The following is a 57671-nucleotide window of genomic DNA, read 5'->3' on the forward strand; positions in this document are numbered from 1 at the left end:
CGTGCGCGAGGCTCTGCAACTGTTGCGCGGGGAGGGCTTTGTCACCTTCGTTCCCAACCGCGGAGCGCGCGTACGGCCCATAGATCAGGATTTTGTTCGCGATATCTACGAGATCGGAGTCTTGATCGAGCCGGCACTGACGCGATGGTTCGTGAATATGGCCACCGTCGAGGACATTGCTGAACTCGAACGCATCCAAGGCCTGATTGAAGAGAACGACTTCGCCGACACGTTCAGGCACAGCGAACTGGACACCGCCTTTCACACCGTCATGTACCAAAAGCACTACAACCGCCATGCCGCCGAGCTTTGGTGGAAGCATCGCGAAGTGCTTCGAGCCGTGAGCCGGCGGTTCAACTTCACGCTCGCCCGGCGTGCCGCGATCCTTAGCGAGCATCGCGAGCTCATTGCGCATGTAAAAGCGGGAAATGCGAACGAGGCAGCCGAACTCATTGCACGCCACGTCGAGGGCTCCGGCCGGCACATCCTCGAACACATGCGTGCGCGTAATGCCGCTCGGGCAGGATAGAATACCGGGCCTGGAATACCGTTATCCCGACCACTTCAGATAAAGGCAGTTGAGATGAAAATCACCAGCGTTCGGCCGTGGCTCATCAGATCCGATGCTTCCTATTGGGGAGAGTTTCTGTTCGTCGAAGTGACGACCGACGATGGGGTGAGCGGCTGGGGAGAGATCACCACCACGACGAGGCTCGCCAATCGCGCCCTCTGCACGATCCTGCGGCAGATCGGTGCCGCTTTGAAAGGCGAGGACCCGGCGCGTATCGAGTATCTGTGGCACAAGATATTCCGCAGTTTCACCTATATGGGCAGTCGCGGCGCCGCAGTCGAATGTGTAAGCGCCATCGACATAGCCCTCTGGGACATCCGAGGCAAAGTTTTGGGCAAGCCAATTTACGAGCTGTTGGGTGGACCGGTACGCGATGAAATCACGCTCTACACCCATCCCAACCAGGCCAAGTTCACCAGCAAAGAGGCTGTGGTCCGGGAAATTCGAGACATCGTCGAGTCCGGTCACACTGCGCTCAAGTTCGATCCTTTCCCCCACCAAGGCCGCACCGGCGATGGACAGCCGCGCGAACAGCGGGACGGCTACCTCGACGGCAGCATGACCCGCAAGGATGAGCGCGAAGCCGCCGAACTCACGGCTCTGATCCGTGAAACGGCGGGCCCTGATGTCGACATTCTCATCGATGCGCATGGCCGGTTCGACGTTCCCACCGCCATTCGCCTTTGTCGGAGCCTCGAGGAAGCTGGTCAGATCGACTGGTTCGAGGAGCCCTGTCCACCGGAGAGCCTCAACGCTCTCAGACAGGTCCGTGAGAAGGTCAGCACACCTATCTCGTGGGGCGAGCGCGGCCACACGAAGTGGGATTTCGTGCCGGTGCTCGAGAACAAGCTCGCCGACTACATCATGCCTGATGTCACCTGGACCGGCGGCATCACCGAACTCAAAAAGATTTCTGCGCTATGCGAAGCCTACTACATCCCGGTCTCGCCGCATGATGCTGCAGGACCGATCAACGTGGTTGCGGGAGCGCAGGTGATGATGACCGTTCCTAACTTCTACAAACTCGAAACGTCGGAGTGGAATCTGGGCAAATACGATCACCTCATCGACAAACCACTCGATGTTTCGAACGGCAGCCTCAAGCTTACGCCCAAGCCTGGTCTCGGCATCGAAATGAACCGCGACTACCTTCAAAACCACGAGATAGAGCTGGATTAGCCAGCCTCTATGCCGCCGCAGCCGTGCGCGCACGAACCCCGCCGACAGAACGAGGATAGATCATGCCAGAGGCAGATGAAGCCGACGAGGCGCTGAATCGGGTGAACACGCATTCCAAGCCGTCCGACCTTCGCATTACCGACATGCGGGTAGCGGAAATTGTCGGCGCGCCGTTCACCTCAGTGCTGCTCAAGATTTACACGAACCAGGGCATCGTCGGGCTTGGCGAGGTGCGCGACGGTGCCAGCGCCACCTATGCGCTGATGCTGAAGAGCCGATTGCTCGGCGAGAACCCTTGCAACATCGACCGCCTATTTCGCCGTATCAAGCAGTTCGGCGGGCACGGCCGCCAAGGCGGCGGCGTATCGGCGGTCGAAATCGCGTTGTGGGATCTTGCCGGCAAAGCCTATGGCGTCCCCATCTACCAGATGCTCGGCGGCCGGTTTCGGGACAAAGTGCGCGTCTACTGCGACACCGATGCCACCGTGCCGAGCGGCACCGAGACCGGCAGGCGCCTCAAGCAGCGTATGGAACTCGGCTTCACCTTCCTCAAGATGGATCTGGGGCTGATGCAGATCGCGGATGTGCCAGGTGCGGTCGTGTCTCCTGCCGGCTCACTTGAAGGGTACCGCGACCACCCCGGCCGCGGCCCGCTGAAGACAATTGAAGAGCGGCGCTTCCGCAACGCTACGTACGATTTGCATAACGTACCGCACCCTTTTACCGGCCTCCACTTTTCCGACAAGGGCCTCGACTTCCTTGAGAAATACATCGCCGAGGTTCGTGAGGTCATCGGCATGGATATTCCGCTCGCCATCGACCACATCGGCCACATCTCAGTGCAGAACGGCATTCGTCTTGCCAGGCGAATTGAAAAATACGTGCCGGCCTGGCTCGAGGATGTGATCCCATGGCAGTATACCGAGCAGTACCGGCAACTGCAGGACTCAACCACTGTGCCGATCTGCACTGGCGAGGACATTTACCTCAAGGAGGGTTTCGAGCCTCTGCTCAAGAGCGGCGGCATCTCCGTTATCCATCCGGACCTGCTCACCAGCGGGGGCATCCTCGAGACCAAGAAGATCGGCGACATGGCGCAGGACCATGGTGTCGCCATGGCTATCCACATGGCAGAAAGTCCAATCGCCGCAATGGCCGCCGCACACGTGGCGACGGCGACCGAAAATTTCATGGCGCTCGAATACCATTCCGCCGATGTCGACTGGTGGGACGATATCGTCACTGGCCTTCCCAAGCCACTCGTGAAGGACGGCTTTATCACTGTTCCGGACAAGCCGGGCCTGGGGATTGACGACGTCGTCGACGAGGTGATCTCGCGGCATCTGCAGCCGGGTGTCACCGGCATCTGGCAGCCCACGGATCGCTGGGACGATGAATATTCCTGGGATCGCACCTGGAGCTGAGGCGAAAAGGAACGAAGATGAAGATCACCGATCTGCGCTGCGCCGTTATCGGCAAACACCCGATCGTCCGCATCGTTACGGACCAGGGCCTCTATGGCTTGGGCGAAGTCGAATTCACCAAGTCCTACCTCAAGCCCTTTGTGCTGCATTTCCGCGAGGCGCTGATCGGCGAGGACCCTACTGACGTCGAGAGAGTGATGCTGAAGATCCGCCAACGCGGCTCTTTCAAGCCGTACGGCGCGGCGGTAAGCGCTATCGAGCATGCATTATGGGATATTGCCGGCAAGGCCGCGGGCGTGCCCGTCTATAAACTGCTCGGCGGTAAGGTGCGCGACAAGGTGCGCGTCTACAACGGCTCGATCCGCCAAAAACGCACGGGCGACCGACCGGAGGATTACGCCGCTGACGTCAAATGGATGATGGAGCAGCCGCAAAACTTTTTCATGGTCAAGCAAGGAATCTCGTTCCACTCCAACATGAAGGACACCATCGAGGACTTCCACTACGGCGTGACGCAGAAGAAGGCCGGCTATCATGGTGCCATGGATCAGGGCATGATCAGCGAGCGCGGTTTCAATCACATGCTCGACTGCGTGATCGCGATGAAGGAAGTGCTGGGCGACAAAGTCAGCCTGGCGCTCGACTGCGGCCCGGGCTGGATGCTGCCCGATGCGATCAAGTTCGCTCGCGCGGTCGAGAAGTACAATTTGATGTGGCTCGAGGACATGCTGACTGGCGACTACGTGCCGTGGGTCAATCCGCAGGCCTATCGGGAGCTGACAACCTCCACCTCGACGCCAATCCACACTGGTGAGCAGATCTACCTGCGGCACAATTTCAAGGAACTGATCGAGACGCAGGCGGTACGCATCATCGGCCCCGATCCAGCCGACATTGGCGGCATTGCCGAGCTCAAATGGGTCGCCGAGCACGCCTACATGCACTCGATCCTGATGGCACCGCACGGCACCGCTAACGGCCTGCTGGGGCTCGGCGCGTTGATCAATGTCTGCGCCACCTTGCCGGCAAATTATATCGCCTTCGAATATCCGAGCGCCTCCGACACCTGGTGGGAGGATCTGGTAATCGGCTTGCCGCCGCAGATCGTCAAGGACAGCATGGTGGACCTACTGGAAGCGCCGGGGTTGGGCCTCGATATCGACGCCGAAGCGGCCAGGAGATATCTCAGGGAAGAGGACGTCGGCTTCTTCGACTGAACCTCTCCGCTCTATATCGCCGGCGATCACACCCTCTGGGAAACCTTGCCTTACTTCAGGGAGACAGCGAGTGCCCTGGATACAATACAGGCAGCAGAATTCCTGGCCCGGAATGAATTGAACTGGGTATCCGATTACTGAATCCTGGATGCCTGCCTCAAACTTCTGGAACGCAAAAAGCCCGCACGAGGCGGGCTTTTGCGTATGTGTATCTGGTAAGGTTTGGTTGCGGGGGCCTGAGTCCACAGAGACTTGTAAAATTGGAGCCCAAATTCCGATAACATAAGCGGAACGACTTCGAGAAGAAGCACTCGAGATATCTGAACCGCTGTTTGGGAACCCCAGATTGAGTGCAAGTAACGATATATTGGTGATGCCCTTGATATGTCTCTGTCGGGCAATCTTAGGGGCATTTGGGGAATGCAGGTTCTTACTCGTTTTACGTATCCGACGTTCATCGGTCTCTGTGGATTACTTGGCACGTTTTCTGACATTCTCCAAAATTCAAACATAGCGATAGGTGCAATTGCTGGCCTTCTGATGTTGGGGCTTGCTTGTCTTCTGCTGCCCAAAGAGCTGGTTGTTGACCGCTTCTGGAGTGGATTGCTTGGCAACGATGTGAGTGAACAGTTCTCAGCGCGTCCATTCGGACTCTCATGCGCTCTGCTCGCAATGCTATTGTATGACTTTTCAACTCTCTCAACAAAGGCCGGCGAAGAGGGCGGTGTGATTGCTGCTCAATTTCCAGAAGTCCGGCGGTTCCAAATTGCCTTAGGCGTCGCCCAGCAGGATATCGCTGCCATCAAGAATATCTCCGCCGAGATAAGGGGAGACACATCGAGATTGCTCGAGAGCTCAGAGCGATGGCTGAAGTTCGAGTTGTTCCTATTACACGAAGCAAATGGCCATAAACCCAACGGGGAGTGGAATTACGTTCCCTCTGGTGCGAGCATATTCCTGTTCAATGAAACACCTCTTCAATACGAAGACCTACTCATTGTACTGTCGGTGCCTGGACAAGGGGAGATATACAGAAAATCCTATCCCCGTGTTCTTGATCGCGAACAACGGCAGGAACGGAACGCGATCAATGTGGCCTATGAAAGTGTTGACGTCTGCATATCCGCGAAGCGCCGGGGACAGGAAGAGTGGTTGACGGACAAGCACTCGCTGGCGATACATCATGGACCCGATCAGGATACAACCGAGTACCAAAAATCTGATTCCTCGGGAGTTCAGATTTTTGCCTCTGCAACCAGGTGCGGGTAGATATGCGAATTGGCACCTAGCTCACCTCCGCTTTCAATCCTCGATATTGAAATTCTGATAACCGGGTAACTGTCCCGACCGGACGCGAGGCTTAACGATCCAGTTGTGAGCGATCTCTGAGGGAGGGCGCTTGCCCTCCGACGTCTAGGTGCCAGAAGCGACTATAATTTCCCGTTGCGACGGTCACAGGTGCTGACCTCGGGCCTGATCAGCTATCAGCGTGCCTTCACCTCCTCCTTGTGAGCGGTCGCAGCCGCCGTGTCCCTTAGCCCCCTGCAGCTAACTCGGATAAGTTGCTGTAAACGAAAAGGCTTGCCATGCGAACGACTAGGTTCGCGCTCCCGCTGCAATAACCAACCGGACAAGTTCCGCCTGTCGGTGCACACCCGTCTTCTCGAAGATACTGCTTAAGTGTGCCCTAATCGTATTAGCCGAGACCCCAAGCCTCGCAGCGCATGCCTCGCGCCCGTCTCCCTTCACAATTTCAAACGCGACGTTGGACTCTGCAAACGTGAGCCCGAACCGATGACGCAGGTTCTCCCTCCGCAAATCCTGTTCTTTAGCGGGATCAGTGACAATGATAGCTGCTACCGGTCGGGCTTTACTGGGTCGGAGGGTATTTGAATATGCAAACTCGGTTCGAAACGGAGCGACAATGACATGCAACACACCGCGCCCGTCCGAATCTACAATTTCAAGGCTGCCCCCAGGCGCATTGCGCGGCGCGGTCAAATCGGCGCAACTTGCGATCAGTCGGCGCAAGACGCGAGTTGCAGATGGATCGCGGGTTCGCAGACCCTTTCGATCGATTTCGAGAGCCTTTTTTCCGGAGAGGATCGCTTCGGCGGTTTCACTGGCTGATACGACAGTAGCTGCTGCATCTACCAGCAGAACACCTGCTCCCAACCTGTCCAGCGCAGCCGCGGCACCCATCGCAAACAAATCAGCAGCCGCCAGTTTATTGGCTACATTGAGCGCAGCGGCGAGGTGCGGCGTGAGCGTTCGAAGGGTCGTCTCGTCTCCACGATCGTATTTCGCGCGGCCTAAGCAGCGGCTAACGCTTAAATAGACATCGCGCTGTTGCATACGGAGAGGCGAAACGATGACCCCGGCAGACGAGAGTTCGTGCCGCATCACCTTATTGTGGCGGGTAGAACGAGAGAACTTGTCGGCAAATGATGCCGGAGCAGCGAAGTTTTGCATCCAGTGGGTCAACGAGCGGGCTCTAGCTGCAGCAGCGCATGCCGCCAAATGTTCAGACGCGACACCGAATCCGGCAACGAATTCTACGGCTCCGGTGAGCACGTCCTGAGCCAGAAAGATTGACTGTTGGCTGCCGGCTGCGATCGCGACAGACTCCAATGCACGCGCCCATCCGTTAGGCGCGAATGCCGCTTCGTGAATGCACTGCACTGCGAAAAGAACCGCGTCTTCCCGTGCCATCAGCCCCACCCTATCAGCCCCGCAGGCTAACGCCGGCAACCGACACGGGAAAGTACAGTGCAATCCTTCGGCGCACAACTTCATTTTGAGGCTCGTCTCATACGTCACCTGCCCAGCATGCTTTCTTTCGGGTTCAGGCCACCGTCACCAGGCGCTTGGACAAGAACGCCTCCTATCGTTGGCCACAGCAGCACAAGGGACAGAGCAGGGGGCGATTCCACAAGCGTAGAAAATGGCCGGTAACAGCTACGATCGCCAGCGATACCCGCCCCAGCGAGATGACCGGTCCTCTTGCAACCCTCTGCTCCACCTAAAACAGAAGTCAATCACATAGGACGAATGACCGATGCGTTCGCGAATGGCCTATGCAATCGTCCCCTTTCCGAATGCAATTATCGCGCCGAAGACGTGGTTCACTTAGCAGCATCGGCTATGCCCCTGGGCTGGCCGAGCACCTGCGCTGTCTTGCGAGGACTCCATGCTCCAACTCAAGTTTCCCGGTGTCTACACCCAAGAGCTGGCCTCGGGCGTCCGCTCCATTGCCGGGGCGCCCACGTCGGTCGCCCTGTTCGTCGGGCCTACCAAGGCAGGCATCGATGGAAGACCCATCCGGCTCCAGAATTTCGGCGATTTCGAACGGAATTTCGGCGGACTGTCGCAGACCTCCTCGCTCTCCTATTCGGTGCTGCATTTCTTCACCAATGGTGGCGGAGAGGCTTATGTCCTGCGTGTTCCCGCCAGTGGCGCCACGGCAGCGTCCTCGGGTTTTCGCCGGGACGCTGGCGGCGCGACACTATCCCTGACGCTTGCGGCCCTGTCTTCCGGAAAAGCGTCGGAGGAGATCTTTGTCGAGTTCGACTCTTTCGGCCTCGGCGCCAATCCTGACAAGAAGCTCTTCAATCTCACCATCAGCGATCGCTTGACCGGCCGGGTCGAGCGTTTTTCGAACCTCTCCACGTCGTCGGCATCTGCCCGCTTCGCGCCCACGGTGGTCAATGATGCCGCCACGGGCTCGAAGCTAGTGGCGATGGACCTGACCGGTACTGCCATCGACAAGCAGGCGCCCCAGCCGACTGGATCCATCTACGCCATCGGGACCGCGCCCGCGGCAGGGACCTTCGCCTCGGCGCAGAATGTGAAGGTGAACATCGAGTTTCGTGACGCCAACGGCGCGATCGATGCCAGCGCTGCCATCTCCATTGACGTCGTTGCCTTCGAGGAGAAAGCGGCCAAGCCGAAGACGCCTCTGGAGCTTTGCATCCGGCTGACAGCAGCGCTCAATGCAGCGATCCGCGCCAACGCCACCGCCGCCGGCAAGCTGGAAACATTGTCCATCGAAGGCGGGATATTCGAGGGCGGCACGCTCATGCGGTTGCGCATTGCTCCGGTGGGTACGACAGTGACGCCAAGCCGCCGTGTCGACGGCACGGTCACCCTTGCGGCACCGGCATCGGGCACGTCTTTGTTCACGACGTATTCGCTGGCCGAGAAGGTCGCAAACCCGTCGCGCTTCCAGCTCGGCCGGGCCTATGCGTCGAGCCAGATCAGCGGCGCTCTGATTCCCGGTGACGACGGCGACGCTTCCGGCCAACCCGTTTCGTCAAACTTCAAGGACGTGGTGACGGCCCTCATCGAGCCGGACCCATTCTTCAACATCCTGTGCCTGCCAGACGCAGTCCGCCCGTCGGCCAAGGATCCACTGGTGGCGCAACACGAGATTTACCCGTTGATCTATTCGGAGGCGGCGTTCGTCTGCTCCAAGAAGTTCGCCTTCCTCATCATGGATCCGCCACCGAACGTGCAGGACGTCGGTGGTGCCGAAGCCTGGAAGACAACGGGCATCTCATTCCAGTCCAAACACTCGGCCGCCTATTTCCCGAACATCCGGGTCGATGATCCGCTCGAGCCGGGAGCGATCCGCAGTCATCCGCCTTCAGGCGCCATCGCCGGCCTCTTTGCCCGAACCGACAGCGCCACGGGTGTCTGGCAGGCACCGGCCGGAACCGAGTGCGTGCTTTCGGGCGCCTACGGCCCCTCGGTCGTGCTTTCCGACGAGCAACAAGGCATCCTGAACCCGCTCGGCCTGAATGTCATCCGCAAGTTCCCGGTCTACGGAACGGTCAGCTTCGGATCCCGCACCATCGACGGAGCCGACGCGATGAACTCCGAATGGAAATACATCCCGGTCCGCCGGACCGCCTCCTACATCCTGCGCTCGCTGTCCGAGGGGCTGCGATGGGCCGTGCACAAGCCGAATGGCGAACAGCTCTGGTCCCAGCTCCGGGTCAATGTGACGGCCTTCATGCAGGGCCTCTTCCGCCAGGGCGCCTTCAAGGGTGTCTCCTCCCGGGAGGCCTACTTCGTCGCCTGCGATTCCTCCACCACCACCGCCGACGACATCAACGCCGGCGTCGTCAACATCGTCATCGGTTTCGCGCCGCTGAGACCCGCGGAGTTCGTGGTGATCAGTCTGCGCCAGATCATACAGTCCGGCCAATAGGAGGCGCTCATGGCTCAGTTCTCCGTCAATGCCCAACGCCTCGACCCCTACAAGAACTTCAAGTTCAAGGTGAAATGGGACGGCGCCTATGTTGCCGGCGTCTCCAAGGTCTCGTTGCTGAAGCGCACGACCGAAGTCGTAAAGCACCGCTCGGGCGGCGATCCCTCCACGTCGTTCAAGGCGCCCGGCCGGACTGAGTACGACGCCATTACCCTCGAGCGCGGCGTGACTCACGACCAGGCTTTCGAGGCCTGGGCGAACAAGGTCTGGAATTTCGGCTCGCTGCCGGGCGGCGAAGTCTCGCTCGCCGATTTCCGCAAGGACATCATCATCGAGCTTCTGAATGAGGCGGGCCAAGTCGTGCTCGCCTACAACGTCTACCGCTGCTGGGTGTCCGAGTTCCAGACATTGCCGGACCTTGACGCCAACGCCAACGCCGTGGCCATCGGCAAGTTGAAGCTAGAAAACGAAGGTTGGGAGCGCGACTACGCGGTGGCTGAACCCAAAGAGCCCGTGTTCGCCGAGCCCTGAGATGACCGACGCCGACCTCCTCAATGCGTGGCCGTTCGATGCCGGCCTGCCGCTCCCTCGCCTTTTGCGGTTCATGGACGCTCTGGCAGCCGGCGCCGGAAACGCTACGGCAAAATCGTCCGGGACGATGGAAAGCCTCGGGACCTTTAATCGCCGGCTCGCGCGCCTTCATCTGCAACTGGTCGGGCGGCCGCTGGAGGCCAAGGTGGTCTGCGCCTGTGGCGAGGAGCTGGAACTCGCCCTGCCGATCGAAGCCGTTGCCGCCACCGCGGATCCGCCGGCGACTGTGGGGATAGACACCCCCAACAGGCGCAGCTTCCGGCTCCCATGCCTTTCCGAGATCGCGCTTGCCCGCGAACCCCGGGCTTTGGCTGAGGCCTGCGCCCTGGATGAGGGTGACGCGCTCAGCGACGAACATCTCGCTACGCTCGACGCCGTGTGGTCGGCGGCTGACCCGGCAGCGGAAATTACGCTTGATTTTGCCTGTACCGCCTGCGGCGTTCCGATCCACGCGCAGGCGGACCTGGCTCTCTTTGTGGCCCGCGAGCTAGACATGAAGATGCGCGGATTTCTCGCCGAGATCCACAATCTCGCTGGCGCTTACGGCTGGAGTGAAGCGGAGGTGCTGATGGTGCCCGCCGCCCGCCGCCGCCTCTATGCGGCCCTTATCGGAGGGCGGTCATGAGCTACTTCAAAACCCTGCAGCGCGCGGCGACCGGGTTCTCCGAGGCCCAGCCGCGTCCTGTCTCCCTATACGAGCGGTCGGACGCCGAGTGGGAGATCAAGGCAGATCCGCTCACTTCCCCTACCGTCGCTTCAGACGCCCCGCTGAAACCCGCCATCACGGAGAAACGACAGACCACGAGCGAGAAGGCGGGTCCGTCCAAGCCGCACACGAACGCCGTGGCAAGTGAGGAAAAGGCCGGGGATCCAATCCCGCAGGTGCCGGCTCCATTGCCTCAACCCACCCGGCCTGCCGTGGTCGACCTTGACAGCATAACGAAGCCCGAGACGAAACCTCCGGTTTCGCCGGCCCTGCAAGCTGTCGCTCCACCACACTCAATTCCGACCCCGACGCGCTACGCGACGCCCGGCGAACAGGAAAGCCCTACTATCCAGCCTGTCCGCGAAGTCGAAATCTGCACGGAACGCCCGATCCGCATCGAGGCGCAACCTGTCGCGACCGAGCCGCCCGCTGACGAACGGCCCGCCGCACCGCCCCAGACGGTTTTCCTCGTTCCCGCCCCCGAAGCCAACGCGGACGCAGAACCCATATCAACCCCGCCCGCACGCGAAACACCGGCTGCCCCGACGCTGCTCATCGAGATCGGTCAAATTGACATTCGCCTGACGGCGCCGGCACGCGCAGCTCCGATCCAGCCGGCGCGGCGCGAAGCATCGCCTCCGGTCCTCTCGCTCGACGACTATCTAAAGGGGCGCTCATGACCGCCCATTTCGCCGTCCCGGCAACCACCTTCGTCCTCAAGGCTCTTTGCGAGGCCCGGCTCAAGGCCGCCTACGGCAATTTCCCGGCGCCTTCGGTCAAGCTCGAGCCGCCACCCAGACCCGCACCGACGTCCGGCGCAGGCGGCCAACCCGAAGCGGCTGCGCTCTATCTGTTCCTGCATCACGCCGCTCAGAATCCGGCCTGGCGCAACATGCACGAGCCCACCGTCAATTCGCTCGGGCAAAGGACCGATGCGCCGCCGCTGGTCCTCGACCTCTACTACCTCCTGTTTGCGACCGGCGCCGACCTGGAGCGCGAGGTGCTCTTCAGCCTCGGCCTCACGGCCTTTCGGCGCAACGGGATCATTCCCCGGCCGATGATCCAGGCGATCCTCGGCGCCATCGCCGTTCCGGCCAATCCGACGAAGCTTCTGGAGACGCTGACGGCGGAACCGCTGCACGACCCCGCCAGCCAACCCGAACAGATCACCATCTCACAGGAACCCTACGACCTCGACCGTTCGACCAAACTCTGGTCGGCACTACAGGCACCCTTGCGTCCCACCGCGCTGTTTCAGGTCACGTCTCTCTTCCTCGACATACCGCAGCAATTCCAACTGATGCCCGACGTCGAGGCCGTCGGCCTGCGCCTTCGTCCCAATGCGAATCCCGCCAGTCCTCCGGTCGACGATGATCTGCTGGAGGTGACATCATGAGGCTCGCCGCCGACGCCGAGTTTCTGCTACGTGAAGTCGAAATCCGGACGCTTGCGTCACTCGCGTCGGCGCGTGGAGAAACCGGCGCGCCTGAACTGGCAAGGTTTGGCGCCTGGCTTGATGCCGGCAGCCATCCGGGCCTTTCGCGCATTGCCGAGGCTTTCGCGCTTGGCGAAGCGGAAGCGGAGCTCGTTGCCCTCCTCTATGCCCAGTCATTGTCGGAGGAGGTGCGCCGCGCGCTCGCCGCGCTCGACCCTGGTCTCCTGCCCCTCTGGCTCGCCCGGCGCCTGATACCGGATTTGCGCCTCGATACCTTGGCGACGGCCGCACCGCTGCGGCGCTTCGGCCTCGTGGAGGTTCAGGGGCCCGGACGGGCCGAATTGCGGCTTTCGCTAGCGGAACCCATCGTCGACAGGCTTTGCGGCCTACCGCCGGAGATCGCCGAACTGGACGCCCGGCTGCGCCCGATGGCCGGTCCAATCGAGGAAACCGCGCTGACCCATCGCCTCAGAACTTTGTTGGCGGCCCGCCAGGGTGGCCTTCCACCGCTGATGCTCGCGGGCGACATCGCCCCGCGCGAAGTCGCAAACGCATTGACCGGTCTTGGCTTGCTTCCGCTTCTGCTGGGCGCCGCCGATATCCCCGAGGTCCCTGAGGCCCGCGCCCGGCTGGCCCGAACGTGGAGCCGCGAAGCCGCCCTTGATGGGAAAGCTCTTGTTGTTGCCACCGCTGCGGGTCGTGACGACGCGCTGGCATCGCTTGCCGAACAGGTCTGGGGGCCTGTCGTGATCGTCGGCACCATCTCGCCCGGTTGCTTCAGCCGGGCGACGGCGGTTCTGTCGCCCGGGATTGCGCGTCAGGATCCGGCCGCGCCGTGGCGGACGGCATTCGCCCCATGGGCTGCAGCCCTCGGGTCACCGTTCCTTCGCCGCCTCGCTTCGCAGTTTCGGCTTGAACGCATTGAGATCGATGCGCTCGCCGCTCTCGCCAACGTCGAATTGGACGGCCTGGACGCTGATGCCGCACGGGCGCATCTTTGGCATCTCGCAGGCCGGGCCCACCAGGCGGTTCCCCTGCCGGGCTGCCGCCTGCAGGAACCTGTTTTCGGCTGGGAGGATCTGGTTCTGCCACCGGCACTCACCCAGTCGCTCCGTCGGATCGAGGTCCATGTGCGCCACGCCGCAGAGGTCTTCGACGACTGGGGCTTCGGCCGCGGCCAGAAGGGGCGCGGTATTGCCGCACTGTTCGCAGGCCCGCCCGGCACGGGAAAAACCTTGGCGGCCGAGGTTCTCGCCTCGTCGCTCGGGTTGCGGCTCCTCACCATCGATCTGTCGCAGGTCATCTCGAAATATATCGGCGAAACCGCTAAGAATGTCGCCGCCGCCTTCGACCTCGCCGAGTGCACCGGTGCCGTCATGGTCTGGAACGAAGGGGACGCCATCTGGGGCATCCGCGGACAGGTGTCGTCGGCGACCGACCGGCACGTCAACGCCGAGACGGGCGACCTTCTCAGCCGGATCGAGGACTTCCGCGGCTTCACCGTCGTCACGACCAATCTCCGCCACGCGATCGACCCGGCCTTTCTGCGCCGCTTCCGCTTCATCGCGGATTTCCCGTTGCCTTCGGAAGGCGAGCGCCTGGCGCTCTGGCAACAGGCGTTCCCGGTCAGGGCGCCGCTTGGCTCCGTCAACTTCCGTGCGCTCGCCGCATTGCCGCTGTCGGGAGGATCGATCCGCAACGTCGCGCTCGGCGCTGCCTTCCAGGCTGCGGAGGCGGGCGGGGAGATTGCCGAACGGCACATCGAGGCGGAGATTGCCGAGGAACTGCGCAAGGAAGGCCAGCCGGCACCGGTGATTGACTGGAGGGCATCATGAAGGTGCACTTGGGGCGATTGACGGTGCACGGGACGGGCCTCGACGCCCGCCGCCTTGCCGACCGCCTGCCTCAGGACCTTCCCGCCGCTCTCGCGCGCGCGCTCAATGGCGCGCCGTTACGCGAGGGATATGTCGAACAGGTGGCGCAAGCGATCGCACAACGGTTGAGGGACAAAATCGCCCGGAAGGCGGCGAAGCCATGAGGTCGCTCGAACCGCACCCGCCGCTTCAAAGGCCTGCGCCGGCGCTGACCCACGGGCGGCCGTTCGATGCCGATACGCGCGCGCCCTTCGAGACCGCCTTCAACCACTCATTTGCCGATGTCCGTATTCACGACGGCGCCCAGGCGCATGATGCCGCACGCAGCCTCGATGCGCGTGCCTTCGTCCAGGGCTACGATCTCGCCTTTGGCGCCGGCCACTACCAGCCGGCAACGCCGGAGGGCCGGGGCCTGCTTGCGCATGAACTGGCGCACGTTGCCCAGCAGGGCCAGGGCCAGGGCCCGCGCACGGCGCCCTTGAACCTGCTTGGCGCCGACCAGGATGCCCGGCTGGAAGGTGAGGCGAACGTCGCAGCAACAGCCTTTGCGGAAGGACGGGCCATTCCCCGCCTCAGCGAGGCGGGACGCTCCAGCGCAACGCTGCCGGCGGCCCGCCGCCGGCAGCCGCGCCGGCCGCCTCGACCACCGCCGGTCCCTCACTGAAGCTCCCGGCGGGGATGACGGCCGTCGCCGACGATCCCGCAGGTCTTGGCATCAACGAACTGATCGTCGAAGTGGCGAGCTTCACGCTGCCCAAGGAAAAGGGCCTCGGCGACTGGGTGCAGAAGGCGCACGATGCCAAGGCAGCCGGATCGGGTCTGGTGTTCACGCCCCTTTTTGACGGCGGCCGGGTTGCCGCGTGGAAGGAGGGAAGCGAAGACTACAAATCCATCTGGCTCGGCAAATTCGGTTTCAACACCACCCAGGGGCTTTCCCTCGCCTTCATCAATGCGGCCAAGACCGACGAGGAACTCAAGACCGCCTATGCGGATCCGGCGGTGAAGAAGGTGGTGGACGGCCTGGCCGGTGGCCTGAAGACCGCCAAATGCGATGTCGACCACATCGTCGAAAAGCAGATGGGGGGAACGTCCATCCCATCCAACCTGCAACTGCTCGACAGCACCAAGAACCAGGCATCGGGGCGGGAAACCTATCAGGAACTGGTAAAGCTGGTCGATGCGATCCGCGATCCCTCCATGCGGGGTGCGGGTGTGAAGAAACTGCAATTGCGGCTCAAGCAGGCGACCGTTCCGACAGGCACCACGGACGGTTCCTATGTTGTCGAAAAACTCCTGCGCGAGGGCAAGGTCAAAGGTTCCGACGCGGTGAAGGCGGCGGCCCTCGGGAAGCCGGTGGCGCTCAGTGCCGGCGGCATGGCCGAAACGGTGCAAGCCAAGGACAAAGGAGATACGCCGGTCGGGGACATGGCCAAGCGGCTGGTGCCCGGCATCAGGCTCGCGACCTACAAGCGATCGCCGCTCGGCCCCAAGGGCAAGACGGACACCGTCGAAGGCGAACTCGACAGCCGCGCGCTAGCCAAGAGCGCCGCGGGATCATCGGCGGTGAAACTGACGGCCGAACTTGGCCCCGCAGGCGCACCCGCGCCAGCCGCCGCTCCGACGCCGGTAGATGCCCCGGACACCACGGCGGGCGCGGCCGGCGCCAGCCCGGCGGGCGAGGCCCGCAATCTCAAGCTCGACCCCAAGTCGAACAAGAAGATCGCCTTCTATTATCCCTATCTTTCGCCCGGCGAATTGACCTCGCTGACGATAGACGACGCCGGGACGTTGAAGGCCGAGGGCTCCATCAGCCCGAGCGTGCCAGTGCTCGACAAGTTCCTGATCAAGTACGAGACAACGCGCGAGGGTAAGGAAAGCCTCGCGCTTGTCGCACCCATTCCGGCCGCCAAGCTCAAGCCGAACAATGCCTATTTCCGGTTCACCGAAGGCGACCTGTCGCTGGCGCTCGCCCCGGCATTCGTCCCTTCAGGAACGTTGAAGTTCACGGCCGGTCCGGGGACAAAACCGGTCATCGCCGGCGACTTCACCGTCAAGTACGGGGCGGGCGCGTTTCAAGCGAATGGCACGCTTAGGCCGGGAGGCAAGCTGCCCGGCATCGACCAGGCGTCCGGAACGGTCACCTACCACTCGGAAAAGGGCTGGGCGGGTGAGCTCAAGGCCTCCACCTCCTCGATCCCCGGAGCAACGATCGATGTCGCCGCCGGCTTCGAATCCAAGGGTCAGGGCATGAGCTACTGGGCCAGAGGCGGGCTCACGACGAAGGTGCGCGACACCGTGATCACCCTCGACGCCAAGTGGAGTGGCGGCCCGCTCTCCTATCACGGCAAGGCCGTGGTGCCCGACCCGATTAAGGGCCTCGTCAAGCAGGTCACGCTCGAGGGTGACTACGCCGGCGACCAGATATTGCTGACCGGCTCCGCCGACATCGTCTGGCGCAGCATCAACTCCAAGATGACCGTCAAATATTCCAAGAAGGACGGGGAAGAAGGCAAGTTCTCGGGCGCCGCCGACATCGACGTGAACATGGGCAAGGCGACCGGCCAGTTGAACCTGAACTTCAACGAGAAGGGAAGCTTCTGGGGCGGGGGTGCGATCTCCTACCAGGTCACCAAGGACCTGCGGCCCAAGCTTGGCGTCGACGTGACGCCCGAAGCCCGGATCAAGGTGCTCGGCGAAGTCCAGGTCAACGACATCGAGTTGACGCCCAAGTGGCCGAAGGACGGCGGCAACATATCGATCATCAAGGGGCTTGGCTTCAAGTTTCCCATCCCCACCCCGGTACCCGGCGTCACCGCCTTCGGCCGGATCGAGGGATCGCTCGGTCTCGGCTACGGCGTCGGCCCGATCATCTTGAAGGCTGTCGTCTTCAACGGCTCGCTTTATCCCATGGAGGATGACCCCAAGGTCGAAGCCAAGCTGACCGGGCGCTTTGCCGTGCCGGCCTATGCCGAGCTCTATGGCGTATTCGGCGCCCGTCTCGGTGTGGAAGTCGCCGCTGGCGCCGCTGGCCTCGAGGGCGGCATCGACATCAAGCCCAGCCTTCGTATCGATGGCGAAGGCGGCGTGAAGTTCGACTCCGCCTACAAGGATGGCGGCTTCGACTTTTCCGCCTCCGCCTATGCCGAAGGCCGGCTGACGGCAAAGGCTAAGGTCGACCTCGTCGCGACCATCTACGCGCTTTGGCGGGCGGTCGATTACTCCTGGACCTACAACGTCGCCTCGGTCGAAGCGCAGATCGGCCCGACGGTGAAGCTCTCGCTCGGAACGATCGCCTATGGGCACGACGGAAAATTCACCTGGCCCTCGCTCGACCAGATCAAGGTCGATCCGGAGGTCGACCCGCTGCAGGTCGTGAAGGACATGGCCGGGCGCGGCAAGGCGGTGGAGAAATGAGCGCCGCGCGGGAGCCCGGCGTTCCAGGGCAGCGTTCGGGTCATGAAACGAAAGGACGGGTGCGATGACGTCATTTCCAGGCGCGCCGCAGGTGCTGAAGGGCGGCTTCGTCGTCATGGACGGCGAAGGCAAGAAGGTCGAGCGCGTTGTCTCCTTCCAGTACAATCCGGACGCGCTCACCCGTGCGCTTGCGCCTCGCGGCGCAAAGACCGAGATGGGCGACCGCTTGGAAGGGCTGCGCCTCACTGGGATGCCGGTCGAGACGCTGAAGCTCGACGTCGAGTTCGACGCAACCGACCGGCTGGAGAAGCCGCTCGGCAACAAGGACGCGGTGGAAAACGGCATCGCAAGCGAACTGGCGACGCTGGAAACCCTCATAGCTCCGCGGGTGGCCGACACGGCACAAGCCCAAGCGCTCGCCGATAGGGGTACGCTGGAAATCCTGCCTCTGCCCTCGCCCTTGATCCTGCTGGTGCTCGGACGCAACCGGCTCCTACCGGTGCGCATCACCGATTTCAGCATCATCGAGGAGGCGTTCGATCCGCGGCTGAACCCGATCCGCGCCCGTGTCAGCCTGGGGATGCGCGTGCTCTCCACCGAGGACCTCGCCTGGGGCACCAAGGGCGCGGAACTCTTTCGCGCCGCGCAGTCCCGCCGGGAAAAATTGGCCGATGCCCGCAAGACGCTCGTTCAGGCGCTGGGCCTTTCAGGAACGCCGTGATGACCGAAATTTCCGCCAACAGCCGTTATTTTGGCTTGCCCATGAAGGTCCGGCTTCGGCCGGATGGCGAGGCGGAATCCTATCTGCCGCGCCGCCTCATCCCGGCTCCAGAGCGCTACAAGGCCTTCGGCCTCAAGCGCCTGAGCGGCTCGGAGCGCATCGACGACATGGCGGCCGAGGCATTCGGCGATCCCGAACTCTTCTGGCGGATCGCCGATGCGCTGGGCCTCGAAGATCCGGCAAGTTTGCTCGGTGAGGAGGGACGTCCCGTTCCCCTGCCGCTGCCTCTGGAGGTCGCGAGCAATGGCGACGCTTAAGGGGGTCACGCTGACGCTGCTGATGGGGCCGGTCGCCGTGGCGCCGGCGCCCCGCGCGGTCGTCGACGCTCTTGAAAGCGCGACGGCTACCCAGGCCGTCGGCCAACGGTCGGGCTATCAACTGACGTTCGCCTATTCGAAGACCTCGCCCATTGCGCAGCAGCTCCTGCCGACCGGCTTCTTCGACCCGATGATCCGGGTGATCCTGGTCGCGACCTTAAACGGCCTGCCCAAGGTTCTCGCGGACGGTCCCATCAAACGCATCGACGTCACGGCATCCACCCATCCCGGCGAGTACAAGCTCATCGTGACCGGGGAGGACGTGTCCGGCTACATGGACATGGTCGATCTGACCGGGCTGCCCTATCCGGCCATGCCGCCCTTCGCCCGCGTGGCGCTGATGATGGCCAAGTATGCGGCCTTCGGCGTCGTTCCGCTTACCATCCCGTCACCCTTCTCCTTCGCCGCGTCGCCGACGGAAAAATATGCCCAGCAACAGGGGTCGGACTTCGAATATGCCGACAAGCTCGCCAAGGACGCAGGCTACGAGTTCTACGTGACACCCGGGCCTGCACCCGGCATGAACACGGCCTATTGGGGTCCGCAGGCGCGGGTCGGCGCTCCCCAGCCGACGCTGACGATCGACTTCGACCAGGCCGCACAGACGGAGAGCGCGACCTTCACCGTCGACGGCAACTTGGCGGTTCTGCCCTATGCCTTCGTCAAGGTCGCCAACTTCTCCATTCCCGTGCCAGTTCCGGACGTCGGCATTCTCAAGCCGCCCCTGGCGGCCCGGCTGGTCGTGCCGACGAAGGTGAAGCTGCTCGAAACGGAACGGTTGAACGCGGTGGAGGTGGCGGGCGCGCTGCTTGCGGGCCGCGGCGGGGCGGACCCGGTTACTGCCTCGGGCTCGGTCGACCTGGTGCGCTACGGTCGGCCGATCGACGCCCGCTCGCTGATCTTCGTGCGCGGTGCAAGCTTTGCCCATGACGGTCTCTGGTTCGTCCGCTCCGTCAGCCATGCCCTGGGCCGCGGATCCTGGCGACAGACCTTCCAATTGGCCAGAGACGGACTCGTCTCGCAAACATCGAGGGTTACCGCATGAGCAACGGCCCGCGTTACTACGGCAAATATCGCGCCATGGTCCTCAACAACCTCGACCCCCAAAACCAGGGCCGGATCCAGGTTCAGCTCGGCGACCATTATGGGCTGTTCCCGTCGACCTGGGCTTTTCCGTGCTTTCCGTTTGCCGCCAAGGGCATGGCCGGACTGGTGGCGCTGCCGCAGATCGGGGCGGCCGTCTGGGTCGAATTCGAGGCGGGAGACCCGGACTATCCGATCTGGTCGGGCGGCTTCTATCCGGATCCGATGGGATTTCCCGTGCTTGCCATGGCGGGAGCGACGCCGGCGACCCCAAACATCCACATGCAGACGACCACCGGCACCTCGATCACCCTTTCGGACAACCCGGCCCAGCAGGTCTTCATCAAGACCGTCACCGGAGCCATGGTCATGATCGGCGCCGCCGGCATCACGCTCATGAACGGGCAAGGCGCCTCCATCCAGATGTCGGGGCCTTCGGTCATCATCAACAACGGCGCGCTGGTGGTGACCTGATGCCCGGAACCATCCTTCACACAGGAACCACCGCGACCTGCCCGCACGGCGGCGCCCTCAACATCGTCGCCGCATCGCCGCGCGTCTCCGTCTCGGGCATGCCGGTGGCCGTCCTGACCGATCAGGGGCTGGTGGCCGGCTGCGTCTTCACGCTGCCGAACGGCAAGCCACAACCCTGCGTGACGACGCGGTGGATCGCCGCCGCGACACGGGTCCTCGCCAGCGGCCAGCCCGTCCTGGTCAATCCGGCCGCGGCACTCTGCCTTTCGGCCGAACAGATCCCCAGCGGTCCACCCATCATCGCCGCCAGCCAGACACGGGTGATCGCGACATGAGGCTCGCCTATCCCTGCAGTGCCACCCCTCTCGGCCAGGCCAGGGCCTGGCCCTACGGTTCGCCGGAACATGTGCGCGACTGCCTCGAACTCCTCATCATGACCGGTCCCGGCGAACGGGTCATGCGACCGGCATTCGGCTCGCCGGTGCGCGAGATGCTGTTTGCGGCCGGCAATGGCCCGGTCGCCGTGGCGCTGGAGGCGACCCTCGAAGCGGCAATCACCCAGGAGCTCGGCCATCTGCTCGTTCTTCGAAACCTGCTCGTCGATTTCGACGAGACGGTCGCCGCCCTGCAGATAGAATTGACCTACGAAGTGAAGGCGACCGGCAAGGCCGTCAACCTCAGCCTGTCGAAAGGGCTGCCATGAGCGCCATCTACCAATGCTGCGACCCGATGCGACGCCAGGCCGTTGCGGCTTCGGCGGCCGTCCTGTCCGGCATCGACTACATCGAAGTCCACCAGGGCGCGACGGTTGCCGATCCCACGACGATCGACATCGTCCTGGTGAAGCCCTTGCCGCTGCCGACTGCGACGCTCATACCGGCCGAAATCGAGATCACCGGCGGCGTGCGGTTCGCCGCTCCGAAGGCCGCGCTGGTCGAGGCGTTCCCTGGCCCCAACCAGGTCGCGCGCTACCGCGTGACGCTTGCTGGCAACCAGCCGACCGACTACTCGACCTATCGTCTGGCAATCGTCAACGGCCCGGGCGGCCAGCCTCCGCCATTCATCGACCCACGGCTCGCTGCGGTCGATTTCTCGTTCAAGATCGACTGCCCATCGGACTTCGACTGCCAGGACGATTGCGGCGAGCAGCCGGCCGCGAGCGGGACCGAACCGTTGCTCGACTACGCCGCCCGTGACTGGCGCGGCTTCCGGCGGCAGATGCTTGATCGCGTTGCCGCACAGATCGCGGGCTTCAGGGAAGACGATGCGGCAGACTTTACCGTCACGCTGATCGAGGCCCTCGCCTATCGCGCCGACCAGCAGAGCTACCGGCTCGATTCAATTGGCACGGAAGCGTTTCTCGACACGGCGCGCGCCCCTTCCTCGCTCGCGCGCCTCGCCCGCATGGTGGACTATCGGCCGGGTCAGGGCGCGAGCGCCCGAGTGCCCCTGGCCTTCACCTACAAGCCCGGCGGCATGGCTGACGGCCTTCCGTTGGCGGCCTCGACGCCCGTGCTTGCGCGCAACCCGGATCTGCCGCCCGTGCTTGCTCCACCCGCCTACGCGCGCGCTCTTTCGCGTAGCCTCTCAGGCGTTCCGGACATATTCGAAACGCTTTCGCCCCTCACCTGCTGGTCCTGGCGCAACCGGCTTGCCTTTCACACCTGGTCGGATTCCGAGTGCCGGCTTCCGAAAGGCGCGACATCCTGCACCTTCGTCGACGACAGTGGCGGCAACGGTCCGTTGACGGCGGGCGACCTCCTCATCCTCATGGAGACCCGCTCACCCGAGACGGGCAGCAAGGCCGATGCCGACCCCGAAAAGCGGTGGCTCGTTCGCCTGGTGGCGGTGGAGCACGGCCAGGACGCCCTGGACAATACGGATGTCGTCACGGCCACCTGGGGGCCTGAAGACGCCCTGCCCTTCGACCTCGTGCTCTCGGCCCGACAAACCGACCAGTCGCAAGCGACCCCGGCGCTCGTTTGCGCGGAAGCCTGCGGCAACGTGGTGATCGCCGATCATGGCGCGTCCACGCCGCCGCCGCCGCATCTCGGGCTCACCTCTGCGGAGACAGAAGCACTTCGCCCCCGCCTCGACCCGCCCGCGCCAAAACCGGGCTTCACCTGGCGCCCCAAGCTCACGCGTGCCGACGTCGCCCGCACCTCGACGCCAACCCTTGCCGGCCCGCCCTGGGTTTCGGCACAAGCCCTGCTCGATCCCGGCGAGGTGTTGCCGGCGCTGTCGCTGACGGACGCCTTCTCGACCTGGCACGCGCGAACCGACCTCCTCGCCTCCGGTCGCTTCGACCGTGATTTCGTCGTCGAAACCGGCCTGGGGGGGCAGACACAGCTTCGCTTCGGCGATCGCATCAATGGCCTGGCGCCTGCCGATGGCACGGTGTTTCTGCCGGCTGCCCGTTTCGGAGTTGGCCGCCCGGGCCTCGTCGGTCACGATGTCCTCACCCATGTCGCGGTGCCGGCCAGCCAGGCCGGAGCCGCGATCGAAGTGACCAACCCGCTGCCGGGCCGGGGTGGCGCGGATGCCGAGCCCGCCGCCTCCATACGCCTCAAGGCGCCGGAAGCCTGGCGCACGCAGGACCGGGCGGTGACGGCGGAGGACTATGCCCGCTGCGCGCTACGCCATCCGGCGGTGATTAACGCGCTCGCGATCCCGCGATGGACCGGCGCCTGGCAAACGATCCTGCTCTATGTCGATCGGCAAGGCGGCCTGCCGGTGGATGGCGGTTTCATCAAAGAGCTGATGACATTTCTCGAGCGTTTCCGTCTCATGGGCTTCGACATTGCGGTGCGTGGCGCGCGCCCCGCGCCGCTCGACATCAAGCTGCGCATCTGCGCCGAGCCCGAAGCCTTGCGCGCGGTCGTCGGCCAGCGGGTCCGCGAGGCCTTGCGCCCCTTCGGGCCGCGCGACGGCGCGCCCGGCTTCTTCCACCCCGACCGCTTCAGCTTCGGCACCCCTCTCTACCTTTCCAATCTGGTTGCGGCCGCAATGGCGGTCGCAGGGGTCGAGACGGTCACGCCGATCACGTTTCAGCGGTATGGCAAGACCGCGCAGGGCGAACTCGATGCCGGCATCATCCGGCCGGCCGAGGCCGAAATTATCGAGTGTGCCGACGATCCCAGCTTCCCTGAGCGCGGACGCCTGGCACTGGTTATGGGAGGCGGCCGATGAGTGATTGCGCCTGTGGCTGCGACGGTGATTGTGGTTGCGGCAGCCGCCAGATCTCGCTCGATATCGGCGATCGCCTCGTCTTCCGTCACTCCGCCATCCTGGGGAGGCTCAAAGGCGAGCTGTCGAGCACCCGCGTCGAGGGCGAGGCGCCGCTCGCCCGATGGACGACGCGGGAGCCGTCCGACCCGGTCGTCGCCCTGCTCGATGCACAGGCTGCCGCACTGCATGTGCTTGCCTGGAACATCAACCGGCTCTGGGCGGATGGCGCCCTGCACACGAGCGAGGATCCGAGCGCCGTCGGTGCCATCGCCCGGCTGCTTGGCTATGCGCCACGCCCTGCCCTTGCTGCCGCGACGGTCGTGAGTTTTGATCTCGACGACATCGCCACTGCACCCGACGGCGTGGATCTGCCGCGCGGCATTAAGATCGCTTCGGTTCCGCTGAAGGACGAACTGCCGCAGACCTTCGAGACCGATGCACCGCTTCATGCCCGAAAAGCCTGGAACCGTCTCAAGGTAACACGCAAACCGGCCAATCCCGAAATCTCAACCGCAACGCTTTCGCTTACCTTGGAGGGAGCCGTCGCCGGCATCCGTGTCGGCGATCTGATACTCGTCTATGCCGGCGGCAATCCGTGCCAGTGGCTTGCCGCCCGCGTCGTCTCCGTCGACCGGCCGGCCGCTGCCAGCCCCAGCTCACCGGCAACGACCGTTCTCTCCCTCGCTTCGCAGGCTCTGGTCGGCCGCCACCCGGATTTCGCCGCCTCAAGCTTCAGCAATCAGGTCATCCTCCTTGGCGACCGGGCATCGGCGTTCGGTTCCACCGCACCCGATCTGTCCTTGTTCACGAAAGCGCATCTCAAGGATATCGGACAGATGACCGGCACCGAAAGACCTGCCGAATGGAAAGATCTCGTGATGACCACGACGGGCACCAGCACCGAAGGGACCTTGGACCTCGAGGCCGTGCACGATGCCGCCATGGCGGGCAAGGCCGTGCTTTTCACTGCGATCGACGGAACGCCCGCGGCGCAAATGGGCAAGATTACCGCCGTGCAGGAAGGCGCGCGCAAAGGGTTCGGCCTCTCGGCAAAGGTCTCGAGAATTACGGTCACGGGCGTCGATCTCACCGGCAGCCAAACCGGCTTCGCAGCGAAGGTCCGTGAAACCACCATTCTGATCGAAACCGGACGCGCGCGTCTCTTCGTGCCGGAGACGGACGCCCGCATCCCCGCTGAAAAAGCGCCCAATCGGATCGTCGTTGCGGGTCGGCAGGCACTGGAGGCCGGCAGAAAGCTTATTCTCAAGGGCAGAGACCATCACTCGGGAGAGTCCTGCGGCGAGGTGCTGACGCTTGCGCGGGCGGACGTCGGCGCCGCGGAGACGACACTCCTGTTCACCGCATCGCTTGCGAATGCCTACCATGCCGAAGGTCTCGAAATTCACGGCAATTGCGTCGGCGTCAGCCAGGGCGAAACCCCCGTCTCGGGGGCGGAGACGTTGGGCAAGGGCGAGGCCGGCATGCCGCTGCCGCGCTTCCGCCTGAAATCAGGGCCGGTCGCGCACGTGCCCGCCAAGAGCGCAAAAGGGTATGCGCCAGCACTGGAGGTGCGCGTGGGGGCGCGCGCCTACGACCGGGTCGACAGTCTCTACGGCTTGCCCGCGGAAACGCGCGCCTATCGCTTCGCGGCTGAAACGCCGCTCGGCCCCCTCCTCGAGTTCGCCGGCCCCTTGCCTTCCGGCCAGCCCATCACGGCCGCCTATCGGAAGGGCGGAGGGGCCAAGGGCAATGTCGGTGCCGGCCGGCTGACGACCGTGATGACGCCGGTCCCCGGTCTTCGCGGGGCCACCAACCCGCTTGCCGCCGAGGGTGGAGCCGAGCCCGAAGGCCCGGACGACGTGCGAAATGCGCTGCCGGCGTCGACCAGGACGCTCGATCGGACCGTTGCGCTCGAGGATTTCCAGGCCTTCGCGCAGGCCTACCGGGGCGTCGGCAAGGCGTTCGCTTCGGAACTGCGCCAGGGCATGCGGCATGTCCTCTGCATGACGATTGCCGATACCGCCTTTCAAAACCCGGCCCCGGGATCGGACCTGCTCACGGGCCTGCGCAAGGCCATTCTCGACGCTTCGCCACCGGGACGGACCATCCGGATCGAAGGTTTCGAAAGCCTGACCGCAACCGTCGGGATCGCCTTCGCGCACGACCCGGCCCTCGAGCGCGCCAAGGTACAGGCAGATGTGCGCGCCGCGCTGCTGCGCGCATTCTCGCCCGAAATGCGCCCCTTCGGCCGGGCGCTTCATATCGCCGAGGTGATGACGGCCACCCAGAACTTGCCGGGCGTCCTGGCGGCGCGCGTCACCGCGTTTTCGCTTCCGGGTGGCCCGCCCGCCGATGCCGGCCGCCTCCTGTGCCCGCTGCCGCGCTTTGAGGAATCCCAGCCCGGTGGTCCGCTCGTCTTCCAGCGGGCCGGTCTGATCTCGCTGTCCGATGCAAGCCTCGCTCTGACGGAGATGCTGCCATGAGCGAGCGGGTTACCGACGAGCGCGCATTGGAAGCCGCAACCCGGCTTTTCGATCTCCTACCGGCCCATATCCGCGATCGCGATGCGCGCGAGGGCCGAACGCTAGAAGCCCTTTTTCGGGTTCTCGGCGGCGGTTCAGCCGAGATCGACGCGGAGCTGGACCGATTCTTCGACGCGCTTTTCGTCGAGACCGCGCCCGATGCGGCGCTCCCCGCCTTCGCGGCCCTGGTTGGCACCCCCTCCTTCGCCCCCCTTCCTTCCGGCGAGCTGCCGCGCGCGCTCATTGCCAACTTGCTGCGCTATCGCCGCGGCAAGGGCACAGCGCGGGTCCTGGCCGAACTCGCTCAGGACGTCACCCAGGAGGGTGCCGTCGTCGTCGAATATTATCAGCGCGTCGCCCGGCTTGCCCACCTCATCGATGTGCGTCCGGACCGCCCCGCATTTGCGGACCTCAGACCGGGCGACATGGCCAGCCGCGCCGGCCGGGCCCTCGACAAGGCGGCGCGGCTCGCAGATCTGCGGTCGATTGCGCGCGCCGCCGGACGCTGGCATGTGCCGATGGTCGGCGTGCACCTGCTGCGCCCGCTCACACCGCTTTTCCCGGCGCCCGACAGCGCCAATCCGACCCCTCAGGACGTGGCCGGCACACCCGTCCTGCGCCCATGGCCGATCGCCGGGACCGTTCACCCAGGCTATTGGCAGCTAGCGGCGCAGCCCGAGCGCAAGGTCCGCCTTTTCAATCCGGATCGGCGGGCCGAAGCCCAGGCGGAAGGAAAAGGGGGCAGGCAGGAGCCGCACCATCTGCCGGACCGGCTGCATCGCCTACCTCTCCACCTCGAAGCGGAAGAACTGCGCCATGCGGCTCTCGAAGGCCGTTCGGCCAAGCCGCTGTGGTTCGGCACGAAAGACCTTCCGTTCGCGTTCTTCGCCCGACGCAAGGACGAGAATGCATTCACGCGCCTACGGCCCGAGGATCTTCTCATCTGCAATCTCGAAGAGGCCCCGCTTGCCCCTGGCAGCCGGCCGGCCGGGTCGCGAACGCACGAGTGGTCGACCAGCGCCCTTCCGAAGGCCCAGGCCTATGCGGAGGAGTCGCCGATCCTGCTGGGATTCGATCCGGCCACGGGACGCGCCATCGCCCCTGCTCCCGCCGCAGGCCAAAAGGAGATCGTCGAACTTCGCATCGCCTATGCCTATGGCATGGGCCGGCCGATCGGAGCGGGACCGCAGGAGCGGAACGACGACGACGTCCCTTTCGAAGTCCGCGACACGGGCCGGCTGAAGAATTTTGTCAGGGTGGTCGATGCCACCGCGGCGGCGGGTGGTTCCGCCTCCGACCGCGTCCGTACGGTGCCAACCCTGGCGCAAGCGCTTGCCGACGTCCTTTCGGACGGCGCCGGCAAGCGCGCGCTGATCGTGCTCATCCGCTGCGACCGCGAGACCGCCGCGGCCACGGTGCGTGTCCATCCCGGCACCGCGCTGCATCTGGTCGCGGCGCAGTGGCGCGCAAAGACGACAGGCCCCGGCCTGCCCGATGATCCCGACCGGCTGGGCTACCTCGTGCGGCGGGAGCGGCGTTTCACGGTGGATGCGCCCGTCTCGGTCGCGGCGGCCGCTCCGCCGGGCGCAGACGAAGATCCGGGCGAATTGATCCTGGATGGTCTCGAACTCACCCGCGGCCTTTCCCTCGGCGCCAAGGCGGTTTCCCATCTCTGGCTGCGTCATACGACGCTGCGCAATCCGGGTGCGGCGGCACTGACGACCGCGGCCTTCAAGAACCTTTCCGTGCGTATCGACGACAGCCTCTGCGGACCGCTGGCATTCGAATCCGGCGCAGGACCGGGCCGCATCAGCGTTACCGGCTCGATCTTCAGCCCGGACGGTACGGCATTGCCGGTGCTGGCGGCCGAAAACCTCGATGCCAGACTTTGCGACGTCACGCTCTTCGGCACGGCACGAACGAAGTCCGTCGAGGCAACGGGCTGTCTCTTCACCGCCGCGCTGACCGTGCAGCGCAAGCAGGAAGGGTGCCTGCGCTATTCCTACCTCGCGCCCGGCAGCGACGGTCCGCGCCGGTTCCGTTGCCAGCCCGACCCCACTCTCTCCACCGCGGCCGCGCTGCGCGCAACGCCGGTATTCATGGACACGAGCCTCGACGAGCCAGCGTGCGCCCTGCTCCATCCCCTCTGCCCCGACGGAATTCGCAACGGCGGCGAGGGCGGAACCGAGATGGGCGCTTTCGGCCCGTGGGGGGCAAGCCTGAGGCGCGCCAACCTCACCTCGCTCTTCGACGACTTCACTCCGTTCGGCCTGGAGACGGCGATCCTCGACGACGCCCAATCCGCGCCTCAAGCCCTGCGAAGGAACAAGCCATGACGGTTCGCGCCGACGCCACACGCCAGATCATCAATAGCCGGGACCCGCGCCCGCTGCGGGCCGTGGCGCCCCGGCAAGGCCAGGTCTTGCTTGATGCGGATTTCGATCAGGACGCCCGGCTGACGCTCACGCGCATCGACGGCGACATGTCCGACGTGATCGGTGCGCCGGGCCGCCTCGCCTATCCGTCCGGCACCAGCGCCTTCGCGATCCAGGCCGGCGGCGGCCCGCTGAACCTGTCGATCCAGCCGGGCCACGGCTTTCTGGACGGCTGGCGCCTCGACAACATGGCAGCCTGCACGCTCGCCACACAGCCTCATCCCCGCAACGGCGATGCGGCGACCCTGCCGTCGGTCGTCGCCATCAAGGCGCTCATACGCCATGTCGATCCGGTCGAGGAACCGGCTTTCGCCGACAAGGCACTGGGCGACGCCCAGGCCTCGGGCCGGCTGATTGCCGACTGGCAGGTCCTGCCCCAGCCCGTTCACGGGTCGGTGTCCTGCGCGACCGTGCCGCAGAATGCCGACTGGCTGCGCCTGACCGCGCCTTCCTCCGGCTCCATCGCCGTGACCGTCCAGCCCTCCGTCCCAGGCACGGACCCGTGTTCGCTGATGCCGCAGGGAGGCTATACACGGCTCGAGAACCTTCTCTATCGGCTCGAGGTTCACGGCGGCGTGCCGATCGCGGAGGCCGGAAGTCCGCCGCCCCTCGCCGATGGCCCGCGCTTCGGGCTCCAGGGATTGAAACTCAAGCTCTCGCGCAGGAATGCGAGCCTGCTCGTCGCCATTACGGGCATCAACGGCAACGAGATCACGGTGAGCCCGCCGTCTCTCGATCCGCGCTCCTGGTTCGCCCCCGGAAGCTGGGCCGAAATCGTCAGCCTGCACGACGACGTCGACCCGCGCGCGGCGCTCACCAGCGAACGGCTGTTTCGCGTGGCGCTCGCCACGGACGAAAAAGTTACAGTCGAAGCGACGACAGCGGCGATCGCGGCGACCGGTGCGGCGGCGACGGGCGGCTGGTTCCTGCGGTTTTGGGACGTTCTGCCCGACAGCTCCGGCCTGATCGTGTTCGGCGCACTTGGCGCCGGAGGACTGACAGCAGTGCAAAGCCTTGGCGACGGCCTGTCGATCCAGGGGGGCGGCGGAGCGGCGGCGACCTTTCGGCGCGGCGACTACTGGACTTTCGCGGCAAGGGCCGACGGCACCATCGATTGGCCCTCCAGCACCCAGCAGACGCCCCACGGCCCAGAGACACGCTATGCGCCGCTTTCGGTGGCAACCGGTTCGCCCGCGGCTTCGACGTTCGACGATTGCCGCATCCCGTTCGCGCGCCTGACGGACCGGGTGCTTCACTATCGCGGCGGCGACGGCCAAGCGGCTTTTTCGAATGGCGGTGGGCCAGTAAAGCTCGCGGCCCAGCTTCGCCTCGCTGTTCTTCGAGGTTCGACCCCGGTTTCTGGGGCACTCGTCCAATGGAGCTTGCCCGCCGGAGCTCACCCCTCGATGATCGACGCTGCACCGGTCACATCGGCCCACCAGCAGCAGAGCACCACCAACTCCCAAGGGGAGGTCGCCGTTTCCTGGACGATCGACGGAAACTCTCCAGACGCCTTGCACCAAGTTCAGGCCTCCCTCGTTGGCGCAGGCGGCACCCAGCCTGTCGTCTTCACGGCTCGTTTCGACCATGCCAAAACCACGGGCTATGACCCGCTCGGATGCGCTCACCTGAAAGACTTCGACAATGTCCAGGATGCCATCGACGGGCTTTGCGGATTGATCAATACCGAGTTCCCGGTTCTGAAATTGGCAGGGATCGACCTGTTGAACAGCAACAAGGGCGAGACGCCGCTCATCAAAGACGACCTGATCCTGAACGCCATCGAAGTCGACCATGACGCGTTTCTAGATGGGATCGCCATGAGCGTGGAATTGAACGCGTTCCTCAAGCTTGGCGTTGCTCCCTTTGACCCCATCATCGAGTTGGAACTCGATCTTCCCTATCCGACGACCGACGCCGACAAGGCCTATTGGCTGTTGGCCACTCGGGCAAACGAAGAAGGGGGGCCCATAACTTCTACCTGGGGCTTTCAGCGTATTCGCCTCGACGGTCTGGTAAGAGTGGACAAGAGTCCAAAAGGTGACACGGCGCTGATCTGGACGCCGTCAGAAATGGCCAAAAGGTTCCTGGTATCCGCGCCACAGCATCGCTACGGCCAGAGGATCACCAACTTATTCGGGCAAATACTCGACGGACCGTGGAAACCTGACCAACTGGAGCGCGTCCTCTGCCGGTTGCGCATACGCTCGGCGCATGTCTGGGCAGAGGTCCGGACGAACGACGGGAAGGCACCGGAGCGTGCCTACCTGAATGCAGAGCACCTGGGGCTCAAGGGGCCTGTTACGGGCCGCGAGCTATCGCTGAAAGAACGCGACCCTCAGCAGGCCGCCGACCTCGATATGTTCTTCTACATCAAAGTGCCGCCTGAGCAGAAGAAGCGGCCCACGCGGCGCGGTGCTGTGCAACCGGGATAGCCTACAAATCGCATGGGGAAAACCCCGAAGAACTTTCTCGACGACGGACTGGAACGACTGACAGCCGGCCGGTTGGACACGGAGCACACTATGTCTACTCGTTGTATTGGTTGCCCGTGACGGCAGGCTGCTTCGCCTTTTCGCGGGCCGTACACCTTCAGCAGCTTTGAAACTGACGGCTCAGCATGAACTCATAGGAGCCGGAGGCGGTCGGTCGCGTCTTGCGCAGGGTTATGGGATCCGACCCGGAGGACGCGCCATTCGTGGATGATGCGGTTTAAGGGCTGAGTGGAAGATTGTGATGCCCTCGCCCACCCCGGGTGAGCCTCAAAGATTTCTACTGCTAGACGCGGCCCAGTCAATCGCTACGCCGATATGGGCGCAGTACGGCCATTAGCTGAGAGTGAAAACAATTTCCGATCCCGCACAACGGGCCCAGGTGCAGGTCTCGGGCCTGAACGCAGGGAGACTTGCAAAATTCGTCACCTTGAACGAGTTCGAACCTAAGACCCGTAGTTTCTTTTGTACACACCTGTCGTGCAGTTAACATTGTTCGGAGAGGTGTCGCTTGTTCGCGCCTGGGGTCGGATACGAACGCGCGGACAGCAGATCGGGCATTTGTTCGACAAGGAAAGCCAGGCCATCAACTTGTTGCTCAAGAACTTCGCTACGTCAGACGGAGCACCCAACCTGATGGCGTTACCGTCACGCTGGTCTACACGCTTAGCATTGAAATTGTCTTGATCTGAGCTTAGCGCCGCGCATGAATTTCTTTTTCCTCAATCGGAAGATCGCCAATGAGGCGATCACGCAGGATCGCCTCGGGAAACAGACCTTCGGCGGTTTGCCCAGGCAGCGTACGCCAAACCGCTTCGCTATGATCGGAGCGGAGCGTTGATTTGGCTCTGCATCGCCCAAGTCCCAGCAGATCCCAAGAGGTGCTTGGGTCGACCCTAGAGATGATTGCATGTGCGATCGAACGCCGCTTCAGGTGGGATGGCCGCGCCGAGGGAACAAACGGTGTAACCTTTAATTGAATGAGAAGACCTTTCAATGCTAGGTGTTTGCGTCAAACGGAGCACATCAAAATGACCCAAGTACCTGTCATCAAGTTCGATCAATACGGCGACGACAGTAACCGCGACGACTTGCTCCTATTCGCGGCGCCCGCCAAAGTTTTAGCGAACTGGGCAGGAATACCACGCAAAGCTTGGCACATCCGTATGCTATTCCAACGCCCGATTTCAAATAGTCGTGAGGCTGATCTAAAGCGCTTCTGGAACAATGCAAGTTCGGCGGAAAAAGACGGCATGGTCCTTGGGCCTACAGCCATAGTTTTGGCAATTCAGGGTGAGCCACAGATCGACAACGGCCAGTTGGTATTGGATTACCAGCCAATCGTTGACCTGGAAGACGACGCGGTCACCATCATTCCGAAGCTCACAAGTGCCTTGTATCCGCAAATAAAAAGCCGACTTTCCGAGGAACAGTTGTCTATTATCAAGGAATTCGAGGCAGCCCCCTTCAGCACTGCCTTTCCCGACATTGAGCACGACTACGTTTATGAGTTCGCACTTCAAATGGCGCAGATGCAATCTGACGTCAAACAATTCGTCTTTAGGAATGAGATCACACCCGACCAGTTGACAGATATTGTCTTGTCGATGGAATCTCTATGCCGGCCCGCACTTGTGGTCGATGGACAGCATCGGCTTTGGGGGGCGGCGAATGCAGATCGAGCCGTCAATCTCCCCGTCGTGGCAATGCCGCACTGCAGTTGGACCGACCAGATTTATCAGTTCGTCGTAATCAATGAGACTGCGCAGAAGGTGGAAACTTCGCTCTTAACGGATATTTTTGGCAGCAGCCTCACCCGCAGGGAACAAGACGTCGTTCGCCAGCAACTCTCCAGTGCGCGGGTAGACGTTGAGAGTAGAATCGCGGCTGTTATAGCGACACGTGATCCGGCAAGCCCGTTCCATAACTTGGTTCAACTCAAAATCGAGGGCGCATCACCTGACAACTTTAAACCATATCTTTCAGAACGAACAATACGGACCCTGATAGATGGTTCGACGCGGTTTTCGCGCGGCTTCCGCAACGATGACGACTTTTATGAATATTTCGTCAAGCCAACTATTCCTGTTCGCGATGAATGGGATAGCTGGTCTAGCGGTAAATGGCGCGATTATTGGCTCGCGTTCTGGAAGACGGTGAAAAGTTTCTACAATGCACAAGCAGCGAAGACCAATAATCAGGCCCTATGGAAAGTCGACCAACAAACAAATCTCACGAAAGCCGTTACTCTTCGAGAATTTCAAACCCTTTTCATCGTGAAATGCGTCGACCGCATCAAGGAAATCGACGCAACTGCCGAGATCTTGAAGAACGTCTTGGGTCCAGAGGAAGCGACAACTAAGATAAATGAACTCCGCGCGAGCCGCGCACTTCCGGCTGACGTTGAAGCTTTTGAGGGTTTCGTCCATGACTTCTTTCTCGAAAGAGGCGTGCCGATCAAGGTCTTTCAAGCCAACTGGAAGTCCAGCCTGGATGATAGCCAAGGTCAACTTGAGCTTTGGGAGACGTTGGAGTCTGCTTGGGACCGCAACAGCAAGGGTGACCGCGTCGTCGTTCGGGGTGGAATATTCGTAGCGCGTGACCCGCAGGACGGCCAAGCAAAAGATGGTTGAACTGATCGACCTCTCTACGCTTATCCCACAGGGGCCGACTGACAGTCTCTCTCCAGCCGGCCAGCATGTTGCTCTCTCGCACCTTGTTGATATCAATCGCGCGCTTCTCGCACAGGGGCCGAGCGCACTTCACGATTCTTTGCGTCAGGTTTTGCTCAGGTTGCTTGAGACCAGCATTCTTTCGCATCCGCGGATATCCAAGCTGATAGATGTTTGGGAGGGAATAGCAGGCAGTGCGAACGAGCGCATCGAGCGTCATCTCACCGATATCCTTCTCGGTAAGCCAGATGAAAGTTTGGTCCGCCATGTCTTCCGCTGCTTGAGTGGTAGTGCTGCGCAGCGTGGCCGCCACTCGGGAAGTCACGCCCACTATTTCGAAGACGTGATCGGACGCCTTAGCACGGAAAAGCTGTCTCAACGTCCGGCTCTACGATGCGAGTGCTGCGGGTACCACTTCCGAAAAAAGGACATGAAGGGCGATCGACAAGCGAAGATATTAGAGGCTGGCTTCGAGCTTGAGGGCTCGTTATTCCCTGGCCGATCCGACGATCCATATAAGCCAGTGGACCGGGGAAAAGGGGTCACATGGACTCAGTTGTCCATCGATCATGTCGTACCCGAGGAAACTTTAGGTTGGAGCGATCCAGACAACCTCGCCGTTCTTTGCATGTTTTGTAACATGGGGAAAGTCGCTTACAGGCGGCCGCTCGAAGGCTTATCAGCCTTCGCGGTTGGGGCGCTCGCAGAAACTCCGCGAGACCGGCCTTGGGGAGTTCTCAAGCATCAAGTGATAGTTGCAGCTCTCGCCTCCCAGGGGGGCACGTGTCGCAGTTGTGGTCAATCGAAACAACAAGTCGAACTCACCGTCCGTCCCGTGGTCCCTGAAGGCAATTACATCACGGGATTTCTGCCGTGGAATCTGCACTCAGTTTGCTATGTATGCCTTGCCAACAGCGACGATGACGTGGTGGGGTCTACCGACCAAAGCCAATCCTATCCTTTAGGCCTTTCACAAATGGAAATGCTTGAGGACACTGCGGGTCAGGAAGTGGAGCAAACGCCCACCTAGTTGCGCAGCGAGGTCTTAATTGAGGCCGAGGTAAAGCTGAGGCTGACGCCTGCCTTGCTGCGCTTGCGCCTTAAATCCAATCAAGAGTTCTCAGCTATGTGTCACTGAGAGCTTTCTCAGGTCGATTTCTAGCGAGACCATGGTCGCGCCACGATCGACGCAGTTTCCCGGGGAGATGAACGAGAGAGTGCAGTTTCTGTATTGACCTAAATGCTGCGACGCAGTTATCTAACCCGATAAAATAGGTTGCTCCAGTAAATGGGTGACGCCCACAGAGACGCCCATTATGCCGATAATCCTCACCGCCTGCACGCAAAGAAAGCGGATTCCCACCGATCCTTTGCTGTGCGCCCGAGATTTACCGATCGGCACTCTACGGCAAGTAGCCGACGCCTGGCTGGCGAAGGTGGCGACCATCAACGATGTAGCTCCGGCGAAGGATATTTACTGCGGTCGATCATTTGTCGAAGCAAAAAAAGCTGCGGCCTCCGCGCAGGCCGAACTCCATATCGTGTCGGCCGGACTTGGTCTCGTTCACGGCGAGCAAGACATACCTTCTTATAATCTCACTGTTTCCCAAGGCAGTCCGGACTGCATCCTGAACAAACTGCAGGATCATGGCGGCGCCGATTGGTGGGTGGCGCTCGGCGGACGCCAGGCGCTCCACGACGTGTTCGACAGATCAGGGGGCCTTATCCTAATCGCACTTCCGTCCCCATATTTTAGAATGGTGGCTCCGGCTCTTCACGGCGTTTCGGGAGCACTATGTGAAAGGATGAGGATTGTCGGCGGTTGCGATGTGCCCGATCTCAACCCTCGTCTGGAACATGTCCGACTTCCTTATGATGACCGCCTGGACGGCCCGCAAAGCACTTTGCCCGGCACTCGGTCTGATTTCGCATCCCGTGCCATTCGCCATTTTGTCGAGAACGTCCTTTCCGCTGCGCCACTTGCGACAGCCAAAGAACATGCCGAACTCGTTGAGGTCGCGCTTGCCGGATGGGATCGCCCTTCTCCCAAGTCGGGCACGCGGATGTCGGATTATGATCTCAAGTCCATCGTCCGAGATCACTGGTCGCGCGCCGATGGCCGGTCGACAAAGCTGCTTCGGATCTTGCGAGATGAATTGAATATCGCCTGCGAGCAGAAACGATTTTCCAGATTAACGGCCGAGATCCGCGAAGAGAGGGCGCTATGAAGAGCGTCAAAGACAATCTCATGGTTCGAGCGGTCAAAACGCAACAAGGCGATCGTATCGACGTCTATGCGTTTTTTCTACATGGTTCTGATCTGACGCGGATTGCCAACATCAGTCGTATCCATCGCGATGAAAAGGATCTGAAGGGCTTCCAGCGCAAAGAAATCAAAAGCCACGTTAAGGCCATCGTTGAGTTCCTAGACAGCGGCCCGGTCCTCTTCCCGAACGCTATTACACTTGCTCTTTCTTCCGACGTGACATTTGATGTCTCACGCGGCCCAAAGCCGAAAGGGCTTTCGGAAGTCGGCGTTTCAGGTACGTTGAATATTCCGCTTTTTGAAGATGGCAAACGTGCTGCGTGGATCGTCGACGGCCAACAGCGGTCCCTGGCGCTTGCAAAGGCCAAAGACAGTCGTTTTCCCGTACCGGTTGTCGGCTTCGTTTCACAGGATGTGCAGGTTCATCGCGAGCAATTTATCTTGGTTAACAAGGTCAAAGCCCTAGACGTCCGGCTGATCAACGAATTGCTCCCTGAAGTCGGGTCACTCCTGCCAAAGGACCTTGCCGCCAACCGTTTGCCAAGCGAACTTTGCAATCTCCTCAATCGGCAGCAGAAATCGCCGTTTTATCGCTTGATCCGACGCGCCTCCGATGCCGGTGATGAGCAAAGCGTCGTCAACGACACAGCTTTAATCGATGCGATCAAGCAAAACCTCAAGGGCCCTCATGGGGCTCTCAATCAGTACAAGCTTTCGGCGGAAGCTTATGATCCCGACGCGATGTACGAGGCACTTGCTCTTTACTGGACGGCGGTCCGCGAGGTGTTTCAGGAGGCATGGGGCAAGCAACCAACGGAAAGCCGACTGATGCACTCTGCTGGCATCAAGGCGATGGGCGCTTTGATGGATCAAGTGATGTTGCGAGCGGACAGTTCTGCAACGCCGGAGGCCGAGGTCCGGGAGGCATTGCACCGGATCGCGCCCCTCTGCGCCTGGACCGAAGGAACCTGGGAGGGGCTTGGCCTCCAATGGAATGAGATCCAAGGCACGCCGCAGCACAATCGGTTGCTTGCCGAGCACCTGATGCAGCTCGATCGGAAGTTATCGAGGCCGACACGATGAAGTTCATTTTTGCCGACAGTCTCGATCACGTCGATCCCGGTTACGACTTTCTTCGGGACCGTTATTCGGAGGGCCGCACGCCCTACTGGGATGACGCCTACCCGCACGAAATCATGGGATACGCCCCGTACAAAGGCATGCTTGTTTCCCGCGGCATCGTTGGCGGTGCAGCAGTTGGCGGGAAATACACGGAAGCACAGTCAATGCGCTTCCGGCGGGTCGGTGCGCGGGAGTTTCTCCGCCTCGACAAGCCAGCATTCGAACATCTTCCGATCTTTGGCGATTGCGGCGCGTTCACATATCATAAGGAAGAAAAGCCTCCGTACACGCCAGAGGACACCGCTGAATTTTACGACGATGCGCGGTTTACCCACGGCTGCTCGGTCGACCATATCATTTTCGATTTCGACGAGAGCCTGACCGGTTTTGAAGGTGGCACTGAAGAAGCACGCCGGCGATTTGAGATCACGCTTGAGAATGCGGCCGCGTTTCGGACGGCAACGCAGCATATGTCAAACCGCTTCACTCCGATGGGTGTCATCCAGGGCTGGTCCCCTGGCAGCATGGCCGAGAGCGCCCGCCGTCTGGTCACGATGGGCTACGACTATCTGGCACTCGGCGGCACCGTTCCGCTGAAGGCGGCACAGATCAAATCCTGCCTGATCGCCATCCGGGATGCCATTCCGCAAACTACCCGCCTGCATATTCTCGGTTTTGCAAAAGCTGATGAGATCCATACCTTTGGCTCTTTTAACATTACCAGCTTCGACACGACATCGCCGTTGATCCGCGCATTCAAGGATGCGAAGGCGAACTACTTCCTTCCGACAAAGAGCGGCAAACTCGAATATTACACCGCCATCCGCGTGCCTCAGGCGCTTGAGAACCCGAAGCTGCAGCGCCTTGCAAAGCGCGGGTCGCTTAATCAGGAGCGCCTCGTTTCCATGGAAAAGACCGCGCTGGCGGCGCTGCGTTCCTACGATAAGGGCGAAGCGCAGATGGAAGAGACGCTCGACAGCGTCCTGGCCTATGCCACGCCTGCGGTGCTGGGGACGACGATCGACGAATTACCCGGCGCCAAAGCAGTCAAGGACCTGCGCGATCGCTACGAGCGAACGCTTCGCGACAGACCTTGGAAGCGGTGCAACTGCCCCATCTGTTCTGCGCTTTCGATCGAAGTCGTGATCTTTCGAGCGAGCAATCGCAACAAGCGGCGCGGCATTCACAATCTGGGCGTCTACGATGCCCTGGTCGACCAACTCCCAAGTAATAGTGGCCGAAATGACAACATTGAAATTCCAAGCGATCAGAGCCAGACAGAGCGAAGCGCACACAGTCCTTTCATTTGCAGCGCTAGCATCTGATCTCCAGAAGTTTGCCGTTATCGAGCGGGTTGCGCGCGATGATGCCGGCGCGCTCAGCGGTTTTCAGCGCCCACAGATTGCCGGCCATATTCGTGAGATCCGTGATTATCTGGAAAAGCCGGAAGCAATTTTGCCGAACCCGATCGTCGTTGCATTTACCAACAGCGTCCAGGTGTTCGACCAAAGCGCCGACGGGCGCTGCACGGTCGAAATCGATATTGCCGCCGGTGCTCCCGGCATGGTCGTCGACGGGCAACAGCGCCTCACAGCGCTTGGGCAGGTTCACGAGAAAGATTTCCAGGTCTTCGTGTCCGCAATTATTTGCCGGGACGACGAAGAACTGCGCCGGCAGTTCGTGTTGATCAACAACACTCGGCCCTTGCCGAAATCGCTGATCTACGAACTGCTACCGACCGTCACCGGCCTGCCGCGCCGCCTCGGCGACCGCTCTGTTGCCGCAAATATCGCCGCGCGCTTGAACTATGACGAAAAGTCGTTGCTGAAGGGACAGGTGTATCAACACACCAATCCGACCGGCATCATCAGGGATACCGCAATCCAGCGTGTAATCATCAATTCGCTGAGCGACGGTGTCATGCGGGAACTCATTCGCGAGCCCGACGGCGCCGATCTTTGCTTCAAGCTGATCAGCGATTTCTATGGCGCTGTGCAATACGTTTTCCGCAAAGAATGGGTCGATCATACGCCCAAAACATCTCGGCTCGTGCATGGCGCGGGGATCATGTCGCTTGGCTATGTCATGGAACTGCTGGCGTTGCTCGACGGGGCAAGAACGTCAGATGAGTTTTCCAAGGGCCTCGCCTGCCTGATCGACAACACCGCCTGGACGTCCGGGGAATGGAACTTCGGCGAGAACGACAAGCGCAACTGGAAGTCTGTTCAAAACGTCAATCGCGACATCGTCACGCTTGCGCAGTACCTGGTTGGCATTGTTCGAGCTGACATCAAGCGCCGTCGTAGCCAAGCGACCGACATATCCGAGACTATTCCGCAAAAATTGGTGGGCCTACCATGACCTATTCTGTCAAGGAGTTGTTCAAGACGCTCCAGGGGGAAGGTGCTCAAGCTGGGCGCGCCTCGGTGTTTTGCCGCTTTGCTGGTTGCAATCTATGGACCGGCCGCGAGGAAGACCGGCATAAGGCGGTGTGCCAGTTCTGTGATACAGACTTCATCGGGACCGATGGCGAGGGCGGCGGTAAGTTTCGCGATGCCGGCGAGCTTGCGTCAGCGATCGCTCGGACATGGGGGAGCGTGGAGAGCCGGCGCTATGTTGTCTTCACCGGCGGCGAACCGCTGCTGCAGATCGATGATGCACTGATTGCGGCGGTCCACGAACACGGTTTCGAGATCGCAATCGAGACGAACGGGACGATCGAACCGCCAAAGGGCATCGATTGGATCTGCGTCAGTCCAAAGGCGGGCGCGCCGTTCAATCTCAAATCCGGCAGCGAACTGAAGCTGGTTTATCCGCAGGCGCAGTTGCTTCCTGACAATCTCCCCGAGGTTTCCTTCGAACACTACTTCCTGCAGCCGATGGACGGGCCGGAGCAGATCGAAAATATCGCGGCCGTGACGGCATTTTGTCTTAAAAACCCCCGCTGGCGGCTCAGCCTGCAGACACACAAAATGATCGGGATCCCATGAAAATCACACAAGCATTTACATTTGAGGCGGCCCACAGACTTCCGAATGTCCCCACAACGCACAAATGCCATCGCATGCACGGGCATTCTTATCGGGTCGAGTTGCAGCTCAAAGGCGTCGTCGATCCGCGAACTGGTTTTGTGATCGACTTCTTTGATGTGGAGAAAGTTTTCGGGCCGGTTCTCGAGAGCCTCGATCATCATACACTCAACGATATCGACGGTCTCGAAAACCCGACGGCGGAGAATATCGCTGTCTGGATTTGGCAGAAGGTCAAGCCGCTCATCGACGAGTTGAATTCCGTGAAGGTAGTCGAAACGCCATCCTGCTGGGCGGAATTTGAAGGCAATTAAAAGGAATCGGGCGATGTCGACGACTGCACTGGTGCTATTTTCGGGCGGCCAAGATTCAACGACCTGCTTGGCCTGGGCGCTCGACCGCTTCGAACGCGTGGAGACCGTCGGTTTCGATTATGGTCAGCGCCATCGGATCGAACTGGAATGCCGAGACACGTTGCGCGCTGAAATGACCGCGCTTAATCCTGTATGGGCAGATCGCCTTGGAGATGATCACACGATATCGCTTGCCGCACTCGGTGAGATCTCGGATACCGCGCTGACCAGCGGCATGCAGATCGAAATGTCCGAATCCGGACTTCCAAACACGTTCGTGCCGGGCCGAAACTTAATATTTCTGACCTTTGCGGCGGCCCTGGCCTATCGGCGCGGCCTAAAGCATATCGTCGGGGGAATGTGCGAGACGGATTATTCCGGCTATCCCGACTGCCGTGACGATACGATCAAAGCCTTGCAGGTGGCGCTCAACATCGGAATGGAAAAACGTTTCGTCCTCGACACGCCGTTGATGTGGATCGACAAAGCGCAAACCTGGCAACTGGCTAAGGATTTGGGTGGCGGGGCGCTGGTGGATATCATCGTGAAGGATAGCCACACCTGCTATCTCGGCGAGCGTGGCGAGTTTCATGATTGGGGTTATGGCTGTGGCACCTGCCCGGCCTGTGATCTGCGGGCAAAAGGCTACGAAATATTCGTCGCCGAAGAAGTGTGACGAGGAGAGGCGGGATGACGACACGCAACAGGCAGTGGATTGAGGGCGGGATCTTTCTGGCCGGCTTTGCCGCCTGCATCCCACTCGCCAATTATATGATCGGTCATGTCGGCACGATCTGCGTCCCTGACGGTCCCTGCCTCATCCCGGTCGGGTTTGGTCTGACGGCACCAAGCGGGGTACTGCTTGTCGGGCTTGCGCTCGTTCTGCGTGACCTGGTGCAGCGTCGCCTCGGCCTTTTGTGGTCACTCGGAGCGATCATTGTTGGCGCTTTCCTGTCGACGACCTTCACCGCGCCGTCTTTGGCGCTGGCCTCTGCAAGCGCCTTCCTTACCTCCGAGCTTGCTGACCTACTGGTGTTCACGCCTCTCCAGAAAAAGGGCCTGGTCAAAGCGGCTTTTGCAAGCAGCATTGTCGGCCTCATCGTCGACAGCGTGATGTTTCTTTGGCTGGCATTTGGTTCGCTTGATTTTCTGGCTGGACAGGTTCTAGGGAAATTGATCATGGTTGTATTGGCGCTTCCAATACTATTCTGGATCCGCAACCGAGACCGGCGATTGGGGCTGATGGCAGCATGAGGACAGAGGCAGAGGATAAATTGGGATGCGCCCAGGCCGTTTTTGAGGCAATTGCCGGCAAGTCCATCTCTTTCTTTCCTCGGGCCGACGACAATCGCGCTCTGGGTAGGCTTCGGACGCTCACCGACAAAGAAGCGATCGAAGCGATCAGTGCCGAGGTAAAACACTTGGCGCCTGACGAAGACGCGCTCGAGGACGCGCTGAAGGTCGCTCACGAGTCTCTCGACGAGGTCACTGCCCAAACCGACTATCAGGACGGAAAAGCCACGCGGCTTCTGACTATCCTAACCTTTATGTCGGCATTTTCCGGTCTCGCCTTCAATAGACTAGCGGATGGCTATCCGCTCTCGATCATCTCGTGGGCGGATAAATGGTCTTCATTCAACAGCGGCTTGGTTGGGGTCAGCTATTTGCTCTTCGCAGCGTTTGCCTTGCTCGCCACCTCTGGGGCGCTGGTGACGTTTCATGCGATCCGGGCTCGCTTCCGCTACCCAAGAGCAGCCGCGAAGGACAGGCCTCCGGCATCGATGCTTTTTTGGATGGGGATCTCGCGCACTCAGCCAAACAGGTGGGCAAAAGCCTTCATTGATCAGGCCGATCCTAAAAACGTTGCACCGGAACTGCGCATTGAATACCTTAGGAACTACATTGTCGAAACCTATCTGATCGCCGCCAAGGTCGCAGATAAAGTTAGGTTTCTGGAGCCGGCGCAGCGCATCCAGTCTTGGGCGATCAAGGCCCTATTCTTTTGGATTATTGTAACAGCTTCCGTATTTGCCTTTGTGCAGCCGGTAAAAAAGGAGTCTAATCCGGTGATTCGAATAGAAACGCCGATCTCCTCGGTGTGTATCACTGGTGGAAACAATGTCTCCACGGCAGCAAACGGCCAGCCTTGCAGCCCCTCGCCTTGACACGGGTCGCGCGGGACCGCTGGTCCTGATTGACGCGGACAATACCCTCTGGGACACGGATGGGGTTTTTGCGGAAGCGCAGTTGGGTCTTCTGGACGCTCTCGAGCATGCCGCCAATCTGGCTGGTCCTAAGGCCGACCGCTTAGAGTTCGTCCGGGATTTTGATCAGGAATTGGCCCAAAGGCATCATCTTGGACTTCGCTACCCTACCCGCCTGCTGATCGACGCGTTGACGCTCGGATTACGGGGCGTGGGCTCCCAACAGGCTGTGCGGCGTGCTTGGAGCAACGGTGCGGATTCGGGTCTCGACCGTGCTCTGGTGGCTAAGATGGAGAGCGACTTCTTCGCAAACATCGCAAAACAGCCAAAGCTCCTTGTCGGCGTCGTTAAGGGTTTGCGCGACCTTGCCTCCATCGGCGCGACGTCGGTCGTTTTCACGGAAGGGAGTCGCAAGCGTGTGATGCGCACGATCGAATCGCACCAACTCGGCGGGTTCGTAGATCGTGTCTTTGAAGCGCCAAAAACGGTCCGCATGTTTGAGCGAGTGAAGAAACTGGCGACGGTCAACCAGTCAATCTATGTGATTGGCGATCAGCTTACCCGCGACATCCGACCGGCAAACGAGGCTGGTGTCAAGACGATCTATATACCTGGCGGCTTTCAGCCGAAGTGGGAGTTCGAAGCCGGCACCCTGCCGACATTCCAAGCTCCCTCGTTCGACGCGGCGGTTACTTTCCTGCTTCACTCCGAAGATGGTGCCCGCCCGACCAATTAGGCGGGTGAAAACCCGAACTATTTGCGGGTCCAGAACAGGACGTAATCCTCGCCGACCTCCTCGTATTCACGCCGCTCCAGAAGAAGGGGCTCGTGAAGGCTGCTTTTGTCAGCAGTGTTGCCGGCCTCATCGTCGACAGCAGAATGTTTCTTTGGGTCGTCTTCGGCTCGCTCGATTTCCTAGCTGGCCAAGTTGTCAGTAAACTTATCACGGTGATCGCGACACTACCGGTTCTGATCTGGGTCCGGAGCCGAGATCGGCGTCTGGGGCTATCGCCAGCATAAATCAGATCTGCAGGATCACCGTGACATCTGGTCAGGGGCGGCCACATCGGTTACTCGATCATTTGCCCCGATCACCCGCTTCGGAGTTCGGAGATGTTATTTTCAGCTTCAGTTGAGCCGATCGAGGACTGCCCGTAGGATGCTCGCCGTTCCTTTACCCGGCGCCCAGATCGGCTCTTTACCGACCAGCGCATCCTTCACGCAGTAGAAGGCTTGATGGCTACTGCTCTTCCAGGCGAAGACGAACAGGTCTGCAGTCTTGGCGAGATTTGTCAGTTGAGTCGTCGCGACCAGGTCCGAATTCACGACCACTTTGCATCCGGGAAACAGCCTTTCAAGCGCGATTTTCGCCCGGCTGCCCGCCGCTTCGGCCAGCGTGTAGATGCCGATTGTCTTGCCCTCAAGGTTGGGCAGAGCAGCGGCGGCAACCTCGTCCACGTCCTGCTCGCGCTTGAGGACGTTGACCGCCTCGGACCCGACGCCATAGTCTTTCGCCAGCGTGTCGACCGAAACTAGATCTGCCGGCGCCAGTCGATGGGCAAAACTGGCGGCTTGGCCAAGCACCTGCAGAAAAAGCCTCAGCCGGGCGTCGCGGGCCTGATCCGACGGGCTGGGAAGGATCGCGAGCGACTCAGCGACGTCGAGGCTCCACGGCAGATAGGCGTAGGAGCCGATCCTCTTCTGCACATCTTCGAGATCATTCATCAGCGACACGTACTCGGATGATGACAATCCCTGCTCGATCAGCATTGTCGTCAACTGTGCGAGTAGGTCGAGATCCGATCGTGATAGCGTATCGCTTACCGCGATCAGCAGGAACAGCAACGACGCGATCGGCTTTGCTGCCGGCGACGCCTTCACGTCGTCGGGGAAGAAGCTCGCGAAGATCTGCGGAACGGCAGCGCGAGCGATCGCGCTGCCCTCGCCATCGAGACCGCCGATGATATTGGCGAACTGCTGGGCGAGTGCACTGCTTTCTCTTATCTCTGATGCATCCCAGTTGGTCGGAGCGGATTGCGCGTCGCGCTCGGCGGCTACGAGATTTCGCCCCGCCTGCAACTGCTCCGCCCACCGCAACCACGGGCTTAGCGTGGCTGCGGGCGTCGGTTGGGCTTGCGCGGGCGCTGAATCGGCTGTCTGCGACAGCCTCAGGCTCTCGATTTTCGCTGCGACTGCGGGCGCCAAAGACTCGAAGATCTTCGGATCGGAGCCTTCAAGCAGCGAAAAGAGACGATCCCGCGCCACGTCGGTTCCGATCGTACCCACGCAGGACACCAACCTGCTGATGGTCTTCTTGCTCGGCGGCAGCCGCATGTAAAATTCGAAAGCGCGATCGATCTGCCTGTCGTCATAAGCTTCTTCCGCCTCGTCCAACGTCGTGGCAGATGGGGACTTTGCCTCTGTGAAGGGAGCCAACTCGAACAAGCCGGTGCCCGATCCCGCAGGCAACAGTGCGAGAAGCGACGCGACGATCGCAGGGTCGGGACTCGGTTGCAACTGCTCAAACAGCGCGAAGGCCTTGACCACCCGTGGTGCACGAATGCCCCGACGCGATGCAAACAGTTTGGGATAGGGTGTTGCGACGTGATTGGCGAAGGCTTCACGTAGCGCGGCGGGATCGTCACCTGCCTCTGCCTCGTCGACATAGGTGCGGTAAAGCGCCTCGATTAGGTCTGCGAGAATCTGAGGCGGAAGGGCAAGCTCCGCGAGCGTCTTGATGAGCCAATGATCGCGCGCGATCTGCGGCCAGAGGCCGAGACCAGCGCTCAGCCGCACGTCGAGATATTTCAGGTTTTCTTCGTTGAGGCGTCCGGTCTGCTTCAACTCGGCGATCATTGCCTCGGCCTGCGTCTCGTCGCCCGCCAGCAGCGCGCGCTCGAAGTCGCCACGGATCGCTCCGACCGGACGGATCTGCACGCGTGTCACTGTCGGCTTTCGTCCGAGAAGCACTGCACAATCACCTAAGCGATCAGCGATCGCCCGCCTTGCTGCGCCATCGGGTCCGGTGAAGCGATAAACCGCCCCACCGAAGCGGCCGCGAAGCGCGGCCGCCATGGGATCGGAGGCATCGCTCGGGACTCGGTCGAAGCGGCTGAGCCATGATCCCAGCCACGCTTTGAGCTCGTCCCCGAGTTCATCTTCGCCGGCCATGCCTTGCGTGGTGGCGTACCAACCCGTCACCTCTCCGCCGCGCATGAATGGTAAAACCAGCGGCGCATTGGCACTATCAGGCCTCAGATGAGTAAGCCATCGACGAACCTGATCGGCCTGTTCTGCAGGCGCGGAACCGCCGAGAAGCGACCTCCAATTTAATTCGTTCGGAAGCGCGAAGAAGGTCTCGAGCCACGCTTGCTCACTCTCGGGCAGATGCTCGATCATGCGGCCGCACCTATATAGGATTCAAAATTGATCCGCGCTTCGGCGAGCGTCTTCGGCGTGGTGTCGTAAACCACCATCTCGTCGTTCAATTCGAGGCCGTTGTAGGTGAGATTCATCGACCCGGTGAGAAGGCCTCGTTTGAATAGCACGCCCTTGATATGGAGATGCTGTCGCCGGACGATGCGCAACTTGTCTGTGAGGCCGCCCTCGTCCGCCGCCATTGTGAGCGCATCGATGAGCGGTTGGTTGTGATCGTCCAGGCTGGTTGTAATGCCGAGGGCCGTGCCGCGCGCCATGACGTCGGTCAAAACCTCAACCAGTCTGATCTCGCGTGTGCCCCACTCCGGATTTATCGAACCGAAGCCACCTGCGCGGTTGTCGAATAGCACCACGTTGCTGATCCAGGGGCTGACCAACCAGGCGCGCTCTCCGCCCGGCGCGAGGAGTTCGCCGAGGAACATCATTTGAAGGAGTTCACGAATGAGATTCTGGCTCGTCACCGCGCTCTTGAAAATCCGTCGTGTTTCGAAGCTCATTGCAGGGCCTCCGCGACATCGACATCTACGTGGAAAGCGTTCTCCACCCGTCGCACAGCCCGTACGCGGGCGAACACCGACAAATAGGCGGACTGCACCGGATTGGTCGCCAGAAAGCTCAGAGCATCCGCCAGACGAGGTAAAGCTGCAATCGGGCAGACCAACGTCGCCACGCCGACAGTCGCGAGGCGATCAAGGCAAACATCCTGCCAGCCTTCAGCCTCGAGATCGACGATCTCGGCATCCTCCGCCAGATAGGTCCGCACCAGGAGGGGATCAGGCGACGGCAGATCGGCAAATGGCGAGTAGGGCCGAAGACCCGATTGCCGGATATGGGCGCCGCGGGGCCAGAGCAGTCCGTAAATCACGCCGTATCGCCACTGATCCGGATTAATCGTCGGCGTATCGATGCCCGCCAGGGCAAGGGCTGCGTCAATATCGTCGGAGCGCGCGAGACGGTAGGCGAGCACGCGAGCATCCAACTCAATGCCAAGCCGCGCTTCCTCGGCGTCCCACAACCGGACTGCGCCGAGGAAGAAGGCATCGCTGTCGCCGCTCGACCCGGGCCGCAGGATGCGGTTGGCGAGCGCGACGATGAATGCATGAAAGGTCACGAATCCATCATCCGCGAGCGCGTGACGCAAAGCGGTGAAGCTCGCATGGCTTTCAACCGCGCCCGAGGCCTGGCGGAACGCGCGCGTTGCGGTTGGCAGCGGATCCTCGCTATCGCCCTCCACGACCGACGCGAGGAAACGAACGAGTTGATAATCACTGAGCGAAAAATCATTGTCGCGTAGCGCCGCCGTCATCAGGCTGAAGAACCGTCGCGGGTCCTCGACATATTGGCGCTGCGCCTCTTCGATCTGTCCGTTGCCGCCCGGCGCCATCTCGGTGATCCAAATCTCACCATCGGGCGTGCCGGCGAGCACGTCATCCTCCTCGCGAACCCCTGCCGTCACGTCGAGGATCAGACTGTCGCTGTCGATCTGCGGGCATAGGCTGGTGATGGCGCTGAGCGCGGCCGCGCCAATGGTCGAAGCGTATCGCTCCCGTAGCCATGGCTCCCAGCTTGCGTTGATCGGCGTCCATAGGATCTCTGCCAAGTCAAACAGGCTGGCCACCACTTGCGGGTCTGCGAGGAGGCCGGCCAGATCTTGGCGCAGCCTATCCTGCTGGTTCCCTTGCGCATTCGCATCATCGACGATCGCAGACTGAAAGAGGATGTTGAGCGTCTGGTCGAGGTCGAGTTCGGCGTTCCCGGCCGCCAATCGTACGGCCGCTTCCCTCAACGCGATACCACGCGCGATCGCCTCGTTGCTGAGGGCTGCGAGCATAAGATACGCCAACCATTCGCGCGCGAACGTGTTTTCTACACGTTGGGCAAGCGCACCGTGCAATGCCTGATGGTGGAAGCGCGCTGTGCGCATTGCCCGATAACGCGGGTCCGACTCCGGTCCGAGGTTTGACCACAAGGCCTCGGGGAACCGCAAGCGTATGCACATCGCATCGACAGCGAGACTGAACCCTAGGGCGACCGCTTCACCATCCAATTCGAAGTGGAACTCCTTAGGCAGTGATACGCCATCGCGAAAGCGAATGCCCGCGTCGCTCCCAAGCGCCATCCGGCGGACTTCGATCGGGTTCAGTCCTTCATGCGAGTAGAACCGGACATCTTCGATCAACGATGTCCACGGACCACCGCGCGGCGGATCGAGCACCAAACCTTGATTGCGAGCGACAATCTGACTGCGCCAGCGAAGGCGGGCATTGGACGTATCGACAACCGTGGTGGGCGGTGGTTGGACCTGGAGGACACGCGGCCGATAGACCGGGACCAGCCGAACCGAACCGGCGACAGTAATCCGCCAATCGCCAAGGTGGTCGAGACGGGCGAGCGGCTCGAGAGGCACTGCCTGTGCGCGGTTCTGATCGAGAGCCGGGCATAACCAATGACGCTCGGATGCATGACTGATGCCGTATCGCCGCGAAACGCGGCCGGGCGCGAACTCGCGCAGGGCCTGCGCGATCGGCATCGCAGCTCGCTCGGGCGTTGCGCTGCCGGGTTGGGGTAAGACGATATCGACTTCAGGAAGGTTGAGGTCGCTGAACAGGTTCGCCGGCGCGAATTCAGGTAAAGGTGAGTTGGAGACCTGATAATCCTCGCCTGCCCGCCCCCCGGCGCGCCAGTTGGTCTCGAGACGGCGAAGGGCAGTTGGCAGGACCTGCATCATCAGCGGCCGGGGGTGATCCCAGAGCAATGGCGAGATCGCGCTTTCATCTACCTTCAGAGCCGAGGCGAGATAGGACGCATAACGGTCGAGTTCGGCTGGGATGGTCAGGATGCGACGGATGAGTGCGGCGAGCGCGGTCTGCCGCGCCCGATCGTAGGCGTCGCCGCTACTGCGCGACAGATCCCGCCACACGCTCCCAGAGCGCGCGGAACGCAGCATTTGGCTGAGATAGTCGAAGGTCGCGTAGACGGCCTGAATGCGCATCACGTAGCGGTTCGCGATCGGTAACGTACGCAGCGGCAACTCGGGATCGAACAGCAGGTCATAGCCCTGATAGGCGAGCCGGTCCCGGCCATAATCGGACAGCACGGCGACGGTCCAGGGTCGCATCTGGCGCGATCGGCCAGCGCGACCTTTGCGCTGTAGAAATTGCGCAACGTCGCGCGGTGCCTTGTGCTGGATGACCGCACCGACGCGCGGATCGTTGAATCCAACTTCGAGCGACGCGGTCGCGACAATGATGTCGAGATTGTTGCCGACGCCCGGATCCATCGACATTACGCGACCAATTGCCTTGCGATCTTGCGGCTGGAGAGTGTGGCCGATCTCAACTACCGCCTCCCAATCCTGGCCATGTAGCTTGCGGTGCTGGGCCGGCAGCGGACGGCGCAGCGAAGCGAGGCCCCCGTCCGGCTTGTTCACCATGTCGAATGCGCGGTTGCTGCGACGGCCCTCGGCATCGAGCATGGCGAAATACATGCGGTTGGTCACATCGATGTCATCGGTGAACAGAAATACACGTTCGCCGATGATGCCTTCACTCTTCTGTTCATCGGGCGCATCGAGAAGCCGGGAAAGAAGCATTGCGGTTTGGATCGTCGTCGACAACAAAGCCGTTCGCGACACTGGATCGCCTCGCAGCGCGAGCAGATACTCGGCGCCTTCCGCGATCATGTCTTTGTTGGAAGGGGCGATTTCAGCCGACACCTGTTCGTACAGGCCGGTCAACTGCGCGAAGAAGCGGGCACCGTCCTTGAGCGTGGCCGACAAGCCCACAAAGATGACATGCCGCCGTAAGAGCCGCCGCCATCGACGCAAGAGGAAGGCAACTTGAGCACCGGAACTGCCGGCATAAGTATGGACTTCGTCCAGCAGCATCATCTCCGCCGGGCGCTGCGCACGCTCGCCGATTCCGAACAGATGCCGGAAACTGTCGTCCCCCATGCGCTGGTTGAGCATCTCAGTCGTGGTGAACAGAATGTCGGGCGCCTCCGTCTGCAACCGATCGCGGGTGAGAATGATCTCGTCGCTCTCGATGGCGGCGGAACATTCTAGGCATTCGAGCCGCTCACGCCCCGCGCGCCGGTCCGCGTCCCGCCACGCCATGTCGCCGTCACAACCCGGCGAGTGACAACGGAGATATTCGCAGACGAGACCGGTGGAGGTTTGTCGCCAGCCGCTGCGTGCCTCGTGCGCTTTTTCTGCGGACCGAGGCGTCGGACCGAAGAACGTGCCGATCAGGATCTTCCTGCGTCCGTGCGCCGCGAGCAACGTATCGAGCCGGCGTGCCTGGCCATAGACCTCGGCGAACTGATCCTTGAGAAGTTCGTTGCGCGGATAAAGAGCGAGGACCTTGACCCATCGGTCGCCGACGGCATCACGCTGTATATGCGAGGCGATCCGCGACAGCGCGGGCAGATAGAAGGCCAAGGTCTTGCCGCTACCGGTGCCAGCGCTGACCAGCGTGGCTGTCGATTGCGAACCCTCAAAGCTCCCAAGGATCCGCGCAACTGCCGCGACCTGAAAGCCTGCAAGCGCAAATCTTGGCCCGTAGCTATCAACGAGCGCCGACAGAGCCGTGCGCGCGGCCTGATCGGGCGTTGCTGACGCGATCCGAGCGAGCGCAGTCGCCGCGTCGATTTCGCGCCGCGGGTATCGACGTCGGCGCCAAATGAAACGGAAATCGGCAACGAGGGTCGGCGCGGTCTGCCAGCCGATGGGCCCGCGATGTTGCGGAAAGAGTTGGCGCAACCGGAACATTAGACGCACGCCTTCCGCCATCCGCGACCGATATCGCGAGCCCGATACCTCACCGACGTCGAACAGGAGGGCACGATCGATCAGGGCGACGATGACGTGACCTCCATCCGCGAACGAAACCCCGGCGCCCAATCTCGGATCATCGAGCAGTGCATCGATAATGCCGTGCAATTCGCCCGCCGAGACGTAGCCATCAACCAGGCCCCATGTCAGGAGCCGGGCTTCACGCTGCTCGATCTCATCGAGGGCGGCGAGCAGCAGGGCTTCATCGGCTTCCATCTGCACTCCCCGGCACGATGCGGTAATTGTCGAAGGCATCATTCTCGTTGAGCCATTTGAGGACCGCTTCGGTCAGCAGGTCGAGCTTCGCCCCCCCGCTCTGGATGGCCTCGAGGAAGCGCTTAACGTCGGCCGGCACGTCGAAGTCGAACTCCTTCGCCGTCTCGGTAAGCCGTGCCGCCAGTGCCTTCACGCGTTCGATCGCTGCCTGGTCCGCTGGGAGCTTGTCGAACTCGGCTCGGAACGTCTGGTGGAGTTGCTCATAGGTCTTGAACGCGGTATTATTCGCCGGCGTGAAGGCAATGCGTCCTTTCACTAATGCTGGCGCCTCGCCGGTGAACAAGGTTTGCCGATATCCCTTCCAGGCACGCACGACGGAGTCGGATACGTCCGTTGAGGCCGTCTTTATCTCCTTGAGCAGATTGGCCCAACCAGTGCCCTTTTTGAGCGCGGCTGCCTTTCGCTCAGCGGTAAAGCGATCGAGCAGTGTCGCGGCCCGTTTGCGTGCCGTCTCGAGCGAGGGTGGTTCGGGCGTTTCGATTTCCGAACCGAGCAGCAGCGCACGCTGGTCGAGGGCACGGCTGAGTTCGGCCGCGGGCGACGCGAGGTCCGAGCGCAGATCCTCGAGCAGCCCTGTTTCCTCGACATTCGCACCAAGCAGGTCGAGCGCAACCAGCCGTTCGCGAAGCGCCTTGGTGCGCGCGGGAAGCGAGGTGCTCATTCGGCTGCCTCCGCTGCCACGCGCGACGTTCCACTCGCGCCTTCGAGCAGGCTAGTAATCTCCGACACAACAGAAGTGGGATCCGATTGGCCCCGAACCGCCTCCTGCTGAGTGACGCGCGACTCAGCTTGCGACACGATCTGGTTGGCGAGGGTCAGGAACGACATGGTCCGCTGGATCAATCCGAGATCGAGCGACCCGAGCGCGTTGAGCAACTTCGGGACTTGCTCACGGTCAGCTTCGTCGACGATCATCGCCGTCTTTTCAACCAAGTCGACGAAGCGGCTGGTCTGGAACTCCGTTAGGCGAATTTCGAACTCACTGAGCTTGATTGTGACATTGTCGGGCCAGCAGTTGGTCTTCTGCAGCAGCGGGATGATCTCGCGCAAATCGCCAACGAAAGCGCCTTTGTCGAAGTTTTCGTCGACATAATCAGCGACCTCGCTGCGAAAGGCACGAAGCTTGGCTATGACCGACTGCAGCTTTCCCCAGATACGCGCGTCGGTCATGGTCGGGATGAAGGTCCGCGCCTCGTCCGGCAACCCGTCCAGAAGCGGCCCCGTCGGCGAATCCCCGGCAAGCACATCGAGCAGCCGGGGGCTGTCGACCGCGAAGGGCTTGCTTCCGGTGCCCTGAAAGCTGGCGCTGCGATCGAGCAGTAGTTGCTGCAGGATCGTGCGCGTGCTCCGGCCGTTGACCAACGCCGTCGCCTGGGTGCGAAGCTGATCCCAGCCTTCTTCGAACGCTTGCGTCTCCACCTGCGGCGGCGGGGAGAAAAGGCCGCGCAGAAGCGGCTCGGCGCCAGCCGGCCGAACCGGAGGGGAAAGGCCAACAATGCGCGATTGATTGAGCAGGGCTCGGCCGATCACCGCGGTCTGCGCATTTGCTTCCGTAATGAGCATCGGGACCAACTGCGCGACCAAACGATCGATGATCGCGGCGCTCGCGACATAGTCAATATCTGCCTCGGGATAATCCCAGCGGTGACCGTTGAAGCCGAACCGCAGTGCACCGAGAAAGCCTTCGCGCAGCGTACCTTCCTGGTCGTCATGGCTATCGCAAACCACAAGGATGCGACCGCCGACAGGATTGTTGCGTGCCCCGGCGACAGCAAGCCAAGTGGCCTTGATCTCCTGATCCGGAATGCGAAATGCCGGCCAATTGATCGCGCCCTTTAGCATCGCCGCCAAGGCGCTTCGAAGCTCACGCGCGTCAGCCTGAACCAGCTCGTTACCAGACGCCCAAGCATCCAGCTTCTTCGACCAGGCCGTGACGCGCGGATCCTGCTCGGCTCGCGCTGGCGGAGGAAGAAGAGGCCCGGATGGCGGAGTTTCTCCGGAAGCCGGGCCTGCCGGCGAATTTGGCGGAGTGGGTGAACGTACAAACGCCACGTTGGCGAGTTCGGCCGGCGTCGGCAGCGAGAAGGTCGAGAAGATCGCCGGCCGCACATTGGCAAGCGCGGCCTGATCCGCCGCATTGCCAGCCCATACCGCCAGCGCCGATCCCAAGCGCCGCTTGACTTGCTCGGGTTGGCTTACCTGCCGGATCAGCCCGGCGAGATACGCGTTTGGACGCAGCCCGTGGAATTCGGGCGGCGGGAAATTCCCGCTGACGAACGTGGCTCGCATCAGCAACGGACGGCGGAGGATCTCGTTGATCACCCGGCGCGGGTTGAAGACGAGCCGATTTGCGTCCGTTAGATGCTGGCGGACGAGTTGCTCGATCGCCAGACGGCTGAACGGAAACAGCGCGTGTCCGCGCGCAGAGAAGCCGAAGGCGGTCAGCGCCTCGGCTTCCTCGTCGCTCTGCTCCTCGTCCTGCCAGGCCGGCAACCAGCCGGTGAGCCCGTCGTCGGCACCGCGACGGACAAAGCGTTTGCGCAGGCCGTCTTCGCCCCAGCGGGCCGCATTCATATAGGCGCCGACCATCTCGATCACGGCGCGGTTGATCTCATCGTCGCTCTGCTCGCGGTGGCCGATCACCCAGACGCGTTGCGCGCGCGTCAGGATCGTGTCGCGCGAGGCGAGATAACCGTCAGTGAGCGCGAGCGCCGTGCGCATAGTGGCGCGTACCTTCTTGCCGTCATGGGTGCCTTCCTGCACACACACCTTGAGCAGCACATCCTGAATGCCCGACAGCGCGGCGAAATCCTCGACGAGCAGCACCAAGTCCATGTCGTCCTTGAGGAGGATCTCACGGATACCGAGGATGATGTCCTGCAAGGTAATGCCACCGGTGCTCTGCTCGAGCTGGAAAACATTGCCGATAGACGTGTCGACGATGGTGTTGAGAAGGTCCGCCGCGGCCTGGCGGCGGCGCACATCCTGCACGGCGAGCTGAGTCTGATAATAGGTCTTTACCGGCAGCGCCGCTTCGTTGAGATTGACCGTGTCGGGAAGAAGCAGGTCCTCGTCGAAGAATTGCGACTGGGTTTCGTCTCCCTCCGTACCGTCTTCCCGGCCTCGCAGCGCGCGCGCGACGACTCGGGCGAGGACGGTCTCATCGAAATGGTCCTTAAGCGCGGCGTCCCCAAACAGCTTCGGCAACATTTGGGCATGACCGATCAGCGGTCTCAACTCGGCTGCGCGGTCCTTATGTTCGCGCGCCTCCAGCAGCAGCGCCTCCGCCCGGCTCGCCAGCGCATTCTCGATCTGCGCGCGGAATAGTACCACGGCCTTGCGCTTGTCGACCTCCGCGATCGCACGCGTAAGTTCCGATCGCGACCTCTCGAAGCGCGGATCGCCTTCCAACGGCTTGAGGATGAGTTCGACAACGCGTCGGAGACTTGCACTCTTGGGAATACGGATGATGTGGAGGCGCTCGCTCTTGGGCGAGCGCTGGAGCTGCGCGTCCAGCCAGCGGATGATGTGCGACTTGCCGACGCCCGAAGGCCCGGTGATCGGAAACAGCAGATATCCGCCCGGCACGTCGTCGGAAAGAAAAGCATCGAGCAGTTCCTGCTCGCTTGCCGCAGCCTCGATGTTCGTACCGGCGTTGCGCGTCGTGAGCGGAGTCGGCTGATGAACTGCTAATAGGACCGACACGTCCGCGGTCTCAGCTTCGTTCTTGATGCACGCGTTGACCTCGTCGGCCCCGGGCCAATATCTCTCGAGCATCAGCGTGCCTTTCCTGATTGCGCGAGGGCCACATGCGAAACGTCCCGCCAGGTGCGCGCATTGCTGCCGGTGAGCGATACAACGCCTTCGGTGTCGCTTCGGTTTGAGAGCGTGATGGACCCCTCATGATCGAGGCGCTGGATCGCCCGCGACAAGGACGAGGAGACGAGGCCGGTACGGAGCCTGGGCCAGGCGCTGTCCGTCAGCGCGGCCTCGACCTGGACCCGATAGGCGCCCCCGTCGAGGACCGGCAGCACCGCGGCAGCCCGCTCCACAAAAGCAGGAGCGGACAATTCTCCGTTCGAACCGAATATCTCGGGAAGCGCCTCGCGCAACGCCTGCGTTGGATCGACGACCCACTGCATGCCGTCGCGGGCGAACCCCAGATAGAGCATCCAGGTTTTGAGGCCGTTCCAGCGCGTATTGTTCTGGGCGATCTTCTGCGCGCTGCTGTCGAGCAGTTGCCGCCCCTCTAGTTCAGCCAAACGGTCTGAATTGACGTCGATCGTATAAACGTCTTGTGCGAGCATCCAAGCCACGCCGCGCGACAGGTCTGCGCTCTTGGCTCCCTCGCTCTCCCACAAACGCGCGTTGTTTGCCGACTGGAACGCTACCGTGCGGGCGACTTTCGGGAGGCGGGCTTCCGCTCCGTCGGCATTCTTGCCGAGCGCAGAACGGTACGGCTCGGCAATGATAACGAACCCGTTTTCCTCGCCGAATAGGCCAAGTTCGGTCCAGCGGTTCAACGTCTTAGTCAACTGGCTGCTATCGCACGCATCGGCGGCGCCACCACATGTAAGGATTAGATCTTCACGGCTCTTTGGCCCAAAGCGAACGAGCGCGCGAACAAGCACGATCAGCACATTGAAAAGGCCGTCGCTTGCTTGGTTGAGGAGACTCACAGACGCGCTCCGAGATTGAATTGATCGACCGCTAGCACATTGGAACCGGTGTCGGCAATGCGGCGCGCGAAGTTCCAGGAGTCCGGCGTCGAGGCCGATGCTATGATGACGTGCAGCGGCCGCTTCATGATAAATAGGTCTTTCGGCAGCGCCGTGCCCATCGCGTCCGTCCAGAGTGTCACCCGAGGAAGCTCGTAGGACGAGGGGCGAAGCCTTTCTTCTTCAAGCGTCTGCAACAACAGCACATGATCCTCGCTCTGCTTGTGCAAGACTGACAGCGCCGGATTGCGCTGGCGAAACGACGCGGAGGTCGCGATCTCGCGCACGCCGAACATCGCGACGAAATCGCGCAGCAGGCCGACGAGCGCAGCATCGTCGACCGAGTCCTCGACGGGCAGGATGATCGGCTCGTTCAAGTCGAGTTGCGGGAAACGACCGGAAAAGAGGCTGAGGTCGAACCGGCCAACCTGCTCGATGCCATAGGCGGGAGGCGCCGAATAATCGGTGTTAGCCGTCCCCTCGTGGCGATGCGTCGGGCATCCGCCGCACGCGCGTGACACGATCACCGAGCGCCCCGGGGCGTTGCTGCGGTAGAGACGATCCAGCAGCAGCGAAACCTCGGTCGAACCACTGAGCAGCTTGTCGAGCAGCGCGCGGTTCTCGGTCGCTGCATCGAACGAGCGCTGCCGCTCCTGACCGATTAGCGCTTCGAAGCGTTCGCGGCTGAGGTGGCCGAACTCCGACATGCCAACGACAGTGCGCTGAAAATATTCGGACCAATGCTCGTCGCTGCGGAGTTCAAAGGCGGATTCGCTCTCGTCCTCCCGCTGCGCGATGCGGGACGGCGCCTGCGATTCAAGTTTCAGCATGCCGGCGCGAGCCATCATGATCAACGTACGCATGTTCCAGGATTGGTTATAGTCCGACTGCCTCCGCAGCCGCGGGGGAACGACTGCCAGGTCAACCTCGAGCAATTGCCCGATGGTATCGAGTCGCGCGCTGTGACCATACATGGTCGACCACCGCTCGAACGCGAGATCGTCGCTGATCAAAGAAGGCGAGGCGATCTGGTTGGCCGTCTCCTGATCCTCGCGCGAGTAGATCAGGAACGACGCCGAGGGACAGCCATCGCGTCCGCCGCGTCCCACTTCCTGGTAGAAGCGATCAAGCGTCTCAGGCACGGCGGCATGAATGACCGTGCGCACGTCGCGCTTGTCGATGCCGACCCCAAAGGCCGAGGTGGCGACGATTCCATCGAGCCGACCCTCAGACCATTGATCGACGATGCGCACACGATCGGCATGCGGCGTCTCGCCATGAAAGCAGTCGGTGCGCGCATAGCCTTCACGCTGCAGCAGCCGGATCCATCGTTTCGCATCACTGCGCTTCGTCACATAGAGGATGAATGGGCGCGGCGCGTGCCGCAGAAGTTCGAGAACCTTACGATCCTTGTCTTCGGGATCGTCCTCGCGGTGCACCCAATATTGTGGCTCTGGCCGAAGATGGACCGAGGCGACCATATGGACCGTGCGCGCGGGCCCGAACAGCGCGTCGATAGTTTCCACCGTGTCAGGCGTCAGGGTCGCCGACATGAGGAGCGTCCTGAACCGCCGGCCTTCGGGGCATGCGTCCAGCAGGCCGCGGCGCACGCCCGCCAGCATTTGAAAGGCGGGGCGGAAGCCATCACCCCATTGGCTCACCAGATGGGCCTCATCGACGATAAGATACGAGATCAGCCCCGCGCGCGCCGTATCGTAAAGCGAGGGCAGCAGCGCGCCCGTCACTGCCTCGGGCGAACAATAGAGAATGCCTTGGCGGCCCTCGCGGATAGCGGACTTGATCGCGG

45 protein-coding genes (2 of these 45 only partly in view) are annotated in these 57671 nt (G+C 61.8%); 37 read left to right on the top strand and 8 right to left on the bottom strand.

All coding sequences use genetic code 11. The features are described from left to right. From HX898_RS16625 to HX898_RS16645, 5 genes are all read left to right on the top strand, one after another. A protein-coding gene (locus HX898_RS16625; protein ID WP_138330096.1) for a GntR family transcriptional regulator crosses the window boundary here: on the top strand, positions 1-529 show its 3' portion. The gene continues 182 nt to the left of window position 1, outside the view; 529 of the gene's 711 nt are visible here — the last part of the coding sequence; its start codon lies off the left edge, out of view; the stop codon is at positions 527-529. A 54-nt stretch (positions 530-583) separates the two neighbouring features. Beyond that, positions 584-1750, top strand: coding sequence for a mandelate racemase/muconate lactonizing enzyme family protein (locus HX898_RS16630; protein WP_180195128.1), 1167 nt, complete (start codon positions 584-586; stop codon positions 1748-1750). 62 nt (positions 1751-1812) lie between these two features. Continuing rightward, the gene (locus HX898_RS16635) at positions 1813-3174 is read left to right on the top strand and encodes a mandelate racemase/muconate lactonizing enzyme family protein (RefSeq protein ID WP_180195129.1); all 1362 of its coding nucleotides are present in this window, start codon (positions 1813-1815) and stop codon (positions 3172-3174) included. 17 nt (positions 3175-3191) lie between these two features. After that, the gene (locus HX898_RS16640; protein WP_180195130.1) at positions 3192-4391 is read left to right on the top strand and encodes a mandelate racemase/muconate lactonizing enzyme family protein; all 1200 of its coding nucleotides are present in this window, start codon (positions 3192-3194) and stop codon (positions 4389-4391) included. A 420-nt stretch (positions 4392-4811) separates the two neighbouring features. Next, the gene (locus HX898_RS16645; RefSeq protein WP_180195131.1) at positions 4812-5660 is read left to right on the top strand and encodes a hypothetical protein; all 849 of its coding nucleotides are present in this window, start codon (positions 4812-4814) and stop codon (positions 5658-5660) included. 327 nt (positions 5661-5987) lie between these two features. On the opposite strand, the gene HX898_RS16650 is transcribed toward HX898_RS16645, so the two are convergent. Then, positions 5988-7103, bottom strand: a complete 1116-nt coding sequence (locus HX898_RS16650; protein ID WP_180195132.1) for a helix-turn-helix transcriptional regulator — start codon at positions 7101-7103, stop codon at positions 5988-5990. A 478-nt stretch (positions 7104-7581) separates the two neighbouring features. On the opposite strand from HX898_RS16650, the gene HX898_RS16655 reads away from it, so the two are divergent. The 32 genes from HX898_RS16655 to HX898_RS16810 all read left to right on the top strand — a co-directional run bounded on the left by HX898_RS16655 (position 7582) and on the right by HX898_RS16810 (position 43337). After that, the gene (locus tag HX898_RS16655) at positions 7582-9603 is read left to right on the top strand and encodes a phage tail sheath C-terminal domain-containing protein (RefSeq protein ID WP_180195133.1); all 2022 of its coding nucleotides are present in this window, start codon (positions 7582-7584) and stop codon (positions 9601-9603) included. A gap of 9 nt (positions 9604-9612) precedes the next feature. After that, on the top strand, positions 9613-10134 hold the full coding sequence (locus tag HX898_RS16660) for a phage tail protein (RefSeq protein WP_180195134.1): 522 nt from the start codon (positions 9613-9615) through the stop codon (positions 10132-10134). Position 10135: 1 nt separating this feature from the next. Next, entirely contained in the window at positions 10136-10819 is a 684-nt protein-coding gene (locus tag HX898_RS16665; RefSeq protein WP_180195135.1) for a hypothetical protein, read from the top strand. Next, a complete protein-coding gene (locus tag HX898_RS16670) occupies positions 10816-11580 on the top strand; it encodes a hypothetical protein (protein ID WP_180195136.1) in 765 nt (254 codons plus the stop codon). Before HX898_RS16665 ends, HX898_RS16670 begins: the two co-directional genes overlap by 4 nt. Further along, positions 11577-12296 carry a DUF4255 domain-containing protein gene (locus tag HX898_RS16675; RefSeq protein ID WP_180195137.1) on the top strand — a complete coding sequence of 240 codons (720 nt, stop codon included), beginning with the start codon at positions 11577-11579 and terminating at the stop codon, positions 12294-12296. The genes HX898_RS16670 and HX898_RS16675 overlap by 4 nt, the downstream gene beginning before the upstream one ends. Then, a complete protein-coding gene (locus HX898_RS16680; RefSeq protein WP_180195138.1) occupies positions 12293-14170 on the top strand; it encodes an ATP-binding protein in 1878 nt (625 codons plus the stop codon). Before HX898_RS16675 ends, HX898_RS16680 begins: the two co-directional genes overlap by 4 nt. After that, complete coding sequence (locus HX898_RS16685) at positions 14167-14373, top strand: hypothetical protein (RefSeq protein ID WP_180195139.1); 207 nt, start codon at positions 14167-14169, stop codon at positions 14371-14373. The genes HX898_RS16680 and HX898_RS16685 overlap by 4 nt, the downstream gene beginning before the upstream one ends. Beyond that, the gene (locus HX898_RS16690; RefSeq protein WP_180195140.1) at positions 14370-14873 is read left to right on the top strand and encodes a DUF4157 domain-containing protein; all 504 of its coding nucleotides are present in this window, start codon (positions 14370-14372) and stop codon (positions 14871-14873) included. Before HX898_RS16685 ends, HX898_RS16690 begins: the two co-directional genes overlap by 4 nt. A 14-nt stretch (positions 14874-14887) precedes the next feature. Beyond that, on the top strand, positions 14888-17623 hold the full coding sequence (locus tag HX898_RS16695) for an HNH endonuclease signature motif containing protein (protein WP_180195141.1): 2736 nt from the start codon (positions 14888-14890) through the stop codon (positions 17621-17623). Positions 17624-17687: 64 nt separating this feature from the next. Further along, the gene (locus HX898_RS16700) at positions 17688-18344 is read left to right on the top strand and encodes a hypothetical protein (protein ID WP_180195142.1); all 657 of its coding nucleotides are present in this window, start codon (positions 17688-17690) and stop codon (positions 18342-18344) included. Then, entirely contained in the window at positions 18344-18661 is a 318-nt protein-coding gene (locus tag HX898_RS16705; RefSeq protein WP_180195143.1) for a LysM domain-containing protein, read from the top strand. Before HX898_RS16700 ends, HX898_RS16705 begins: the two co-directional genes overlap by 1 nt. After that, the gene (locus HX898_RS16710) at positions 18648-19766 is read left to right on the top strand and encodes a hypothetical protein (protein ID WP_180195144.1); all 1119 of its coding nucleotides are present in this window, start codon (positions 18648-18650) and stop codon (positions 19764-19766) included. Before HX898_RS16705 ends, HX898_RS16710 begins: the two co-directional genes overlap by 14 nt. Further along, positions 19763-20278: a phage baseplate assembly protein V gene (locus HX898_RS16715; protein WP_180195145.1), complete on the top strand. Its 516-nt coding sequence runs from the start codon at positions 19763-19765 to the stop codon at positions 20276-20278. Before HX898_RS16710 ends, HX898_RS16715 begins: the two co-directional genes overlap by 4 nt. Then, entirely contained in the window at positions 20278-20613 is a 336-nt protein-coding gene (locus tag HX898_RS16720; protein WP_180195146.1) for a hypothetical protein, read from the top strand. Before HX898_RS16715 ends, HX898_RS16720 begins: the two co-directional genes overlap by 1 nt. Further along, positions 20610-20981 (top strand): GPW/gp25 family protein, encoded by a 372-nt coding sequence (locus HX898_RS16725; RefSeq protein ID WP_180195147.1) that lies wholly within the window; start codon positions 20610-20612, stop codon positions 20979-20981. Before HX898_RS16720 ends, HX898_RS16725 begins: the two co-directional genes overlap by 4 nt. After that, positions 20978-23467: a putative baseplate assembly protein gene (locus tag HX898_RS16730; protein WP_180195148.1), complete on the top strand. Its 2490-nt coding sequence runs from the start codon at positions 20978-20980 to the stop codon at positions 23465-23467. Before HX898_RS16725 ends, HX898_RS16730 begins: the two co-directional genes overlap by 4 nt. Next, positions 23464-25989 carry a baseplate J/gp47 family protein gene (locus HX898_RS16735; protein ID WP_180195149.1) on the top strand — a complete coding sequence of 842 codons (2526 nt, stop codon included), beginning with the start codon at positions 23464-23466 and terminating at the stop codon, positions 25987-25989. The genes HX898_RS16730 and HX898_RS16735 overlap by 4 nt, the downstream gene beginning before the upstream one ends. Next, positions 25986-28364, top strand: a complete 2379-nt coding sequence (locus tag HX898_RS16740) for a hypothetical protein (protein WP_180195150.1) — start codon at positions 25986-25988, stop codon at positions 28362-28364. Before HX898_RS16735 ends, HX898_RS16740 begins: the two co-directional genes overlap by 4 nt. Continuing rightward, positions 28361-30898, top strand: a complete 2538-nt coding sequence (locus HX898_RS16745; protein ID WP_180195151.1) for a DUF6519 domain-containing protein — start codon at positions 28361-28363, stop codon at positions 30896-30898. Before HX898_RS16740 ends, HX898_RS16745 begins: the two co-directional genes overlap by 4 nt. Before the next feature lie 522 nt (positions 30899-31420). Continuing rightward, a complete protein-coding gene (locus tag HX898_RS16750; RefSeq protein ID WP_180195152.1) occupies positions 31421-31642 on the top strand; it encodes a WGR domain-containing protein in 222 nt (73 codons plus the stop codon). Positions 31643-31986: 344 nt separating this feature from the next. Then, complete coding sequence (locus HX898_RS16755) at positions 31987-33588, top strand: hypothetical protein (protein WP_180195153.1); 1602 nt, start codon at positions 31987-31989, stop codon at positions 33586-33588. Continuing rightward, positions 33581-34657, top strand: coding sequence for an HNH endonuclease (locus HX898_RS16760; RefSeq protein ID WP_180195154.1), 1077 nt, complete (start codon positions 33581-33583; stop codon positions 34655-34657). Before HX898_RS16755 ends, HX898_RS16760 begins: the two co-directional genes overlap by 8 nt. A 286-nt stretch (positions 34658-34943) precedes the next feature. Next, positions 34944-35855: a hypothetical protein gene (locus HX898_RS16765; RefSeq protein WP_180195155.1), complete on the top strand. Its 912-nt coding sequence runs from the start codon at positions 34944-34946 to the stop codon at positions 35853-35855. Further along, positions 35852-36976 (top strand): DGQHR domain-containing protein DpdB, encoded by a 1125-nt coding sequence (gene dbpB, locus HX898_RS16770; protein ID WP_180195156.1) that lies wholly within the window; start codon positions 35852-35854, stop codon positions 36974-36976. Before HX898_RS16765 ends, dbpB (HX898_RS16770) begins: the two co-directional genes overlap by 4 nt. Further along, positions 36973-38340 carry a tRNA-guanine transglycosylase DpdA gene (gene dpdA / locus HX898_RS16775; RefSeq protein ID WP_180195157.1) on the top strand — a complete coding sequence of 456 codons (1368 nt, stop codon included), beginning with the start codon at positions 36973-36975 and terminating at the stop codon, positions 38338-38340. The genes dbpB (HX898_RS16770) and dpdA overlap by 4 nt, the downstream gene beginning before the upstream one ends. Beyond that, a complete protein-coding gene (gene dbpB, locus HX898_RS16780) occupies positions 38258-39376 on the top strand; it encodes a DGQHR domain-containing protein DpdB (protein ID WP_180195158.1) in 1119 nt (372 codons plus the stop codon). Before dpdA ends, dbpB (HX898_RS16780) begins: the two co-directional genes overlap by 83 nt. After that, positions 39373-40005, top strand: a complete 633-nt coding sequence (gene queE / locus HX898_RS16785) for a 7-carboxy-7-deazaguanine synthase (protein ID WP_180195159.1) — start codon at positions 39373-39375, stop codon at positions 40003-40005. The genes dbpB (HX898_RS16780) and queE overlap by 4 nt, the downstream gene beginning before the upstream one ends. Then, positions 40002-40358 (top strand): 6-carboxytetrahydropterin synthase QueD, encoded by a 357-nt coding sequence (queD, locus tag HX898_RS16790; protein WP_180195160.1) that lies wholly within the window; start codon positions 40002-40004, stop codon positions 40356-40358. Before queE ends, queD begins: the two co-directional genes overlap by 4 nt. 13 nt (positions 40359-40371) lie before the next feature. Beyond that, entirely contained in the window at positions 40372-41073 is a 702-nt protein-coding gene (gene queC, locus HX898_RS16795; protein WP_180195161.1) for a 7-cyano-7-deazaguanine synthase QueC, read from the top strand. 14 nt (positions 41074-41087) lie between these two features. After that, complete coding sequence (locus HX898_RS16800) at positions 41088-41651, top strand: VUT family protein (protein ID WP_180195162.1); 564 nt, start codon at positions 41088-41090, stop codon at positions 41649-41651. Next, positions 41648-42562 (top strand): hypothetical protein, encoded by a 915-nt coding sequence (locus tag HX898_RS16805; protein WP_180195163.1) that lies wholly within the window; start codon positions 41648-41650, stop codon positions 42560-42562. The genes HX898_RS16800 and HX898_RS16805 overlap by 4 nt, the downstream gene beginning before the upstream one ends. Next, positions 42516-43337, top strand: coding sequence for an HAD family hydrolase (locus HX898_RS16810; protein ID WP_348649458.1), 822 nt, complete (start codon positions 42516-42518; stop codon positions 43335-43337). Before HX898_RS16805 ends, HX898_RS16810 begins: the two co-directional genes overlap by 47 nt. 392 nt (positions 43338-43729) lie before the next feature. On the opposite strand, the gene dpdD is transcribed toward HX898_RS16810, so the two are convergent. The 7 genes in view from dpdD to dpdF are tightly spaced (each overlapping or abutting the next) and all read right to left on the bottom strand, a layout consistent with a single transcriptional unit that may run on beyond the window. Beyond that, positions 43730-46000: a protein DpdD gene (dpdD, locus tag HX898_RS16815; protein WP_180195165.1), complete on the bottom strand. Its 2271-nt coding sequence runs from the start codon at positions 45998-46000 to the stop codon at positions 43730-43732. Then, entirely contained in the window at positions 45997-46536 is a 540-nt protein-coding gene (dpdK, locus tag HX898_RS16820) for a phospholipase D-like domain-containing protein DpdK (protein WP_180195166.1), read from the bottom strand. The genes dpdD and dpdK overlap by 4 nt, the downstream gene beginning before the upstream one ends. Then, positions 46533-51086, bottom strand: coding sequence for a protein DpdJ (dpdJ, locus tag HX898_RS16825; RefSeq protein WP_180195167.1), 4554 nt, complete (start codon positions 51084-51086; stop codon positions 46533-46535). Before dpdJ ends, dpdK begins: the two co-directional genes overlap by 4 nt. Further along, positions 51073-51807, bottom strand: a complete 735-nt coding sequence (locus HX898_RS16830) for a hypothetical protein (protein WP_180195168.1) — start codon at positions 51805-51807, stop codon at positions 51073-51075. Before HX898_RS16830 ends, dpdJ begins: the two co-directional genes overlap by 14 nt. Then, positions 51804-54923 (bottom strand): protein DpdH, encoded by a 3120-nt coding sequence (dpdH, locus tag HX898_RS16835; RefSeq protein WP_180195169.1) that lies wholly within the window; start codon positions 54921-54923, stop codon positions 51804-51806. The genes HX898_RS16830 and dpdH overlap by 4 nt, the downstream gene beginning before the upstream one ends. Further along, positions 54923-55825, bottom strand: a complete 903-nt coding sequence (gene dpdG, locus HX898_RS16840) for a protein DpdG (RefSeq protein ID WP_180195170.1) — start codon at positions 55823-55825, stop codon at positions 54923-54925. The genes dpdH and dpdG overlap by 1 nt, the downstream gene beginning before the upstream one ends. After that, positions 55822-57671, bottom strand: partial view of a protein DpdF gene (gene dpdF, locus HX898_RS16845; RefSeq protein WP_180195171.1) — the 3' portion only. The gene runs 736 nt beyond the window's last position; only the last 1850 of its 2586 coding nucleotides appear in the window; its start codon lies off the right edge, out of view; the stop codon is at positions 55822-55824. Before dpdF ends, dpdG begins: the two co-directional genes overlap by 4 nt.

The sequence above is a fragment of the Rhizobium sp. WYCCWR 11128 genome (genome assembly GCF_013416305.1).
GTDB lineage: Bacteria > Pseudomonadota > Alphaproteobacteria > Rhizobiales > Rhizobiaceae > Rhizobium > Rhizobium indicum.

Coding starts and splice junctions, on each gene's coding strand:
- HX898_RS16735 (WP_180195149.1), top strand. CDS start 23,464: ATGAGTGATTGCGCCTGTGGCTGCGACGGTGATTGTGGTTGCGGCAGC.
- HX898_RS16740 (WP_180195150.1), top strand. CDS start 25,986: ATGAGCGAGCGGGTTACCGACGAGCGCGCATTGGAAGCCGCAACCCGG.
- HX898_RS16805 (WP_180195163.1), top strand. CDS start 41,648: ATGAGGACAGAGGCAGAGGATAAATTGGGATGCGCCCAGGCCGTTTTT.
- HX898_RS16650 (WP_180195132.1), bottom strand. CDS start 7,103: ATGGCACGGGAAGACGCGGTTCTTTTCGCAGTGCAGTGCATTCACGAA.
- queE (WP_180195159.1), top strand. CDS start 39,373: ATGACCTATTCTGTCAAGGAGTTGTTCAAGACGCTCCAGGGGGAAGGT.
- HX898_RS16655 (WP_180195133.1), top strand. CDS start 7,582: ATGCTCCAACTCAAGTTTCCCGGTGTCTACACCCAAGAGCTGGCCTCG.
- queC (WP_180195161.1), top strand. CDS start 40,372: ATGTCGACGACTGCACTGGTGCTATTTTCGGGCGGCCAAGATTCAACG.
- HX898_RS16800 (WP_180195162.1), top strand. CDS start 41,088: ATGACGACACGCAACAGGCAGTGGATTGAGGGCGGGATCTTTCTGGCC.
- HX898_RS16760 (WP_180195154.1), top strand. CDS start 33,581: ATGGTTGAACTGATCGACCTCTCTACGCTTATCCCACAGGGGCCGACT.
- HX898_RS16710 (WP_180195144.1), top strand. CDS start 18,648: ATGGCGACGCTTAAGGGGGTCACGCTGACGCTGCTGATGGGGCCGGTC.
- HX898_RS16690 (WP_180195140.1), top strand. CDS start 14,370: ATGAGGTCGCTCGAACCGCACCCGCCGCTTCAAAGGCCTGCGCCGGCG.
- dpdD (WP_180195165.1), bottom strand. CDS start 46,000: ATGATCGAGCATCTGCCCGAGAGTGAGCAAGCGTGGCTCGAGACCTTC.
- HX898_RS16630 (WP_180195128.1), top strand. CDS start 584: ATGAAAATCACCAGCGTTCGGCCGTGGCTCATCAGATCCGATGCTTCC.
- HX898_RS16830 (WP_180195168.1), bottom strand. CDS start 51,807: ATGAGCACCTCGCTTCCCGCGCGCACCAAGGCGCTTCGCGAACGGCTG.
- HX898_RS16730 (WP_180195148.1), top strand. CDS start 20,978: ATGAGCGCCATCTACCAATGCTGCGACCCGATGCGACGCCAGGCCGTT.
- dpdJ (WP_180195167.1), bottom strand. CDS start 51,086: ATGGAAGCCGATGAAGCCCTGCTGCTCGCCGCCCTCGATGAGATCGAG.
- HX898_RS16755 (WP_180195153.1), top strand. CDS start 31,987: ATGACCCAAGTACCTGTCATCAAGTTCGATCAATACGGCGACGACAGT.
- queD (WP_180195160.1), top strand. CDS start 40,002: ATGAAAATCACACAAGCATTTACATTTGAGGCGGCCCACAGACTTCCG.
- HX898_RS16645 (WP_180195131.1), top strand. CDS start 4,812: ATGCAGGTTCTTACTCGTTTTACGTATCCGACGTTCATCGGTCTCTGT.
- HX898_RS16660 (WP_180195134.1), top strand. CDS start 9,613: ATGGCTCAGTTCTCCGTCAATGCCCAACGCCTCGACCCCTACAAGAAC.
- HX898_RS16705 (WP_180195143.1), top strand. CDS start 18,344: ATGACCGAAATTTCCGCCAACAGCCGTTATTTTGGCTTGCCCATGAAG.
- HX898_RS16635 (WP_180195129.1), top strand. CDS start 1,813: ATGCCAGAGGCAGATGAAGCCGACGAGGCGCTGAATCGGGTGAACACG.
- dpdK (WP_180195166.1), bottom strand. CDS start 46,536: ATGAGCTTCGAAACACGACGGATTTTCAAGAGCGCGGTGACGAGCCAG.
- HX898_RS16700 (WP_180195142.1), top strand. CDS start 17,688: ATGACGTCATTTCCAGGCGCGCCGCAGGTGCTGAAGGGCGGCTTCGTC.
- HX898_RS16670 (WP_180195136.1), top strand. CDS start 10,816: ATGAGCTACTTCAAAACCCTGCAGCGCGCGGCGACCGGGTTCTCCGAG.
- HX898_RS16720 (WP_180195146.1), top strand. CDS start 20,278: ATGCCCGGAACCATCCTTCACACAGGAACCACCGCGACCTGCCCGCAC.
- HX898_RS16695 (WP_180195141.1), top strand. CDS start 14,888: ATGACGGCCGTCGCCGACGATCCCGCAGGTCTTGGCATCAACGAACTG.
- HX898_RS16675 (WP_180195137.1), top strand. CDS start 11,577: ATGACCGCCCATTTCGCCGTCCCGGCAACCACCTTCGTCCTCAAGGCT.
- dbpB (WP_180195158.1), top strand. CDS start 38,258: ATGACAACATTGAAATTCCAAGCGATCAGAGCCAGACAGAGCGAAGCG.
- dpdA (WP_180195157.1), top strand. CDS start 36,973: ATGAAGTTCATTTTTGCCGACAGTCTCGATCACGTCGATCCCGGTTAC.
- HX898_RS16715 (WP_180195145.1), top strand. CDS start 19,763: ATGAGCAACGGCCCGCGTTACTACGGCAAATATCGCGCCATGGTCCTC.
- dpdH (WP_180195169.1), bottom strand. CDS start 54,923: ATGCTCGAGAGATATTGGCCCGGGGCCGACGAGGTCAACGCGTGCATC.
- dbpB (WP_180195156.1), top strand. CDS start 35,852: ATGAAGAGCGTCAAAGACAATCTCATGGTTCGAGCGGTCAAAACGCAA.
- HX898_RS16680 (WP_180195138.1), top strand. CDS start 12,293: ATGAGGCTCGCCGCCGACGCCGAGTTTCTGCTACGTGAAGTCGAAATC.
- HX898_RS16810 (WP_348649458.1), top strand. CDS start 42,516: ATGTCTCCACGGCAGCAAACGGCCAGCCTTGCAGCCCCTCGCCTTGAC.
- HX898_RS16665 (WP_180195135.1), top strand. CDS start 10,136: ATGACCGACGCCGACCTCCTCAATGCGTGGCCGTTCGATGCCGGCCTG.
- HX898_RS16765 (WP_180195155.1), top strand. CDS start 34,944: ATGCCGATAATCCTCACCGCCTGCACGCAAAGAAAGCGGATTCCCACC.
- HX898_RS16745 (WP_180195151.1), top strand. CDS start 28,361: ATGACGGTTCGCGCCGACGCCACACGCCAGATCATCAATAGCCGGGAC.
- HX898_RS16640 (WP_180195130.1), top strand. CDS start 3,192: ATGAAGATCACCGATCTGCGCTGCGCCGTTATCGGCAAACACCCGATC.
- HX898_RS16725 (WP_180195147.1), top strand. CDS start 20,610: ATGAGGCTCGCCTATCCCTGCAGTGCCACCCCTCTCGGCCAGGCCAGG.
- HX898_RS16685 (WP_180195139.1), top strand. CDS start 14,167: ATGAAGGTGCACTTGGGGCGATTGACGGTGCACGGGACGGGCCTCGAC.